Here is a 57671-nt window from a genome sequence, read left to right on the forward strand (position 1 = left end):
TCGCCGTCGAGGTAACCGTCCATCACCTGGTGGCCGTGCACGGCGATACGGCCCGGTCGGCCGGCGGGCAGCACGGTGCCTGTGTCGTCGAGCACCACGACGGTGGTGCCGAGCCCCGCCCGGCCGCTGCGCGCCCGGGTGACCTGCGACTCCTCCGGAGTGAGGATCGTGACGAGGCCGGACTCGGGTGTGCTGTGGACCAGGTGCAGCACCGGGCCGAGCCGCTCCCAGGCCGCGTCGAGCGTCCAGCGCCCCAGGTGGGTGCCGGGCGTCACCACGCAGCGCAGCCGCGGGGGGTGCGCCGGGGCGTCGGAGGCCGGGTGGGCGAGCAGCGCGAGGAGCACCCCGGGGTCCAGCACCGCGGTGGTGACGCCTTCGCAGGTGAGCTGCGCGGCCAGGGCCGCGGGATCCCGCATGGCCCCCAGCACCACGGTGGCGCCGACCGCGAGCAGCGTCCGCGTCAGCTGCAGGGCCAGCGGCTGCCACGGCGGCGCGGCCACGAGATGGATGTCGTGCGCGTCGAACCCGAACTCCTCGACCAGGTCGATCAGCGCGCGGGCCTCGGCCGCGGCGGCGCGCACCGCGACGCGCGGCCGGGGCCCGCCGGGCACGACGGTGAGCCACTCGCGGTGCAGGGGGGCGGGAAGCTGCTGCAGCGGTTCGCTTCCCAGCAGCACCGGGAAGGCGGACCGCGTTCGCGGCGCCTGGGCCGCATGGTCGGCCAGGAGGCCGCTCTCGCCGTCCAGGACGACCCGCAGCGCCCTGTCCGCGCCCGGCCACGCGCAGCGCTCCAGCTGCGGCTGGTACTCGGGGGCGACGAACACCGCGCAGGGGCCGAGCAGTTCGAGTTCTGCCAGGAGCCGGTCCGGCTCCTGCTGCGGGTCCAGCCCCGTGCAGGGGATGCCGAGCGTGGCGCAGGCCGCCATGGCGACCGTGAGCTCCCAGCGCGGGCCGGCGAGGAAGGCCGCGCGGACCGGGCGGACGTCGGGCAGTGCGGTCACCAGACCCGCGGCGAACCGGTCCACCGCGTCGGCGAACCGCGCCCAGGACAGGCGCGTCGCTCCGTCCACGACGGCGTCGGCGTCCGGGCGGACGGCCGCGTGCCGGCGGATGTCGTCAAGCTTGATCATGTGGCTTCTCCGTGGTGGGTGAGCCCCTGCTTCAACGCGGGCCCCCGCGGAGCCCGACCCCAGAAAAACAAACCCGCATGCGGGTTTTCAAGTGGCATCGGAAAGTGTGATGAGAGGCCACTGCTGTGTCAGGTGGCACTGCCGTCACGCACCCGCGGCCCCGCACAATCCCGGCGTCGGCACACCGCTCCCCTCCCGGAGGCCCCCCTTGTCGGACGACCGGCCCGCCCCCCACCCCCACGCCACCGCGCCCCGCCCGTCGGCGGGGCCCCACCCGCCGACGGGCGCCCGTCCGCCGCGCCCCCACGGCGAGGAGCGCGGCCCGCACGGTCCGCGCACGGCCCCCCGCGCCGACGTCGCCACCGCACCCGAGGCCGGCACCGCGCCCCTGCGCCGGGCGCCCGGACACGTCGGCGAACCGCCCGCCACGGCCCCGGACCGATCAGGGCCCGCAGCAGCCGACGGGCCCGGCTCCCGTCGCTCCCGGCGGGCACGGGGGCAGGCCGGCGTGAGGCCCGTCGCGGTACTGGTGGGGCTGCCCGGGGCGGGCAAGTCGACCGTCGGGCGCCTGATGGCCGACCGGCTCGGGGTCGCTTTCCGCGACACCGACGACGACATCGAGCACCGCACCGGACGGTCCGTCGCGGAGATCTTCGCCTCCGCCGGTGAACGGCGTTTCCGCGAACTGGAAAGGGCCGCGGTCCGCGCCGCACTCGCCGAGCACGACGGTGTCCTGGCACTGGGCGGGGGAGCCGTCATCGACCCGGCCACGCGCACGCTGCTCAGAAACGGCCCGGTGGTCCACGTCGACGCCGACGTCCAGGAGGTGCTGGACCGCGGGGGCGCCGTCGCGGGGCGCCCTCTGCTGAACGGCGACGCCGCCGCCCGGCTGCGGGAGCTGGCCGTGAGGCGTGCACCGCTCTACCGCGAGGTCGCCCGCGTGACGGTGGGCGTCCGGGGCAGGAGCGCCGCGCAGGTCACCCGGGCGGCACTCGCCGCGCTCGGGCTCCATCCGGCCGCCTGACACCCGGCCGGGCACGCCGGCCGCCCGGTCTCCGCGGTGAGTGCCGGGGCCGGACGTGGTCGCGGGCGCCCGCCGCCGGCCGGCGCATCCCGCGGCGAAACCCGTTCACCTGTTCCTTGCGAGGAGGCCCCGGCGTTCACGCCGGGGAGGGATCGCATCCGGGTGTCGCGACGCGGAGCGTCGCCGCGTCAGGTTCGGGGCGCGGAGCGCCCGTGCCGCTGTCGGCATCGTCGAGGTGGATGCGAACGTGTGTTCCTGCGGTCGCTGGTCGGGGTGGTGGCTGGGGGATCGGGGTGCGTTTGTGCGGCTGTCGTACGTATGGTCCTTCGCGGGGTTCGGGGCGGCACGGTGTCCCGGCCGGGGAGCGTGAGGGGGCGAGATGGCGCAGGTGGCGGCGGCTGCGGAGGCCGGGCAGGCCCGTTACACGTACCGGCTGCGCGTGTCGTGCGCCGCCCGTACCGCGCTGGTGGTGGAGTGGGGCCGATGCCGCTGGGTGTGGAACGAGTGCGTCGCCAAGTCCAGGGCCGTACACCTGCGCAACAAGGTCACCGGCGGGAAGGCCACGTGCGGTCCGGCTCAGCTCGACCGGATGCTGACCGAGGCCCGCGCCCGTACGCCGTGGCTGCGTGCGGGCTCCTCGGTTGTCCAGCAGCAGGTCGTCCGCGACTTCGGCCGCTCCCGCGCCAAGGCACACAAGGACATCGACAAGCGCCTGCCCATGACGCGCCGGGCCGGGATGCCCACGTACAAGAAAATGCGCGAGGCGCTGCCGACCCTCAACTACACGCGGCGCGGGTTCCGGCTGAAGGACGGCCGGCTGCATCTGGCGGGCGGCATCGTCCTGACGGTGGTGTGGTCGCGGGAACTGCCGGCGGAGCCGTCCTCGGTGCGCGTGTACCAGGACAGCCTCGGGCACTGGTACGGCTCGTTCGTCGTCCCCGCCCAGGTCCAGCCCCTGCCGGAGACCGGCCGCGCACTCGGCGTCGACTGGGGTGTGAGGGAGACCGCGACCACCACGTCCGACGCGCACGACCTGCCCCACGCCGGGCGCGGCAGGAAGGCGAAGGCGCAGCTGACCCGGTACGACCGGATGATGGCCCGCCGCAGGCCGGAGAAGGGCAAGCCCGGATCGAAGGGCTACCGCGAGGCGAAGAAACTGCGGGCGAAGGCGCACAAGAAGGTCGCCAGGCAGCGTGCGGACACCGGCCGTAAGTGGGCCAAGAAGGTGGTCCGCGACCACGACGCCATCGCGGTCGAGGACTTCCGCCCGAAGTTCCTGGCCAGGACCACCATGGCTCGCAAGGCCGCCGACGCCGCGATCGGCGCCACCAAGGCCGCCCTGATCGAGATGGGCCGCAAGCACGGGCGGGACATCCGCCTCGTCCACCCCGCGCACACCACGATGGACTGCGCGCACTGCGATGCGAGAGCCAAGCGTCGTCTGCCGCTGGGTGAGCGCACCTACACCTGCACCGCGTGCGGAAATGTGTCCCCACGGGACAAGAACTCCGCACGCGTCATGCTCGTCCGGGCTGGTCTCAACCCGGCTGGTGCCGATGGCGGAAGACCTCCTGGAGCGCTGCTCCAGGAGGCAGCCTGAGCCAGGAATCCCCTCCCCTGGAAGGGAGGGGAGGATTCAACCGGCGGCCTGCGCCTCCAGCTCCAGGACGCGTTCCATCAGCCGCTTGCCGCGGCCGCAGGAGGTGTCGAGCCGCGCCAGCGTCTCAGGCGTCGCGATCGAGCGGGCGACGGCGCTGTAGAGCACCGCGATCCGTTCCTCCAGATCACTGCGGTCGTTCATCACCTCCGACATCAGCTGGACCCCGCCGAACGCGCCGACGATCATCTGCGCGGCGTCGTTCACCTCGACGTCCGGCAGCAGTTCGCCCAGCCGCTCGGCCTCGGTGAGGATCCTCAGGTGCTCCTCGATCCACGCCTGGTATGGGACCCGGCGGTTGATCTCGTGCACCTGGTCCACCGCGAGCCGGATGCTGCCCTGCAGCATCCGGTCGAAGGTCAGCCGGTGAGCCACCAGCAGGCCGATGTCCATGGCCTCCTGCAGCTGCACCGTGCGCTCGCGGGGCGGTACGACCAGATACTGGATCTGGCCGCTCACCTGCTCGTCCAGCACGGCCTGGGCGAGTTCCACCTTGGACGTGAAGTGGAAGTAGAAGGCGCCCTTCGTCACCCCGCACCGGTTGTAGACATCCTGGATCGTGGCCCCTGCGTAGCCGTGTTCCGCGAAGACCTCCCCGGCCGCATCCAAGATTGCTCGTCGTGTCCTGAGCGCCCGCTCCTGCCGTGCCACGCGGCCTCCCCTCTGTGCTCGGCCGTCCGGGGCGGGACGGCCTTCCTGTGACGTACGGCGAGCCCGCTCCCACTACCACAAAAACAAACCCGCATGCCTGTACCTTATCCGCCGCAAGAGGGATCATCCAGAGCCTCCTTACGGCCATGCACTCCCCGCCCGCCCAGGAACAGGCCGGACACACTCCCGCCCCGCCACGCCGGACGGGCTGCGCCAGGACCTCGAGGACACCGGGACGGGAGCGGAAACCCGCCCCGCCGGCCGACTGCCCGCCGCGGCAGGACAGCACCAGCAGGGCGCTCACCCTTCGTGGTGGCGGCCGGTGCCCCCATGGACGACGCCCACGCTGTAGGCGTTGTGCGGGATGCCGCCCAGCAGCAGGGCACCGGCGGACTGCAGAACCTGCTCCTGGGCGATCACGTGCTGGCACATCGTGTTGAGGTCGCGCAGCCAGCGGTCCAGCACGGAGGGCCGGTAGACAGCGGCGGTGGCCGCCAGGTCGAACAGATCGGACACCACCGAACGGGCGGTACGGAAGGCGTTCAACCGGGCCAGCACCGTGGCGACCTGCTCGTCACGGGTCGGCACATCACCGGCCTCCAGGATCTCCCACTGCTCGCGCAGGCTGCCGTAGACGGCGTACCGCGCGGCCGACAGGTCCATCTCGGCCCGGGCGACGACCGTCTGGACACGGTAGGTGTCCGACCACGGCAGCCCGGTGGCACGGTCGATCCTGGTGGCGGCCATCTGCCGGATGTGGTCGATCGCCGCGCGAGCCACACCCAGCGGCACACCGGGCATGTTGCGCAGCACCGCGTCCGCGGTGGCCGCCGCACCGGTGATGCGGGGCTCCGCGAAACTGAAGGTGTACTCCTGCGGCACATACAGGCCGTCCGCGCGGTAGTCCCTGCTGCCGGAGGCTGCCAGACCCGTGCTGTACCAGGTGTCCTGGACCAGGAAGTCCTCCACGGGTGCCACGATGATCCGCCAGTTGCCCGGCGCGCCCGGCGGACCGGGCTCCAACTCGCCGTTCCGCGTGATGAGAACACCCCCGACGACCCAGGTGCTGTGGGTGATGCCGCTGCCGAAATGCCACTGCCCGGTGACCTGGTAGCCGCCCGGCACCCGCTCGGCACGGCCCATCGGCATGATCGCACCGGCGGTGGCGGCATCGGGATCGGCCAGCAGCCGGCGCGCGACGTCCTCGCCGAGGAAGCCCGCGTAGATCGGGGTGTCCATACCGATCATCGCGCACCACGCGGCGGAGGCGTCACCCGTGGCGAGGGCCTCGATGACCTCCGTCTGCTCGACGGCATCAAGTCCGGGACCGCCCCACGCCCTGGGCACGGCCATACGGAAGACCCCGGTCCCGCGCAGCAGTTCGACGACATCGGACGGCAACCGCCGGATGTTCTCCATCTCCTCGGAGCGCTCCCGCAGCCTCGGCGCGAGGGCCCGCGCCCGGGCCAGGACGTCCTCCGCGGTGACAGGAGTTTCCTGCGGCGCTGCGCAGCCGGAGTCCAGCAGGTCCATCAGGCTCATGCGCTGCTCTCCCAGCGTCCGTCGGGTCTCATGCGGTTCGGGTGTCTCCCCTGTGGTCCGGCCCGGCCCGTACGACGGGCCGCCCGGGCGGTGCGCGGTGTTCATCACGCGTAGCGCCCGGCGGCGATGACGCGGTGGGGGTCGACGGCGTCCTTCAGCCGCCGGGCGAACGCCCGCGCCCCCACGCCCGGGGTCAGCCGGCCGGCCCAGTCGCTGTGCTCGATGTCGAGGCGGTAGGGGAGGAACCCTTCGGCCGTGAAGAGCTCATAGAGCCGGTCCAGGGCCCGGTGGGCGCGTGCGGCCTGCTCGGTGTCACGGGCGAACCTCATCGTCACGACACAGTCGACGACGTCCGCGTTGAGGGCGTTGAGCGTGACGCCGCAGCGGATCCCGCTCTCCCTGCCCACGCACTCGACCAGCTCGTGCGCCCGTTCAAGTGCCGGGCCGGTGAAGGGAACCAGTGGCAGGAAGAGCAGGAAGCCGCCCTCCTCGTCGAGCCGGCCGGCGGGCCGGCCCGTCTTGGCCTCGAACAGGGTGTCCGTCGGATCGGGGTCACCGGCGTAGGCCCGCTCCACCCGTACGGCGCCGTCATGGCCCGCGGCGGCCGGGTCGGTGGCGTCGGTGTCCGACACCGCGCTGAACAGAGCGGACCGGACGGCCTCGGTGACGATGATTTCGGTGAGCGCGTCCACCGCCTCCGGGGTCCCGTCGACGCACACATGCACCAGGTACTGTCCGGCCGGGCCGGCGTAGGCCCTGGCCGCGGTCTCGTTGTACATCTTCACCACGCCACGGGTCAGGCCCTGGCTCACCCAGCGGCGCACCTCGGCGGTCGCGGAGCGCACCTTGTCGGGGCTGAAGTTGAGCCGGACCACCCGCAGCGCCTCGGGCCTCGCCAGCAGCCGCACCGTGGCCGCGGTGACCACCCCGAGACCGGACTGGACGAACAGCTGCACCAGCGAGGGACCGAGGCCGTGGGCGTGGACCGGGGTCGCGCGGCCGGGTTCGGGCCACCAGCCGACCCGGATCAGTTCACCGCTCGGCAGAACGACCTCGACGCCCGTCAGATCCTCCGTGCGCTGGTGGCGCAGGCCCACACCACGGTCCAGGGCATTGCCGACGACACTGGTGTGCGCGGAGGAGGCGGTCACGTTCACCATGCGCTCGGTGCCCTGCAGGAGTTCGGCGAGCCGGGCCTGGCTCACCCCGGGCTCCACAACGGCCCAGCCCCCGGCCACGTCGATGTCACGGATCCGGTCGAGGCCGGACAGGTCGAGCACGACCGCACCGTCCCCGGCGGGCTCACGCGAGCCCAGGCCCCAGTTGCCTCCGGTGCTGAAAGCGTGCAGAGGGGCGCGGGCCCTGCCGTCCGCGAACAGCTCGACGACCCGCCGCACCTCCTCGGCCGTACGCGGACGCACCACACCGCAGACGTCCCGCGCCCGGTACAACCCGGCGTTCGGCCCCAGCACGGAGTCCGGTTCCGCGCCGCTGACGCCCCGGGGACGCGTGACCCGGTCGGCGCCCACGACTCGTACGGCCCTGTCCAGCACAGCCTCGACGCCCACACCGGCGGACACCTCGTGCTGAAGGTCGGTCACGGAACGAACGGTCATGGACACACCTCGGTTCCTTCGCGGATGAAGCGGTGAGGTCTACGGCGGCTCCGCAAACACGACAGGCACCCACCGCCACGCTAGAAACCGCCCCACCACGGCTTCCCCCCGATCGCGCACGGGCTCTGACGATTTCGCGCACGCGTTCGGGACCGCGCCGTCCGGGTGGGCGGTCATGCCGGCGGCGGTTGAATCCCGGTTCTGGTTCACCCTCCGTGCCGGAGCCATGGAGGGGCACCACGCCGGAGGTCGCGCAGGGAACCGGCCTCCCGGGCCCGGGCCACGTACAGGATGCGTGTCGCCACCCGGGGTCGAGTACACCGGGGACCAGCTCGCCCAGGACCGTTCAGGGCACGCGGCCGAACTGACTCACCCCCCCGCTCAGTCCACAGGAACGGGACCAGGGCACCACGTCGACCACGCTGTAGCCGGGATCGGCCGAGGACTGACCACCGTACCCGCCGTAGGAGGACTGACCGATGTACCCGCCTTGGCCGCCCGAGGGGCCGTAGTACCCACCCGTGGGCGGCGGGGCGTCGTATGTCTCCGCAGGCGCGGCGACTTCCCTGTAGTAGGGGAGGCTGGTCCGTTGCGGTCCGTTGCGGTCCGTTGCGGTCCATGTGGCGGCTGCAGGGTGCTGGCGGGGTGAGCCATGCGCGGGCCGAACGTCATGCCCTGGGCCGGCAAGGCAGTTTGGGGTGGGTGGGTTCGGCTGGTTGCCCTCTCTGGCCCCTTGGGCAGGGGTCCTTCGTCAGCCCTCCTCCTCCGCCCCGGTCTCCTCGGCCGTCCGGGCCGGTGTGTCCAGTAGCAGGAGCGCCGTGCGCACCTCGTCGACGCGGGGCGAGTCGAGCGCCGTGTACAGCGCCAGCGCCGCCCGGAGGTGGTGCGCGGCCCGCTCCGGGTCCCGCAGCGCCTGCCGGACCAGGGCCGTGCCGAGGTGGGCGCGTGCCTGTTCCTCCCGCTCCTCGATCCCCGACGCCGCCTCCAGCGCCGAGGCGTGCGCGTCGAGGGCCTCGGTGTGCTGTCCGGTTCCGTGCAGCGCCTCGCCCAGGCCGTTGAGGGCGCCGGCCTCGCCGTAGCGCTCCCCGGTCCGGCGGAAGAGGTCCAGGGCCCGGCGCTGGTGCGCGGCCGCCTCGTCGTACCGGCCGAGACCGTGCAGCGCGTTGCCCAGGTTGGACAGCGCGTGCCCTTCCCCGCCGGTGTTGCCGAGCCGTCGGAACAGGGTCAGCGCGCGCTCGAAGTACCCGGCCGCGGCCGCGTGGTCGCCCAGCCGGGCCACGACGATGCCCAGGTTGCCGAGCGCGCTGGCCTCGCCCAGCGGGTGGCCCGTCGAGCGGTAGAGCTCCAGTGCCCGGCGGTACTTCTCGATCGACGCCTGGTAGTCCTCCAGCAACTCGTGCACGATGCCCAGGTTGTTCAGCACGTCCGCCTCGCCGTGCGCGTCGCCCTCCGCGCGGAACAGCCCGACCGCCCGCTCGTGGTGCTCGGCGGCCTCCCGGTACTGCCCGCGCAGTTCGTGCAGCACGCCGACGTTGGTCAGATGCCGGGCCTCGCCGGTCCGGTACCCGACGCGCCGGCACAGCGCGAGCGCGGTGTCGTGGTGCCGGTGCGCGCTGTCGTAGTCGCCGAGCCGCCGGTGTACCGCCCCCAGACAGACCAGCACGTCGGCCTCGCCGCGGGCGTCACCGGCCGAGCGGGCCGCCCGCAGCGCGTGGGTGTGGACGGCCAGGGCGTCGGCGTAGTGCCCGGACCGCTCGTAGTGCCGGTGGAGGGTGGTGGCAAGGCGCACGGTGTGCCCGGACGGGCCGGGCTCCTCGGTCCGCGAGCACAGCGCCACCAGGGCCGGCTGGGCGGCGGCCAGCCAGGCGCGGCACTCCTCGGCCGTCCGCAGCGGCGGCAGTCCGGCGGCCGGCAGCTCGACGGCGGGGCGCAGATGCCGTTCGGCCGGGTAGAGCAGGTCCATGGCCGTCGCGGACGCCGCCAGGCAATGGTCCAGCAGCCGGGCCACGGCGGCGTCCCGGTCCCGCGCCGGGTCGTGCCGGGCGGCCAGCTCCCCGGCGTAGGCCCGCAGCAGGTCGTGCATGCCGTGCCGGCCGGGACCGGTCCGCTGCACCAGGTGCGCGCCGGCCAGCACGTCGAGCGCACGCCGGGCGCGGTCTGCGGACTCGCCGACCAGGGCGGCGGCGGAGTGGACGTCGACCTCGGCACCGGGATGCAGGCCCAGCAACCGGAACAGTCTGGCGGGCAGCTCGGGGAGACGGTCGTAGGACCAGGAGAACACGGTGCGCACCGCGGCCCGCGGATCTCCGTCGCCGTCCAGCAGGTCGAGCCGTCGTCGGCGGTCCCGCAGTTCGGCGACCAGGCCGGCCAGGGGCTCGGCGGGACGCGACAGCACCAGCTCGGCCGCCACCCGCAGGGCCAGCGGCAGCCGCCCGCACTGCTCTGCCATGGCCTCGGCCTCGGCCGGCTCGGCGTCCACGCGCGGTCCGATCAGCGCGCGCAGCAGCGCCGTCGCGTCGTCGGGGGACAGCGCGTCGAGGGCCACCCGGTGCGCTCCGTGCAACGACACCAGCGACGCCAGCGCATCCCGGCTCGTGATCAGCACCCGGCAGTCCGGGCCGCCCGGCAGCAGCGGTCTGACCTGGGCGGCGGAGGCCGCGTTGTCGAGGAGGACGAGCAGCCGCCGTCCGTCGACGGCCGTCCGGTAGCGCGCCGCCCGGTCGTCGAGCCGCAGCGGGATCTCCGGCCCGGAAACCCCGAGCGCGGTGAGGAACCCGGCGAGCGCCTGGGCCGCGGACACCGGCTCCTCCGGGTCGTAGCCCCGCAGATCGACGTAGAGCTGCCCGTCGGGAAAGGCGTCCCGCATCCGGTGCGCCCAGTGGACGGCCAGCGCGGTCTTGCCGACGCCCGCGGTGCCGGAGACGGCGGAGACGGCCACCGCCGCCGTTCGGCGGACGTCCTCCCCGGCGAGCAGATGCTCTGTCAGTTCGGCGAGTTGCTCGTCACGGCCGGTGAAGGGACGCACGTCCATGGGGAGTTGGGTCGGGATCGGCGCGGGGGCGGCGACGGCCGGGGCGGGCGCGGGGCGCGGTTCGGCGGACGGCTGCCCGGTGTCGCTCTCGCTCAGCAACTCCGCGTACATGGCCCGCAGTTCACGTCCCGGAGGTACACCGAGTTCGTCGGCCAGCTGCCGCCGGATCCCGGTGTAGGCGTGCACCGCCTCCGCCGTCCGCCCGGCCTCGCCCAGGGCGCGGACGAGCATGACGGCCAAGGGTTCCGACAGGGGGTGCTCGGCCGCCAGGGGGCGGAGCAGGGCGGGCACCTCCTGCGGCCTCCCCTCGCGCAGGAGGGCCCCGGCCCAGGCGAGCGCCGCCTCGATCCGCTCGCCGGTCCACACGGTCCGCATGCGCTCGATCCAGGCCCCGGCCTGCTCCGGCAGCGGCGCACCCCGCCACAGCCGCAGCGCCTCCTCCAGCACACGCACCCGCTCGGCCTCGGTGGGGCACACCCGGCCCCGGGCGACGAGCGCACGGAAAAGCAGCAGGTCGACGGCGTTCTCGTCCGCTTCCAGGACGTAGCCACCGGAGGCCCTGACGATACGGAGCGCTCCGCCCTCCCCGTCCCGCGGGGCACCCTCCGACTCGGCCGCCGCGGCGTCCTCCAGGAGCCGTCGCAGTCGGCTGATGTGCGCGTACAGGACCGACCTGGCCCCGTCCGGCGGATCGGCGTCCCACACGCGGTCGATCAGGGTGTCCACGGGGACGGGACGCCCGGCGTCGGTCGCCAGCGCCGCGAGGACAGCCCGCCGGCGCGGCTGCCCCACCTCGCGCACCCGCCCCCCGACCCGCAGCTCCAGGGGGCCGAGCAAGTGCAGTCTCACCGTTGACGCCGCGCTTCCACTGGTCCTCCGATCGATCCGCCACCTCCGTGACCGGTCGGCACAGCGCCGGACGTCACAAGGTTTTCGCAAGGTCCACCGTAGATCCTCACGGCGCAGGTCGTCGGGCGTTCCACCGCACGAACCAGCCCCACAGGAAAGCATCCTGACGGGGCGTCGCATCACCGCCGCCGGGTCCCCTGTCGTGCGGGGTTCGGCAGGGGCCCGGGTCGGCCTGGACCCAGAAACACCCCAAGAGGAGACAGAACATGAACCTTCGGCGCTGGGCCGCGGCCGCGTCCGTCCTGATGATGGCCGGGGCGGGCACCGCCGTCGCCGCCCCCGCTCATGCGGCCCCGGCCGCGGGCTGCTACGGCGCGTCCTGCGAGGGCAAGGACCCCGACGTCTACTGCGCGGACGACGCGAGGTCCCCCGTGGGCGGGGTGCGGATAGGCCAGGCGTACGTGGAGCTGCGCTACAGCCCGAGCTGCCGGGCGGCGTGGGCGCGCATCTCTGACGCGAGCTACGGGAACGGCCAGTTCACCCCGTTCGTGACCGTCCACCGCAACTCCGACGGGCGCGAGTACACCTGCGCCGTGCAGCGCGGCGCCACGGGCTGCTACACCCGGATGGTCAACGACGTCAACGTGACCTCGTACGCCAAGGGCGAGTGGGACAGCGGCGCGCGGACCTACACGGGGCGCACGTCGAGCTACTGACACGCACCGACCCCGGTACCGGGCAGGGCCCGCCGCGACGCACGCGGCGGGCCCTGCCCCGTCGTACTGACTGACCGTCACGAGCCGAGGGTGAACAAGTCCCGCTGGCATTGCGGCAGTTCCACAGTGTCGGCGTGGAGCAGCGCGTCGGCGGGCTCGAAGAAGCGGCTTGCAAGGTCGTCGATGTCGCAGCGGCTGCCACCCATATGTCCGGACTGCCGGAGCGCCATCGTCGCCGCACGGTGCGGCTTGCCCGGCAGACATCCCAGGTGGCGCGGAGGTGAGCGGCCAAGGGCCGCACGTCTCGTCCGCCGTCGGCCGCACCCGTTCCCCGCAGCACCGCGCTGCACCGTCGTAACGTCGCGGCACGGAAAGGTACTTCCGTACAGGAGGACCCGTCTGACATCTTGCATCCACCACTCGTTTCGTACGGCCCGGCCGGTGCCCTCAGCACGGCCGGGCCGTCTCCGGAGGACGCCTTGATACCCCACATATCCAGCCGATCCAGACGCACGCTGGTGCTGGCGGCCACGCTCGGCACCGCCCTCGCGTTCGGCGCCCCGGGCGCCCTCGCGGGCACGCTCCCCGTCGCCCCCTCCACCGCGCCGGCCGCCAAGGCCCACGCTCCGGCCGCCGTGCCGGCTTCCCAGAGCGCGACCTGGGTGGCCGGCACGCGTGCCTACCTCGTGATCACCGCCCCCGGTGACAGTTCGGCGGTCCGCTCCGCGATCGCGGCAGGCGGCGGCACCGTCTTCTCGAACTTCGACGCCATCGGCGTGATCGTCGCCCACTCGGCGTCCAGCGGATTCGCCGCCACCATGCGCGCCGTCGCCGGCGTGCAGCAGGTCGGCGCCACGCGCACCTCGGACGTCCCGGCCGACGCCTACAACCCGGCGCTCCCGGCCAATCCGGCTCAGGCCTCGACCCCGGCCGGAGAACCGGTCCGGGCCGACATGAGCCAGATCAAGGCCGACCAGGCCTGGGCCGTGAACCCGGGCTCCGCCTCGGTCAAGGTCGGCATCCTGGACACCGGTGTGGACGACCGGCACCAGGACCTGGCGCCCAACTTCAACGCGGCCGACTCGGTCTCCTGCGCCTACGGCAAGCCCGACACCCGTGCCGGCGCCTGGCGGGACGTCGACACGCACGGCACCCACGTGGCGGGCACCGTCGCCGCGGCCAAGAACGGCAAGGGCGTCGTCGGCGTGGCCCCCGGGGTGACGATCGCCGCGGTCCGGGTCGCCGAGCCGGGCAACGCCTTCTTCTTCGCCGAGAACACCATCTGCGGCTTCGTCTGGGCCGGTGACCACGGCTTCAAGGTCACCAACAACAGCTACTACACGGACCCGTGGCAGTTCAACTGCCCGGACAACATCGACCAGGCCGCCATCATCGAGGGCGTCAAGCGCGCCCAGGAGTACGCCGAAAGCAAGGGCTCCCTCCAGGTCGCCGCCGCGGGCAACGAGAACTACGACCTCGCCCACAAGACGACCGACTCCGCGAGCCCGAACGACTCGACGCCGGTCACCCGCACCATCACCAACGCCTGCCTCGACATCCCGACCGAGCTGCCGGGCGTGGTCACGGTCGCGGCCAACGGCACGGGCGTCACCAAGGCCTCGTTCTCCAACTACGGGCAGGGCGTCATCGACATCGCGGCGCCGGGCAGCAGCGTGTACTCCACCGTCCCCGGCGGCGGCTACGGCAGCAAGAGCGGCACCTCGATGGCCGCCCCGCACGTGGCCGGCGTGGCGGCACTCATCGCCAGCGCCGACCCGGGCATCACCCCGGCGCAGATCCGCGCCAAGCTGGCCGCCCAGGCCAACGACATCGCCTGCCCCTCGGACAGCCGCTGCACGGGCACGACGGCCGACAACGCGTTCTTCGGCGAGGGACAGACCGACGCCCTCAAGGCCGTCGGGGCCACCCCGCCGCCCGGCAAGTACTTCGAGAACCTCGCGGACTTCGCCGTCAACGACAACGCGACCGTCGAGAGCCCGATCGCCGTCACCGGCGTGACCGGCAACGCACCGGCCACCCTCAAGGTGGGTGTCGACATCAAGCACACCTACATCGGTGACCTGAAGGTCGACCTGGTGGCGCCGGACGGCACCGTCTACACGCTGCACAACCGCGCCGGCGCCGGCGCCGACAACATCGCCCAGACCTACACCGTGAACGCCTCCTCGGAGGTCGCGAACGGCACCTGGAAGCTGCGCGTCAACGACAACGCCGCCTCCGACACGGGCAAGATCGACGCCTGGAACCTGACCTTCTAGCGCGCAGGGCCCGGCAACGCCCGCGTACAGCACGCACTGCGCCGGCGACAGCTCCCCGCCCGCGGCCGCGGACAAGGCGGGCTGCGGTCTGTTCGGCCAGAGCTGCGAACTGCTGGGCGGCAGAGGGCATGGGGGCCTCGGCGGCGGTGCACGCCGCGGTCGGGGCCCCACCATGCCGGACACCGTTCCCGGGAAGGCCGCGGACGGCCTGGGGACGGTGTCCGGCTCACCGTGCGCGTCCCTGAGGAGCTGCAGGGCGGTGTCCGCGCTGACCGGCCGGGCCGACCCTGACCCGGGGCGCACGGGAGACCGCGTACGCCTGGCCGGAGATCGAGACGATCGCCGTGGTGGCCTGGCCCCGTGGCGTTGTGACCAGGCCCCGTGGCGTTCGCCACCTGGGGCTGCTTGCGATCCGGCCCATGGGGCGCATCGAGGAGAGGACCGACCGTACGAAAGCCTGCTGCCGAGACCGGTGCCGGGTGACCTGACTCTGTGTCTGCTGCCGGAGGCGACGCATGATCGGCGGCTCCTGGAGACCGCGCTCGCGAGGTTCGCCGACGAGGAGCAGCTCGCCCTGCCCGGCCAGGCATGGCTGCGGACGTCTGCCGGGGTCCCGGCGCCTCCCAGGACCGGCTCCGCGTTCGTCGGCCGTCAACCGATGAAGGTGTCCGCCCTCATGGGGCCGGTGCTCAGGGCCCCTCGGCCGGAACAACAGGAAGGCGCCGTGCTGCGAGCCACGATGGCAGTCTCCTCCGGCTCCGGTCGGCGGCAGGCCGTGCACCTCCCGGCCGGCGGCAACCGTCGTCGTCGGCCGTCGTCGTCGGCCGTCGTCGGCCGGGGTGGTTGCGCGAGCATGCCCATGCGGCCTTGCCGCGACGGTGGGGTGGTGTGCGAGGCATGCGCGCCCCGAGCCCGGGCTGGTCTGTGCGCCATCGCGGTCTGCGGGATCGGCGCGCTCACCCTCCTCGCCGTGTTCGGCACGCCCGGCATGCTGGTGGTCACGCTGGTCTTCATCGGGATGGCGGTGCCGACGGCCGGGGCCACCACCCCGATCGAGGCGCTGCCCGGCTTCTTCCGCTTCCTCGCGGAGTTCGAGCCACTGCGGCAGATCACCGGCGGCATCCGCTCGATCCTCTGCTTCGACGCGCAGGGCGACGCGGGCCCGACCCGGGGCTGGGTGATGATGGCCGCCGGCCTCCTGGCGGCCGTACTGTTCGGCTTCGGCGTGCTGGGCTGGTACGACCGCAAGGGACTGCACCGCATCCCGGTCGAGACGGAGCCCGGGAAGAGCGCCGCCCCGGTGTAGCGCATCCGCTCCCGCATCACTTGGGGCGGGGCTGTGGTGCGGAGTGGCCCCGTGTGCGTGGCCCGTGGGGACGGAGGGCGGGCGCACCGTCAGGGCTCGGCGAGGGTCTTTCTCCCGGGGCCGTCGCCGAGCCTCTGGGTGGACGCGAGGTGCCCGCACGGCGCGGGGCGGCTCCCGGCACCCATGGAAACTGATCGGTTTTTATTTCGTCCGATTCGAGTTACCCTCGCGATATGACCACCGAAGTGAAGCCAAGTTCCAGAGAGCGGCTGCTGGAGGCAGCGGCCACGCTCACCTACCGAGACGGTGTCAACGTCGGCGTCGAGGCCCTGTGCAAGGCGGCGGGAGTGTCGAAGCGCTCCATGTACCAGCTGTTCGAGAGCAAGGACGACCTGCTGGCGGCAAGTCTGAAGGAGCACACTGCCTCCTTCGTGGCCGCTCTCCTGCCCCCGGCGGACGACGGCCGCACCCCCCGCGAACGGATCCTGCACGTCTTCGAGCAACTGGAGTCGCAGTCGGGCGCGCCCGACTTCCAGGGCTGCCGGTACCTGGCTGTGCAGATCGAGCTCAAGGATCAGACCCACCCCGCGAGCCGGGTGGCACACCAGATCAAGGCGAAACTGACGGCCTTCTTCCGTGCCGAGGCAGAACAGGGCGGCGCGAGCGACCCCGACCTGCTGGCCCGGCAGCTCATCCTGGTCTTCGACGGCGCCAGCGCCCGCGCGGGGATCGGAGCCGACACCATCACGGGACTCATCGCCCCCACCGTGGTCACCCTGCTCGACACGGCAGGCGTGCGCTGACGCCTCGTCCTTCCCGCGTTTCCCGGATCCTCGTCGGGCCCGCCCGGACGACCTCGCCGATCAGGCCGCCGGCCTGTGTCCCGGCGGCCGCCACGGCGGCACATCCCTGCATCTGCATGTGCATCAGAAACGTTTCGGGGCGTGTCGAGACCACCCGCGTGTGAGCGTTCGCCATTGCCCGAAGGGCCGGCGCTCCCCTCTCCATCCCGTTGGCCGCCCTCTCGAAGCAGGCACGTGTCTTCCGCGCTCCGTGCTCCGCGCCAGTGCGGCGGCGAAGATCGCCCCTTCGAGTGATCCTGTTGTGCGCCGTCCGGTGAGGTGGCGGTCATGGCGGCGTCGGCCGCGTGGGCCCCTGCCGAACCCACGAGGCCCAGCCGAGGCGGCCCCCCCCCACCGATACCGCCGCCGTCCTGAGGATTCCACGCCGGGGATCAGTACAGCCCTCCCCGGAGTGAGTCGCGTGCGAGGACTGGCGTGGGGGAGCAGGCGGAGAGCGTGGGCCCCCGACACGGACTCGGTCCGTGTTCAGCCGGGCACGCCCACACTCACCGGTTGGCCCTGGACGGCGGCACCTGCCGTCGGCGCAGTCGATCACTGCTCGGTCAGGGTGACCTCGTCGCAGTAGCCGTCGCCCGTTCCGGGGACGAGGTGGCAGTAGATGCGGGCGGCCGTCACACCTGCCCCCGTCGTGAAGGTCGTCGACTGCTTGGAGAAGGTGCTCGACGTGGTCGAGGCACTCGTGACGCGGAGCCGTTATAGCTATGGTGCTGTGAAGAGCAGCGGGAAGCGCAGGCCCAGCCACGGTTTGCGGCCCCAGACGACAACCTTGGCGCGGGCCATGACGGTGGGGACGGTCCAGCGGCCCAGGGCGAGGAGGAGGAAGGCCACGGGGTCGATGGCTATCGTGCAATCGGGGCGCCTGGGCGGGGTGTCGGTGACCGTGGGCACGCCGTCCGCGAAGGTGACGGCGAAGCGGTCGCGGCCGATCCGCAACAGATAGCACGCATGGTGGCCGGCCGCGCCGGGGTTCACTACACGCGGCATGGCCAGTCGTATGAAGGGCAGCGTGAACGCGACCACTTCTCGGTCGACCATGTGCGGCCCGCGCAGCGCGACCGCGATGTCGTATCCGTGCCCGAGCAGGTGCGTGAGCAGGTACGAGCCCAGGGTGGCCCTATCCATCGGCCCCATCGGCGTCAGCACCGCCTCCCGCGGACTGCAACCGGCCGCGGCCGCAACGAAGGCCCGGGCCCTGTCCGCGATCTCCGCGCCGAGGACCGCCGGATCCCGCTGCGGGAAGACGGCCAGAGCCGCACGGTTGGCCGCCGCGAGACCGCTCGGCGTCCCATCGCCGTAGGGACGGTCCTCGCCCGCCCCGATGTCCCCCATCAGCTTCCCTGCCAGCGCGAGGTGCGCCGCCGCCTCCCCCACCGTCCACTCCGCGCCGGGCAACGGCGTCCGCGGGTCGGCTCCCGCCTCGAGCAGCACCGCGATCCGGTCGGCAGTGGCGACAATGGCCCCCTCGAGTGTCATGGGCACGATCGTGTACGCAGTCGGACGTCCTGTCCAGTGCCCTGTCGGTCCCGCTCCCGCCTGTACCTGAAGAACCACTACTGACCTCCTTTCGGATTGTCCTCGGGCGCCGGGGGCAAGGGTCGGACCGGTTTCGGTGAGGCAGCCGTTGATGGGTTCGGGATGGCACTGGATGTGGGCGAGGCCTCGGCGGAGGGTGCGGGTGAGGTGCTCGGGATCGCTGAATGCGGTGCTGGCCGTCCACCCGCACCGTAACAGGGGCCGGACACCTTCCACCGGGTTCAAGTCCGCTCTGCAGAAAGGAAGTTGGGCGATGGTGGGTCAGTCGTGGCCGGCTGCGTACCTACACCCGCGGCAAGGACCGCATCCTGCGACGCATCACGTGAGCCGGATCGGCGAGGAGTGCCAGGGCGCCGAGGGTGCCGTTGCCTGGGCTGCATCCGCCGGCATCCCCGTCACGCCGAAGTCAGCCAGGATCGAAGAACTGCTGTGCTCACACGAGACCTTCGCAGAAGACCTCTTCAGCACACTGCTCGACCAGCCGGGCTTCCCGGCCTGCGACGCCGGGGCGAGGCACGCATAAAGTATCCGGATGATCATTGGAGGGGGCAGGTACGCCCGAAGTGCCGTCTGTACGGCACTGCTTGCCCTTGCCGCCGCAACAGCCGGATGCAGCAGGGCAACGGACGGTGGGACCGCGCAGCCCACCGACATCGTCACGTCCGCGCCTGATCCGAGCGAAACAGCCGGGCGCAAGGCATGCATTGACGCGTGGGCCAAGGCCGTCCTCGCCCACCCCAGGCACTGGAGTCCGGGTCTGGAGGAAACGCCCGAAGAGTGCCCAGGGCAGTTGGGAGACACCTGGGCGACCCTGTACGTGCTCGGCAAGGAGAAAGCCGAGAAGGAAAGGGTGAAACTTCCGCCGATCGATGACGGTGCTCCGACCGCGGCGCTGTACGAGGTGCCCGGGGAGATCGAGCAGTTGGTGCAGGAACACCAGGGGCCGGGCGACGAGGAGATCGAAGAGCCGACCGCTCCCCGAGGGACATGAGCACTAACCGCCTGGCCGCCGTGCTCTTCGACGGCGACTGGACGGCCGAGGACAGCGCGCTGTCAGTGCCCCGCCGTAAGGTGCCGGGCGTGGCACGTCATCGGCCTCGACCCGCAGTTGTCACCACCCCCGGCCCGCACCGCTGTCCGGAAAGCCCGACAGAGAGCAGATCCCGCCGTGTTCCAGGAGACCCCCATCTTCAGCCGCCTAGTCGACGAGCGCGGCGACGTCCCCGCCCAGGTACGGGGCGAGGCCGAACGCATACGACACGACTTGGCCCGCGTTCTGCGCCAGGCGCCCGCATCCTCCCTGAGCACACCGCGCAACGCCCCAAGCCCGACGGCTCCCTCCACCGTCTTGTAAAGGTGCGAGGGGCCGGCCGCTTGCCGTGATCTGGCGCAGCACGTCTCACCCCTTCGGTCCTGGCCGCACTGATGGCGTCCTGCGGCCCTGCGCCTGGAACGGCCCTCGTTGTCAGTGCCGCATGGCATGGTTCGGATCATGTTCGAGGGACTTGATGACATCGACTGGGCATCGATGGAGCACGCGTACGGCACCGCCGAGGAGGTACCGGCACTGCTGTGGGCGCTGCGTTCCCCGCACACCGAGGAACGCCGCACGGCCCTCGACCGCTTCTACGGCGCGGTCCATCATCAGGGCAGCGTGTACCCGTCGACGGCGGCCAGCCTGCCCTTCCTGTTCGAGCTGGCCGCCGACGGCACCACGTCTGAGCGGGCCGCCGTCGTCGCGCTGCTGGTCAGCATCGGCCGGGAGTCCCTCGACCTGGGCTTCGAGGACGACGGCACCGAGATCGAGTACTACCCACCGATGGGCTGCGGGCAGGCCGTCGCCTTCCTGCGCGAGCGGGGTGCGCAGTTCGCCGAACTCGCCCGCGACCCCGACCCGGACGTGCGCCTGGCCGCGATCGGCGGGCTCGGACTCTTCCTCGACGACACCGACCGGGCCGCCGCCGTGCTGCGCGAGCGGCTGGCCGCCGAGCAAGATATCGCGGCGCGGCTGTGGATCGTTCAGGCGGCGGCCACCCTGGCACTGCGCCTGCCGGCGGCCACGCAACAGGTGACGGGCTGGCTCTCCGGGCTCGCCGCCGACCCGGCCCATGGCCCGGTGACCCGGCTCGCGGCCGTGGTCCAGCGAGCCCGCTGCGCCCCGGATGAGATCGGTGAGGATGCCGTGCCGGTCGCCGTCGGCCTGCTGCGCGAGACCGCCCACGCCCTACCCGTGCAGCCGATCGCACCGGCCCCGAGCCGCCCGGCGGCACCCACGGACACAGTCGCGCCCCAGATCATCGCCGCCTTCGAAGATCTCGACCGGCACACGCGCGTGTACGCACCGACCACAGCCCTGCTGCGTACGTTTCACGAAGCCCTGGGAGCCCGGGTCCCCGAGCGCACCGCAGTGCTGGCCGAGCAACTGAGCAGCCCCGACCCCGGCTCACGCCTGGACGCAGTCCGGATGAGCGGCGAGCTGATGCGCACCTGGCGCGGGGGTCACACCAGGCTCCTCCTGCTGGTCGCCGGCCAGCTCACCACGGCTGACCACGAGGTCGCCGCCGAGGCTACGGCCGTCCTGGAGGCATGCCACGCGATCGCAGCCCCGGCCCGGGAGGCACTCGCCGCGCACATCGACGCCCAACGCGCCGCGTACGGACCCCACGTATGGGCGACCCCCGACGTACTGCTGCGCAGAAGCCACCAGGAGGCCGTCCGGGCCCTGGCGCGACTCGGCGACGCACGCGCGCTTCCGAGTCTGCTGGCCGCACTGGACAGCGACGTCGACGCCTGGCGCGCGATCCAGTGCGCAGGGCATCTGCCGCAGGCGGCGAACCAGTTGGCGCCCCGGCTCCGCGACCACCTGCACCGGCTCGACCTCTCCCAGCAGCGGAACGAGATGAGCGCCGCCGCGATCCTGACCGCCCTGGCCGCCCTCGACGATCCGGCCTCGGTTCCTGTGCTGGTGGACACGCTCGGCGCTGCGGCGCGCCATGAGCAGCACGGCGTCACGCGATCAGCCCTGAAGGCACTGAGGGCGTTCGGCCCGGCGGCAACCGGAGCACGGGCCACGATCCGGTCGCTGACCACCGCCACCGACACACACGTACGGCCCGCCGCTGTCGCCGCGCTGTGGGCCACCGGCGGCGACCTGGCCGAGGTCATGCCGCTCCTGCTCGGCCTCCTCGACGACCCGATCACCTTCCGGATCAGCGACGCGGCTGATCTGCTCGGACAGATAGGCCCGCCCGCCTCCACCGCACTTCCGCGCCTGCGAGGCCTCCTGACACACGACAACGAATGGGTCAGGGTGCACTGCGCGGCCGCGCTCTGGGAGATCGCCGGCGAGGCCGAGGCACCGCCCGTCCTGGACACCCTGCTGCAGGCCATGGCCAAGAACCCCGCAACGGCCAACCACGTCGTGAACTGCCTGGACCGCATGGGCCCCCTCGCGGCACCGGCCCTGCCCCTGCTCCGCGAGCAACTGGCCCAGCCCCGGCGCGGCGGCAGGTTCCAGAGCATCGACCACGACGAGGAACTCCAGCAGGTCAGTCGTACCCTCATCGCCCGGCTCGATCCCCAAGCGCCGGCTGGTCCGCCCACCTCGCCCCCGACGACGCGCTCCGGCTGCCCCTGACCCGGCCGGCGCCGAGCACACCCCACCGCGCGCCCCGGGCACCACCGCCGAACGCGCGGCCGCGCACCTGGGCGACCGTAACGCGCCCGCACCGGCCGCCCTCACAGCTCGCGTCGGCACGGTCCGCCTGCGGCTACCAGCACATCGAGGCGATCACGGACGCCGCCTACACCGAGGACATCACCCGCTCCTTCCCGCTCAGCCCCCCGGGCGCGCCCCGCCTCGTCAAAGGGAGCGAGACGCCCCGATCCGAAACCGGAGCCTGGACGACAAACGGGCGGCCGCGGCCGCACATGCTGCTGCCCTCACATGGACCGGCGAAACGGGCGACATCAAGGCAGCCACGATCCTGCTCGTCGACGACATCTTCACCAGCGGGTCGCAGCTTCAGCAGGTCGCACTCCGGCTCCGGGCATCCGGCGCCGCCGACGTCCGCGGACTCGTCCTTGCGCGCGTCCCCTGAAGCGGATGACCGGCGGCTGGGCAACACCCCAGCCAGCAGGGGAGAGGGGGATCACTCCCATCCGGCGCTGAACAGCGCGCATTCGAGCAGGTCGGGGGCTGCACCAGGCGGCCAGGCGCCGGTGGAGGCCAGCTGACGGGCGGCTGCGTGCATGAAGGACCTCCGCCAGGAGTACGATACCCACGTCCGCCGCTACCTATGGGGCGGACACTTCTGGTCCGGCTCCTACTTCGCAGGCTCCTGCGGCGGCGCACCCCTGACCGTCGTCCGCCAGTACATCGAGAACCAGCAGCGGCCCGTGTGAGCCGGTGACCCAAGGCGCAGTGAACTCCGGCGCTCCGGGCCTCCGGGCCTCCGGGCCTCCGGGCCAAGGATGCGCTACACCTCCGCCCTGAAGGACGGAGCACTGCGCAAGATCAGAGGTAGAAGCGGCGAACGAAGACGTCCGACTTGCCGTTGGTGTCGCCGGGCACGATGTCGTCGGCCGTGGACTGGAACACCACGTCGCGCCCACCAGCGCTGACCGCGTCGGTCCCGGCCGAGGCGGGCTGGTTCGAGACGATCTCGTCGGTGCCCGTCTCCAGGTCGCGCAGCGTGAGCGACGGTCCGTTCGTGTCGTGAGGGGCGTACAGCAGATAGCGGCCGGTGGGATCAATGGCCACGCCCCGCACGTTCGGCACCAGTTGGTCGGTGCCCGAGCTCACGTCGTGGACGTAGGTGTCGGAGCCCGAGAGGTAGACGACCTTGCTGCCGTCCTCGCTGAGCTGGACGAGAGCCGCCGCCTTGGACGGGCCCTCGATCGGGTCGGATGTGGTGCCGTCGGTCCGGTCCCACACGAAGACGTCCTCCGCCTTGCCGTCCTGGTAGGCGAGATGGCGGCCGTCACCGCTGATGGACGGCCAGGACGGGAGAGTGTGGTCGAAGTTGGCGATGGACTTCTTGGTGTTGTAGTCGTCATAGTCCAGAATCTCGATGCTCTGACTGGACGACTGTGGCTTGTAGCGGCGTTCGACGAGGGCGATGTAGCGGCCGTCCGCGCTCAGCGACGGCTGGTTGCAGTTGTACCAGCAGTTGGCGGAGATCTCGGATGTCGTCCTCACCTGAACCTGGCGAATCCGATTGTTGTTGAACCACACGTGCGGATAGGCGAGATATTCCCCGTCCCCGCTGATCACCGGGGGCTGGAGTGGGCTCTGGGTCCCCATCCGATTGGTCTGCCTCGTCCGCTGGTCGCGGAGGAACACCCTGTCGCCTACCGTCGTGTCGCCGGGTATCAGGTTCTTTGCCGACGACGTGAAGACGATACGGCGGCCGTCGGTCGTGATCGAGGCGCCTACGGAGTTGTCGTCGGCCTGGGTGCCGTCGGCCGCGACACTGATCCTCTCGACACCGGCACCGCCGTCGCCCGCGATGCCCGTGGACTCGGCTGAGGCCGCTCCGTGCGGCACCGCCGTGACCGCGCAAACCGCGACCGCCGCGGTCAGGGCGGCCCGCACACGTCTGGTGGTGCTCCAGTTCGTGTTTCCCCTCATCTTCCCCCCATGCAGGACACGGCCTCTCCTCCAGTTCCCCACCGGAGGCCCACAAGCATGCAACCGTGATGGCGCTGTGGGGTCAAGGCGTCACATGACGTATTGAGAGGCGTGGTTTCGGCCATGTGAGGGGGAAACACCGCGGGCCACGCTGGAGGCGCTGGCCTGCGCGGCCCCGGACTGGCTGACCGGGGCGGTGCCCGTCCGGGAATGGGCCGAACGCTACGGCCCGCGGACCCACTCCCGGCATCCGCCGGCTTCTGCGAGCCAGCGCGAGGAGATGGCCCTGGTCTACGGCCGGGACGCATTCACGCTGCTGGAGGCGGTACATGCCCCTGATGCCCCGGCCTGGCTGCGCGAACTCCCGGCGGTGCAGGTCCTGCGCACGATGCGGGTGCAGAACTACCACCGCACCGCAACCGAGGCCGGAGCGGAGGTGAAGCGGCGGGAGAGCAAAGACCTCCCGCCCGGGCAGAATGAGGCTGGCCTCTCCGTACGACACCGACGCCCGCCACGGACTTCCTGCGACGATGCCGATGATCAGGACTCAGCTACCGGCCAGGCACCGGTCTCTGGACTCACTGATGTGGATCTTGTAGCCGGTCCACCAGGAGAGGTGCGCAGGCGGCGGTGCTCGTCGAAGTCGTAGTTCGGGGCATCGGCGGCACGGGTATGCCATGTTCTGCCGCGCGCATGCCACGAGCGCGGATCCAGCTTCGGCCGAGGGGCGTCAGTGCGAAACGGAACAGCTGGCCTGGGGCTCGGTGAAATCCGCGGCGATTACGCCATCATCAACCCGGCGACAGGCGCCATGGCGCAGGTGCTGCGGGGATTCTTACTGCTCCTTTGGATCGCCCTGCTCGTCGCCACTGTCGTCAACCCGTCCGCAGTCGACGACAATGCCGTTGTCACGACAGCGGTCGTGGCCGCGGTCTACGCCCTGAAGTTCGGATGGCGTCGGCTGACCGCCCGGCTTGGTGTGAACAGGTGTTACCTGTGCGCGGACGGCGTCGCCGTCACCAACCGGTTCGGCCGGCTACGCGACTCCGTGGCGTGGGACGAGGTGACCGGGGTGCAGCAGACGGCATTGGTGGGTCTCGTCCTGGGCTGCCACCGCATCGAAATCTTCAGAAGCCGTTCCGCCACGCCCCTCTGGTTCATGGCGCCGGGAGTGAAGTCCGCCCTGGTGCAGGCTCTGCTCGACGAGGGCAGGCGCAGCGGCGCCCTCCAGTAGCGCATGCAGGGCCATTGACGGCGACTCTGACGGCAACGACGTCACGCAGAGGCACATGATCGCCGGCTTGGGTGATCAGAGCAGGCACGGGCACTTCTCACAGAGGGTGCCCGATCCTACGGTCCAGCTGGTCCAACAGGTGCTGCCGTCGGCGCCGTGCACGTCGAGGTCATCACGTACTGCGGCGGAGGTGGTTCGAGCGGCTCCACATCCGCTACGAGCGACGCGCCGGTCTCCACCAGGGCCTGCTCGAAGAGGCGCGCAGTTTCATCTGCTCGAGTACTGGACGCAGTTGGGCGGTCCGACGTCGAAGCGAGCAGCGGTGCTGGGCCGCGCGGCCCAGCGGGACCTTGACGACAGAGACTCGCGGTCCCTGCTACCCGGGGAGGCGGAAGCCGTTGAAGAGGTCGTCCATGGCGTGCAGGGCCAGGCGGGCAGGGGTGGCACGGACAGCGAGGTCGCGGGCCGCCACTACGAGCGGGTTACGCAGGGCGCCCAGGCGGCCGACCCGGCGGGCGCGGACGCGCACGGCGTCGGTACGCCCGCGGCGGGCGGCGGTGTACGCGGCGAGGGCGGCCGGGACGGAGTCTGTGCTGTCTGTGCCGTCTGCGCTGTCTCCGGCGGGAAGCAGGTGCGCGAGGAGCACCGCGTCCTCGATGGCCTGGCAGCCGCCCTGGCCCAGGTTGGGGGCCATGGCGTGGGCGGCGTCGCCCAGCCAGGCGATCCGGCCGTGGTGCAGGGTGGGGAGCGGGGCGGCCAGGTCGTAGAGGTCGTTCTGGAGGACGTCGGCAGGGTCGAGGCGGCGGATGCGGTCCAGCAGGGCTGGAATCGGGTCGTGCCACGAGCCGAAGCGGCGCCGGAGTTCGGCGCGGGGGTCGGCCGACCGGGTGCCGGCCGGGAGGACCGCGGTGGCGTAGAGGTAGAACCGGCCGTCGGAGAGCGGGGTGACGCCGAACCGCTCGCCCCGCCCCCAGGTCTCGCTCATGGCCGGTATCCGGAGGTCCGGGGCGTCCACGATGGTCCGCCAGGCGGTCTCGCCGATGTAGTGCAGGCCGGGGTGGGCGGGGAAGTACGCGCGGCGCAGCGGGCTGTGGATGCCGTCGGCGGCGACGACCAGATCGGCGGGAAGGTCCGGGCCGACTGCCGTACGGATGGTCGGGCGGCCCGCGGCGTCGTCGACGGCGGTCACGGCGGTGCCGTAGCGCAGGGCCTCCGGCGGCAGGGAGGCGGCCAGGGCGGCGGTGAAGGCCGGGCGCGGGACGGCGATCGGGGGCATGCCGTAGCGGGCTGCCATGTCGGCGGTGTCGGTCCGGGTGAGCCACTGGCCGTCGGAGCGGCGTACGCCCATCGTCGTGGGTACGGCGCTGCCGGCGGCGCGGGCGGCGTCGACGCCGATGGTGTCGAGTGCGCGCAGGGCGTTGGGGGCGAGGCCGATGCCGGCGCCGGTGGCCGGGGGTTCGGGGGCGCGTTCGCAGACGGTGACGTGCCAGCCGCGGCGGTGCAGTGCTACGGCGGCGGTGAGGCCGCCGATTCCGGCCCCGGCCACCACCGCGTGACGTTTCGGCATGGAGCACCACTTCCGTTCGGTTCGAGCACCCTCTCCAGCCGCAGAGCCCTGCCTCTGCAATCGTAGAGTCAGGGCATGCCAGCACGGGCTGCGCGTTGCGCGCCGGGATCACGGTAGTCCCACCCGTAGGCGACCATGACGGAGCTGCACGGCTCGGCGCCAGGCCGAGCGCAGCGTGGACAAACCGCAGGTGTGACGGGAGCCGTCGCGCGATCCTTCTGGGCGAAGCGGACATGACGCAGACGCGCGCTCTCCTCGACGACGTCGCGCAGAGCAATGACCGCCGCTACCGTGTTGAACAGGCTTACGATCCGGGGGAAGTCATGAGCAGCGACAGCGACAGCGACAAGCGGGACGACCACGACCAACACTCCAGGCGTCGTGCGGAAACGCTCTGGCGCATCGGCTTCGCGGTCGCCCTCATAGCCTGGTTCTGCTTCCTCATCTACATCGCTGACGACCCCGGCCCGGTGTGCGGCACGGGCCAGGACAAAGGCCCCTGCTAGTGCCGCATCAAGCAACGTTGGCCCTGTTGTGATGTGACGCGCCGTCCCGCAGGGCGGCGCGTGTCCGACAGCCTGTCCGAGTGGCAGAGCGAGTACGAGTCCGAGAGATCGACGATGACGAGGGCCGGCGGCTTCTGCGGATCATCCGCAGGGGGACCGGGTCGGTGGTGACGTGGCGGCGGGCCCAGATGGTGCTGCTCTCCGCGCAGGGCATGCCGGTGGCGAGGATCGCCGAGGTGTCGTTCACCAGTGACGACCGGGTCCGCGATGTGATCCACAACTTCAACACCGACGGCTTCGACTCGCTGTATCCGAAGTACAAGGGCGGGCGGCCCAGGACGTTCACGCTGCCCGAGCGCCGTGAGATCAAGAAGATCGCCAAGTCCAGGCCGACGGAACACGACCTGCCCTTTTCCACCTGGAGCCTGGCCAAGCTGGCGGACTTCCTGGTCGCCGAGGGGGTGGTCGACGACATCAGCCACGAGGGCCTGCACATCCTACTCCGCGAGGAAGGCGTCTCCTTTCAACGCCTGAAGACGTGGAAGACCTCCCGCGATCCGGACTACGCGGCCAAGAAGGCCCGCGTCGAGCACCTCTACGCCATCGCCGACGGCGAGGTCATACCCGAGGACGGCGAACCCGAAGTCGTCTTCTGCATGGACGAGTTCGGACCCCTCAACGTGATGCCCGCGCCAGTGAGGTGAGGCGAACAGGCTGGACAGGGTAATGGTCTCGGGATAGGTGGCGAGCTCGATGATGAGGGCAGCCCGTTCTGTGAACCTCACACTCCACGCCGACGCTCGCCCACGAGCCCGGTCTCGTAGGCGACGATCACGAGCTGGGCACGGTCGCGCGCACGCAGCTTGCTGAGCAAGCGTCCGATGTGGGTCTTGACCGTGGCCAGGCTCAGATGGAGGTGCTCTGCCATCTCTGTGTTGGACAACCCTCGCGCGATCAGACCGAGCACCTCCAGCTCCCGGTCGGTGACCCCGTCCAGCGAGCGGCTGGGCGGGCGCGCAGGCTCCGGACGGCGGGCGAACTCCGCGATCAGGCGGCGGGTCACCGAGGGAGCGAGCAGTGCCTCGCCCGCGGCAACGACGCCGACGGCGGTGAGGACCTCGGACGGCGGGGTGTCCTTGAGCAGAAAGCCCGCGGCGCCGGCGCGCAGGGCGGCGTAGACGTACTCGTCCAGGTCGAAGGTGGTGAGGATGAGGACGCGGACGCCGGACAGGGCCGGGTCTGCGCAGATCTGCCGGGTCGCCTCAATGCCGTCAAGGTCCGGCATGCGTATGTCCATCAGCACGACGTCCGGCCGTTCGCGGCGGGCGAGTTCGACGGCCTCCGCTCCGTTCGCGGCCTCGCCTACGGCCGTCATGCCGGGCGTGTGGTCGACGAGGACCCGGAAACTGCCGCGCACCATCGCCTGGTCGTCGACGATCAGTACCCGGACCGGGGTCACGTCGGTCATGGTCATTGGTTCCCTTCGACGGGCAGGCGGACGGACACCGCGAAGCCGCCCTCCGGCCGGGGCCCCGCCTCGAAGCTGCCGCCGTACATCATCGCCCGCTCCCGCATCCCCAGGAGTCCATGCCCGCCCGGCAGTTCACCGCCGGACCGCCCGCGTGCGGACGGCGGTCCCTCGTCCGCGACATCGATGCGGACCTCTCGCGCATCGGCCTCGACCGTGACCTGACAGCGGGTCGGTGCTGCGTGGCGGACCGCGTTGGTGAGGGCCTCCTGGACGATCCGGTAGATGGTCAGCTGTGTGCCCTCGGCCAGACCTTCCGTGGCATGCACCGTCAGGTCGACGTCCACCCCTGCCCGGTGTGCCTCCGCGGCGAGCGAGTCGAGGCGGTCGAGATCCGGTACGGGTCCCAGAGGCGCGCCCTCGGTACGCAGCACGCCGAGCGTGCGCCTCATCTCGGTCAGTGCGGAACGGCTTGTCTCCTCGATGACCTTGAGGGCGGCCCGTGCCTCCCGCGGGTCGGCCTCCGCCACATGCCCGGCGACGCCCGCCTTGACGGCGATCAGGCTGAGGTTGTGCGAGACGATGTCATGCAGTTCACGGGCGATCCTCAGACGCTCCTCGTCCAGTGCGCGCTTCGACCGGCGCCGCAGTTCACGGGCCGCCTCGGCTCGGCGACCGCGCACAGTGAACCCCACGGCCCAGGCCCCACCGATGACCAGGAGCACAAGCCCGGCCATCCCGACGGCGCCTTGCTGGTCTTCGGCGGGAGTGACCACCGCCTCGCTCAGGTAGACGGCACCGCCCGCCACCGGCAGCGTCACCGCGAGTGCGAGCACGGACTGGCGGGCGGGCTCGGCCAGTCCGACGAGGTAGGCCGCGAGCCCGGCGGCCGCGTACGGCTCACGGGGGATGTCGAGGAGCGACGCCGTGGCCAGGGCGGCCAGCACGGCCATCAGAACCGGGAGCGGCCAACGGCGGCGTACGGCGATCGGCAGGCCGACCGCGGCGGCGATCAGACAGCCGAGCCAGGGCGGCCCTGTGAAGGCGGGTTGGCCGTCGTCGGCGGTCAGCCGGGCGAAGCCGACGTACACGGCGGTCAGAGCCAGGGCCGCGCTGAGGTCGAGGGCGTACAGATGGCGTTGCCCCTTGGACTTCATGGCCCGACCGTACCTGTAGGCGGGCACTCAACCGGCCTGTCCCAGCAGCACCATCAGCCCGAGCGTCACCAGTGTCAGCGGCACCCAGCGCAGCACCGCTGCCCGGCTGGGACGGGGCGCCTCACACAGCAGCGCCAGGCCCAGCGGCACCAGCGCGACGCACAGTCCGGCCAGGGCCACCAGCGACAGAGGAGTGGTCCCCTTGAGCACCCCGAGAGGCAGTGCCGCGGTGAGGCCGAGTGCGGCAGCGCGGACCGGGCCGAGCACCCGGGTACGCCAGGCACCGAGGGCAAGGACCAACCACCCGGCGAGGATGGCGACGTTCAGCGTGGCGAAGACGTGAAGGGCGCCGTAGCCGGCGGAGACCGCTTCGGTGGCGGGCCCGACCCCCTCGGAACGCACCAGCTGAAAAGCCAGATGGTCCACCCCCGCGTGGAAGGTGCGGGCGAACAGCCCGAACATGACCAGCACCCCGCCCCACAGTCCCCAGCCGGCGCTGCGTACCCCGATCCGTGCGGCCACCACGGCCACGGCGGGCCAGAGCAGCAGGCTACCCGCGCCAAAGAGGCCGTATGCGGTGGCCATCAGGGTGGGGTGCCGCTCGTACGCGGTGAGTTGATCGGGGTAGAAGAAGTGGAAGCGGGCCCGCAATAACGCGCCGGTCAGCATCAGGAGTGGGCCGAGCACCATGGCAGTGCCGCCCACCCAACGTCCGGGGAAGCCGGTGGCCTCCAACCGTTCCACAGGCAGCGCGCCCCGCAGTCGGGCGCCGATCGTTGTCACCGGGGTGGACATGGATGTCGTCGGGTTCGTCATACCGATGACGATGCCCGCGTCTTCCCTGCGGGGCGTCGGACCAGGAGCTGAACCCCAGGGTCAGACCTGGGTATGACCCATCGGGCTGCCTGAACAAGCACTGCCTCCAGCCCGCTGCAGGAGCAATCGACGTCTTGGCGAAAGGTCCTACAGCAAGTGTGGTTGCGTCCAGGGAAGTGGTGTACGGGTTCGACCTGATCCAGGAGTTTGCGCCGGCTTCTGGCTGATGCCCGCATAGATGAACGACCACCGGCTGCTTGGCCGGGTGTCAGGGCACAGAACGTGGCGGCCTGGTCCAAGTGGAGTCCGCCATCCTGGGCGTGCCCGAGGCGCCCGTCGGGGCGAGTGCGGGCGGCGGCGTACAGGGCCAGGAGGCGAGTGCCGCCGCGGTGGCCCTTTTTCTCGCGGATCTTCCGGTCACCCACAGCTTTCTGCGCCCAGCCGGAGATCCTCGCGCGGGTGGTCTTGCCGAAGGGGAAACGGGCGGGGCTGCTCGGGCAGCAGGGTGGGGACGGTGACCGCGACGGGGTCTTCGGAGCGGGAAGTCATCGCTTCGGCGACGGCGCCGGGGGGTGCCCCTATGTCTTTGGTCAAGCTGGTCGGGTGTGGGTTCGGGACGTCTGGAACGATGTGTCCGTGCATGCTGATGATCAGGTTGGCGAGGGTGTCCCCGCGGAGCTCGCGGCATTCCTGCGGGGTGCGGTCGACGGCCGCCCGGTGAAGATCGCTCCTTCCATCTGCGAGGGGTGCGGCGGTCGTGTGTTCTTCGTGCTGGTCAACACGTCCGGAGCGGAACGCGAGTGTTCCGGCTGCGGCAGCCGTGCGTTCATCGCGGACAGTGAGGAGTACTGGAACGAGGAGTCCTGGGAGGACGACGAGCCCGGTGCGGCCGGCTGCCCGTGCGGCAGCGAGGAGTTCGAGGCCGCGGTCGCGTTCTCACTCGCCGACGACGGATCCGTCCGTTGGGTGACCCTTGGCCTGCAGTGCATCAAGGACGGATTCTCCGGCGTCTATGCCGACTGGAAGATCGACTACGGACCCACGGATCACCTCCTGACCATGGTCTAGATCTGCTGAGCGGCGGCCCGGACAGGCTGGGGTTCGTAGAAGGTTCCGTCGCGGAGCATCGCGAACAGGACGTCGGCCCGACGCCTGGCGAGGCAGAGCAGGGCCTGGGTGTGATGCTTGCCCTGCGCGGTCTTCCTGTCGTAGTAGGCCCGGGAGGCCGGGTCGCCCAGGGCGGCGAACGCGGAGAGGAAGAAGGCCCGTTTGAGCTGCTTGTTTCCTCTCCTGGAGGGCTGTTCGCCGCGGATCGATGAGCCCGAGCTCCGGGTCGCCGGGGCAAGTCCTGCGTAGGCGGCGAGGTGGCCGGAGGTCGGGAAGGCGCTGCCGTCACCGGCCTCGATCAGGATCCGGGCTCCGGTCCTGACACCGACTCCCGGCATCGACGTCAGGACCTTCGAAAGAGTGTTGGGCAGGCGCTTGTCGAACGCCTTCTTCCCGGCCGGTGTGACGGCGGTGGCATGGTGTTCGCCCTTGCCGGCGTCCAGGCCGAGGAAGACGTCGATGTCGCCGGTGTCGATCACGTGCAGGCCCCTCCATCACGCTTTCGTCCGGCCTGCCACGGCACCGAGCTGCCACATCCACGTTACGGAGAGCTCTTCGGGCCCGGGTGAAGCCGGTGCTCAAGCCCCTCATCAGCGGTCCGTCGATGCCTCCGGGACCGACCCCCGGCGTCGTGGAGGGTCATGTCAACCGGATCAAAATGCTCAAGCGCCAGATGTTCGGCCGTGCGGGATTCGCCTTGCTTCGCAAACGAGTCCTCCTGGCCACGTGAGCGTTTGTCAGTGTCTGCTGGAATGCTGGCTTCGTCCGCGAGAGCGATACCAGGAGCCGTGCATGGGAACGTGGGGAACAGGCCCATTCGACAGCGATCTCGCTGCCGACTTCGTCGATGAACTCGAGGGACTGACTCCTCAGAAGGTCATCGAAGTGCTCGAGCGAGCATTCCAGCGAGTCACTCCCGGAGGACGCGTGGATGGCGGCGACGGCACCGATGCGGTGGCCGCCGCGGCTCTCGTTGCCAGCACAATCCCGGGCAGCGGGATTGTGATCGCCCCTGATGACGGACCCAGAGAACCTCTGCCGCAGCTCCCGTTGGCTCTCCGCACGTCAGCCGTGCTCGCTCTGCAGTGCGTACTCCAAGACGGATCGGAACTGCTGACCGGCTGGGTGGACAGTGCCGACGCCGCTCAGTGGCGCCACGAAGTCCAACGGATCGCGGAGGCCCTGGGACCGATCGGTCACGAGCAGTAACCGCGCCACACGAAGTGGACCAGAGCCCGTTCTCGCGGACAGAGCCACCGTGCCAAAGACGTACGGGCTGGGGCCGATGCCCTGGCGTGGGAGTACGGAGACCTACCGCCCGCACCGCGCCAGTTGCAATGATGCGGGTACCACAAGTGTGCTGGACAGTCCGTGATGCGGATCTACCCGAATCCGCGCCGACGCCTGGCCTGACGGTCAGACGGCGCGCAGTCGAGGGGGGTCAGGCTGCTCCGGCTCGGCCTCCGCAACAACCGTGAGGGGAACGGGGGCCTCGGTGTCGGTGGTCTCCTCCGCCCGGCGGCGCAGCTTCGACCTAAGGCTGATCAGCCCGCTCTTGACTTGCGGCGCGGCCTTCACCGCAACGGCCCCCAGCGCGACGCCCGTGCCGAGGATCACCAGAGCCGCCTTGGTTCCGTCGAACAGCACGGCGTGCGTGTTGAGCGTGTTGTCGTCATTCCGCGCCAGCGGGCTCTTTCCGCCCGGAGTGCTCGACTGCGAGAGGTGTGTGTCGGAAGGATGCTCTACCAGCATCAGTTCCCTGATCGAGTCACCCCAGTTGAACTCCATGACGCAACTGTAGAGGCGGCCTGGCGCGCCGCGGCCCGGAACGGCATGGTCTCCACTTTGGTCAACGGACGAGGCCCCGAAGACCCTTTGTCGGGGACTCCGGGGCGGGAGAGGATGCGTCCATGATCGACACGAATGAGAAACCCGAGAAACAGGCCGCGATCGCCGCGGCGAAGGACGGTGAACTCCGCCTGCATGACCCCGCCGTCCGGGCCTCCGCCGTCGGCGTCCGGCTGTTCGACCCCGAGTTCGTCGAGATCGGCGCCTCCGGGCGGCGCTGGACGTACGAGGAGATGGTCGCGGCCCTGCCCACCCTGCACGGCGGAGTGGACAGCCCGCACATCGAGGCCTCCGGGATGCGCGGGGTGCTCCTCACCGCGGACCTCGTGCACCTGACATACAAGAGCGTCATCGCCGGACGCCGGGCGCGCCGCAGCTCCCTGTGGCGCAAGGGCCAGGGCGACACCGGATGGCGGCTCTACTACCACCAGGGCACTCCCGTCCCCGAGGGCTGAACACACCTTCAGTCAGGGCCTTCGGGCCTCCCCAGGGGATGGCCTGCCGACCGCCATAGGCGGCGACACGCGCGTGTCATGTGTGTTTCGTTCTGCTGCGTCGATAGGAAGTCACGCAACCCGATTGGAGGGACCGCGTCAGCGGCAGAGCTTGTCCAGGTCCTCCGAGAAGGACGGGAACTCGGCCTGTGCCTCGGTGATGATGTCCCGGGCGGGTCGGCGCGCCGTGGTGGCGTGGCGCTCGGCGAGTTCGGTCAGTGCCGGGTTCGGTCGCGCTTCGCGCTGCTCGTACTCGACGACCTCCATCGGGCCGAGGCCGTCGGCCAGCAGCCACAGGAAGTCGGACAGGTTTCCGGCCACGACGCCGCGTCCGCCCTCCGAGCCCAGGAACACCACGGGCTGTTCGGCGAGGGGCCGGCCCGGGCGCACACGCCACAGGGCGACGAGGCCGCCGGTGCCGTCCTGTCCGAAGACCCGGTAGGCGTCGTTGTCCAGTTCGTGGTTGCCGGTCCAGTTGCGGATCCAGTCGGTGGTCTCCTCAGCGGAGTCGAAGGCGTCGTAGGGCTCGAAGTCCACGCCCTCGCCGTCGTCGTAGTCAAACTCCACCTGGGCGACGGCGGCCAGGGCGGGCGGGAAGCGGCGGTCGTCGCCGGTCGTCTCGATCATGCCCGCAGGCTAGCCGCCGCCACTGACAACGGCCCTGGCCGACGGAGATGTCCACTGATCCCCAAGGCCGAACGCGCTTGCTCCCGGACCGGCAGGCAGGCCGACCTGTCGTCCGCATCATGCGCCGCGTGAAGGCCATCTGGAACATGTGTGTCCGGGTTGTGACCCTGATCGTGTGATGGTCCGGCCGCTGGTCACCGCCGGGTACTCACCACACCAGTGAGGACCCTCTACTTGTCGAGCGGCTCGGCGAGGTGCGCCTGCGCGACCACGTCGATCCGTCGGGCGAGGTCGAAGTCCGCTTCCGTCAGCTTGTGGCCGACGTCGTGCGTGGTGATCCCGAACCGCAGCTTCCCCACCGCAGATCGATGTCCGCGTGATGGCCGATCAGCCGCTCGACGTCCGCGACGTGCACGATCATCGCCACGCCACCGTGATACCGGATCCCGTACGAGCGGGTGATCTCATCCCCCTCGCGCCGCCACCCCGGCACCGTCGCCAGGGCGGCCGTGATCTCGTCCTCGGTCAGCGGCACCGGTGCCTCTGCCACGTCAGCTCCCCTCGGTCACAGGCGCCAGAACCTCCGCCAGGTCCCGGCCGACCGGGGCATCCTGCCACGGCCGCATCGCCCGCTGAAGGGTGACCAACTCCCGCGCCATCCGGGCCGACCGGGTCTCGACGGCGATGTCCGCCACCGCACGGGCGATCTCCAACGCCCGGTCCGGCTCGCCCACGCCGGCCGCCGCGGTGGCGTGCCGGGCGAGGTACACGCCGCGGTCACGGCGCGCCGTCTCGGGGACGACGTCGAGGACTTGGCCCCACAGAGAGACGGCCTCTACGCCGAGGCCGAGACGCCCGTGGCAGGTGGCGCTGCGCCGGGCCGCTCGAGGTACGGCGTGAGGGCGCACCCGCGTGGGAGGTGCCGCTGGAGACGCTCACGTGCAGCTGCTCGTGCCACCGTAAGAGCCCCCGGGCCAGTCGCAGGCACCCCCGTTAGGGCGGCCGGTCCGGGCCCCGTCCGGGTCTTGCGGATCTCGAACATCGCACCCTTGCGCTGGGGTGTTGCGACGATCGCTAGAACTCAAGCGTTCCCCTGGGGCCAATGGACTCGTTCGAAGCCACGGGACCGGGAATCGGGCAAAGCACGAACCACGATTGGACCAAGAGCGCTGACGTCCCTTATCTGCCGGGAGCCCGCCTGCCCGGAACCGCGACACCGCCGGACGCCGCGGCGTCGAGGAGGCAGCGGAAGGTGGGGCACTCCATGTGGCTCGGCGCGGGGCACGCGGCGGCATGGCGCAGGGAGTCGCGCAGTACGCCCAGTTCACGGATCCTGTGGTCCAGTTCCTCCACCTTGGCCGCCAGCATCTGCCGGTCGATACGCGGCTGCCCGTCCGGCGCGAACATGAGCGCGATCTCGTCGAGCGAGAACCCGGCCGTCCGCCCCAGCGCGATCAGCGCCAGCCGCTCCAGTACGCCCGCGTCGTACTGGCGGCGCAGGCCCCGTCGGCCCGTCGAGGAGATCAGACCTTTCTCCTCGTAATAGCGCAGGGTCGATGCTGGGACCCCGGCGCGGTGCGACACATCGGCGATGTCCACTTCTGCCATTCTGCTTGACCTCAAGTCGACTTGAAGTAGAACGCTGTCATCCCGGCACGACGAAGGCAACCAGAAGGAGAGAAAGTCATGGACTCTGCGCGCAGTGCCGACGACGAGCAGACAGCCCGCTGGAAAGGGCCCGCCGGTCAGGCGTGGGGCGAGCTGAAGGGAGTACTGGACGAGATGTTCAGGCCCATCGAGGAGCTTCTCGTCGATGCCGTCGCCGCCGAACAGGCTCGGCATGTGCTCGATGTCGGCTGCGGTACGGGCGGCCTCACGCTGGCCGTGGCGCGACGGCTGGGTCCGGGGGGCCGCTGTGTCGGCGTCGACATCTCCGAACCGATGATCAGCACGGCCCGGGAGGACGCCGAACAGGAGGACGTACCGGCGTCGTTCGTCTGCGCCGACGCACAGGACCACGCCTTTGAACCCGGCGCCTTCGACGCCGTCATCTCGCGGTTCGGTGTCATGTTCTTCCTCGATCCCGTCCGGGCCTTCGCCAACCTCCGGCGCGCTGTCAGGGACGAGGGCGCGCTGCAGTGCGTCGTCTGGCGTGATCCGGCCGAGAACCCGTTCATGACGACGGCCCAGCGCGCCGCGTCACCGCTGCTCCCGGACCTGCCCGTCCGCCGGCCGGACGAGCCGGGACAGTTCGCCTTCGCGGACGCGGACAACGTCCGGCGCATCCTGGCGGAGAGCGGCTGGGCCGGGATCGACATCCGGCCGGTCGACGTGGTCTGCACCCTGCCCGAGCAGGAGCTGGTTCGTTACTTCACCCGGCTCGGTCCGGTGGGCATGTACCTGCCCGAGGTGGACGAGCAGACCTGCGGACGGGTCGTCGAGACGGTCCGTGCCGCCTTCGAGCCCTTCGTGCACGGCACGGAAGTCCGCTTCACCGCGGCCTGTTGGACGGTCGGCGCCCTAGCCTCGTCAGCGGAATTTTGCTGAGGCCCGGCCCTCTTGCGTGAGCGCGGGCGCCCGGCGCATGGTGAGATCACGATGACGCTGAAGAAAGCCCTGGTGGTCCGCGGCGGTTGGGAAGGGCACCAGCCGGTCGAGGCGACGGAACTGTTCCTGCCCTTCCTGCGGAGCAACGGATACGCCGTCCGGGTTGAGGATTCGACCGACGTCTACGCCGACACCGCCGAGATGGCCGGCACCGACCTGATCGTGCAGTGCGTCACGATGTCGGAGATCACGGGCGAGCAGCTCACGGGGCTGACCTCCGCGGTCGTGGCCGGCACCGGGTTCACCGGCTGGCACGGCGGCATCGCCGACTCGTTCCGCGCCTCCTCCGACTATCTCCACCTGGTGGGTGGGCAGTTCGCCACGCACCCGGGCAGGAAACCGTGCGAGCGCCGGGGCGGGCCGGAGGACAACTTCCTGCCGCATACCATCGCCGTCACCGAAGCCGGCCGCGAGCACCCCGTCACCGCGGGCATCGGGGACTTCGAGCTGCACACCGAGCAGTACTGGGTGCTCCACGACGACCTCATCGACGTCCTGGCCACCACCACGCATCCCACCCGGCCGTGGGAGCCCTGGCACCGGCCGGTCACCTCACCGGCGGTCTGGACCCGTCGGTGGGGGGCCGGGCGGATCGTGGTGACGACGCCGGGGCACAGCCTCGACGTGCTGGAGAACCCCAACGTCCGCACCATCATCGAGAGGGGCATGCTGTGGGCGACGCGCACCGCGTCGGCGTCGTAGGGCTCGGAGTCATCTCCCGCGCGTACCTGGACACGCTGGCCGGTCATCCCGCCGTGCGCGTGACCGCGGTCGCCGACCTTGACGCCTCCCGGTCGGCAGCGGTCGCCGCCGGACTGCCCGGCGTCCGGGCGCTGACCGTCGAGGAGCTGCTGAGCAGCCCGAACGTGGACACGGTACTGAACCTCACCACCCCCGGGGCGCACGCCGAAATCGCCCTCGGGGCCATCGGCCACGGCAAGAACGTCTACGGGGAGAAGCCGCTCGCCGCCACGCTCGCCGACGCCCACACCGTCATGGCGGCCGCCGCGCGGGCGGGAGTCGGAGTGGGGTGCGCGCCGGACACCGTGCTGGGCACCGGAGTGCAGACGGCGCGGGCGGCCCTGGCCGCCGGGAGCATCGGACGCCCGCTGTTCGCCTCGGCCGTGATGGTCACCCCGGGCCACGAACGCTGGCACCCGCACCCCGACTTCTACTACACCGAGGGCGGCGGCCCCCTGCTGGACATGGGGCCGTACTACCTCGCCTCCCTTGTCCATCTGCTGGGCCCGGTGCGGGCCGTGACGGGGGCGTCCAGCCGGCTGCGCGCCGAGCGGGTCATCGGTTCGGGCCCGCGCAGGGGAGAGCGGATACCGGTGGAGGTGGACAGTCATGTCTCCGGTGTGCTGGAGCACGTGGCCGGAACGCTGACGACGATCACGACGAGCTTCGACGGGGTGGCCACCACGGCGTCCCCGATCGAGGTCCACGGCGAGGTGGGAACCCTCGCCGTCCCGGATCCGAACCGCTTCGACGGCGACGTACGGCTCTTCGGACTCGGCGACACGCAGTGGCGCACGCTCCCTCCGTCCGCGGGCTACGTCGACGGCGCACGGGGAGTGGGGCTGCTCGACTTCATCGCCGCCGACGGGCAGCGGGCATCGCGCGCGAACGGCGAACTCGCCCTGCACGTAATGGAGACGATGACCGCGCTGCTGCGTTCGTCGGCCGAGGGACGGCGCATCGAGCTGACGACGTCGGCGCAGCCGCCCGCCCCCGTACCGCTGACGGCCGCCGAGGACTGGGGTGGCAGGTCAGAGGCCACTCGATGCGCATGATTCGGAAGACGCCGTTCCTGAGCAGAACGAGCACTTGCGGGAGCTGGTCGACCACCTCGACGGCTTGGCGGCCGCGGTCACCGATGCCCACGGATCGCAGCGGATGACGCAGTACCTCGACGGCATCCAGGGGGCCGTCAACGGCTGGGGCGGTGCGCTGCCGGTCGACCCCGGCCACCCGGAGCGCCGTCAGACGGCGGACACCCGGTCTCCGCACAGCCCGCGTTCGGTGATGGCCACGCTTGTCAGAGCCTCGCCGAGCATGGACTTCACCGGGTACCGGCGTAACGCCGTCACCATCGCCATGGATCCATCATGGGCGCTGTGGGCGTGGTGAGGCCCGCCGGAGTGCGGGCAGCCGCAGACCCTCGCGTGGAGAGCCGGGAGGCGCGGCGGGTTCTGCCGTCGGCGACGGCAGGACCCGGCAGAGGGGACACCTCACCCGGAGGTGGCTCGGTACCCGCCCTCACACCATGCACCCAAATCAGCCACAGCAACAGACCGTGGCTGGAAAACGCCAACATCCGTGTGCGGGAGGGCCGGAGCGGGCCCCGGCGGCCGGCTCCTGGCAGCGACAGCCCGCCGCGCGATGTGCCGTCGTGCCAGCCAGTCGCGTGCCCCGCGAGCCGGGCGAGCATGGCGGGCGACGATGTCTTTGCGCCGCCGCCCCTCGCCAGGAAGCACAGCAGCGGGTGGAACCCGAAGCCGCCCTTATAGGGTGGAGCGGCCTGCTCTTTCTCGGAATGGCAGGTGACCAGCGTGGCGTCGAGGTCCAGGACCAGACCGGGCAGCATGCGTCCCGCGGCCCGAACCGCGGGTATGCCCTCACCGTGCTCGGCGGCCTGCAGCCAGGCGACTTCCCGGGCCCGGGCACGGGCGGAAGCCAGCGAGGCGAGGGCACTGTCGTCAACATAGGCGAGCAGCCGCCAGGCCGTCGGTGTCGAGGCGGCAGGGCCCAAGACTGCTGGCTGGTCCCGCAGTACGGCCAGATCCGCGATGGCCTCACCACCGTCGGCGAGCATCACCGCAAGGTCGGTGGCGATCCGGCCCGGATCATGTCCGGTCCCGCGCGGCCGAAGCGGCCTGAGGACGGCGGAGTACGCGGCGCTCAGACCGGTGGCATCAGCGAGATCCGCCAGCAGCCGCGCCCCGGCATGCCCGATCACCCCCGAACCATCGGCACTGACATGGACCTTGGGACGCAACCCGATACCCTGCACGTAGAAAGTGCCCTCCGCCTGGACCGACAGAACCCCTCAGCAAGGTTCATCGTTCCCAGGTCAGGAAGGCACTTTCGTGTTTCTGCCTCAGCTGCCGCCGTACTCGGGCGAAACGGCGAGGCTAGCGGTGAGTACCCATCACTTCGGGGTCTGGCCGCAGCAGGCGACGGTCTCGGTCTGGTCGGCGCCGGCGAGCGGCACTACGGCGAGCACAGCCGCCAGTGCCACGAACAAACCGAGTACGGCTCTACGCATCACATCTCCTTGTCGAAGGGGAACGTGTCCAGTACTTCCGCTGGCGATGGCCGTGCCCGTCACATCGTCGGGCCGGTCGCGCCAGCGGTGAGTACCCATTACTTCGGGGCATGGCCGCAGCAGGCGACGGTCTCGCTCTGGTCGGCGCCGGCGAGCGGCACCACCGCAAGCACCGCCGCCAGTGCCACGAACAAACCGAGTACGGCTCTACGCACTCTCTCCTCCTGATCGCCGGAATCCGGTGCCGCTTCAAGCGGTCACTGATTCAGATGCACGAAACAGAGGCCTGGTTGTACGGGAGTTGTGACTCCTGCGGAAGCGCACCAACGTCCGGCAGGCCCCAAGCGGGAACTCCAGCGCCGCATCGGTCTTGCCGCCCCCACGGCCGGGCCGCAGATGTCCCAAGCGCAGGAAGAAAATCACCTACTGAGGCGTGCGGCATGTACTGGATCCAGCATCGTCGCCCGAACGCCTCCCGGATCTCCTCCACGGAGCCAGGGTCCCGGACGTCGCGCCAGGCCCGCGGATCCATCCGCGGGCCTCCACCAGCGCCATCACCTCCTTCCGGGCCCGGTCGTCCGGCAGCTGCGCCATGACCTCCACCGAGGGTTCCTCCACCACCACGCCCGTACCGCATTCCGCACACCCCCGTGTGATCGACTCGGGCAGCAGCGTACGAAGGAACCGCCGATCGCGTTCGGGCCTGTGGATAAAGGAGTTCCTCGCGGCTGCGGGCTGCACTCGCGAGGCCACCTTCGGTGTCATCGGTATCGGCACCCGATCGCCTGCGTTTGCCTTGCCCATGGTGAACCACCTCCCTGTCCATGGTCCTCACGGTGGAGGCCGGCCAGGCATCCGACGTGGTCATCACCATGGGGTGCGGCGGCACCTGCCCCGTCTTCCCCGGCAAGCGGTACCTCGACTGGCAGCCTGACGACCCGGCCGGTCACGGTGTCGATGCCGTACGCCCCATCCGTGACGCGATCGAGGCACGAGTGCGGAGCCTGCTCGATGAGATGGGTGCCCCCGGCCACAGCCTGACCGCTGCACGCGATCATGCGTCGGCACTGAAGGCGGTCTGGCCTTTTGCGCCATGCAGGAAATCGGCATACAACCCCCACTGCATTGAGGGGAGTTGGGTACCACGATTCTGCAACGGTCTGATCGAGTCCTGTACGTCTGGTGCGCCGCGACTCTGTAACGGGTGCCGTCCGGCGGGGATTCGCCCTGGGGGCGTCAGACAGGCGGTCATGCGCGCTGGGCCAAGGGACGTTTCCGCTGCCTGCGCAGCCGATATGACCAGCCGGCTGTGCCGGTATTCCGACTTTCAACTCCCCGTCTGTGTGCGGGGATACCTAGGCGCTGAGCATCCTGCTCGCTGAGATGCGGATTGCCGCGGTGGGGCGCATGCTGATGGTATAGCCGGTTATATCCGCGCTCTGGATTCGTCCACCAGATTGCTGCAGCGGTTGACCGCGCTGTTCATCTGTCCCGCCGCTCGTGCGGAGTGAACTGACAACTCGCCTGGTGCGTGCGGGAGTTCACGCGTCCATGGGCTCGGTCGGGGACTCGTACGATAACGCTCTCGCGGAGCATGTGTGGATGCTGATCAAGACGGAGTGCATCCGCGACCGCGCCTTCGCGACCAGGGCCGAGGCGAACCTCGCGCTCTTCGAGTACATCGACGGCTTCTATGACTCCCGGCGCATCCAGAAACGGCTCGGCTACCTCAGCCCGGTCGAGTTCGAGGAGAAGCACTACGCCGACCAGGCAACGACCGAACGAACGAACCTGAAACCCCGTCAACCCGCCCTGAACAGCTGATCAGCACCTCCCGCACACCGGGGGAAGCTCAGTCACGGCGCCGAGAACGGCAGTGGCCGCATAGCCACCCACGGCGACCTTGCGGCGCCGGGACGAATCATCCGCCAGGACGCCGCCACCGAACCTGGCCGCGCAGGCCAGGGCGTCGGAGACCCCTTCGATCACGCCCAAAGCCGCCGCCGGAGCGCCGAGGGATGTAAGCAAAGAGGGCAGCAGTGCGGGAGGACTTTCATGGCCGACATCAGCAAGGAAGCTGGCGGAGCCGATGCCCTTGACGCCCGGAGTGAGCCATCCATCCTGGTCGCGGGCGGCGTTGGGAGGCGGCACGTTCTCGCTGCCGATGTGGGGCCGTAGTAACGGGCGCCCATCCTGTACAGGCCCGTCGGGTCCGGGTGGGCGCCGCTGTAGCGGAACGGCTGAGGCACCGCCTCTGTCGGCGTCGCTCGCGGCAGGCCGGCCGGGCCGCAGGCCTAGCTGTGGGTGCGCTTGGTGACGCCTACCTACCGGCCCGGCGTGCCCGGCAGCCCCGGCGCGTCCTCCGGCACGGGATCGGCGTTGAAGGAGTGGTGGTAGCTCTCCGGCGGCGCGAGGTAGGTGACGGGCAGCCCGCCGGTGTCGATGACGATCTGGTCCACGGCGATCGCGGGATCGACCATGAAGAGCCGCAGGACGTGTTCGCCGGGTTCGGTGACTGTCACGGTGGTGGTCAGTTTCTCGATGCCGTCCTCGACGTTGCGGGCCCACGCGTCGCCGCGGTTGCCCGTGGCGACGGCCTGTCCCGCCAGGACGGCGACCGGCTGGTCGTCGAGGGCCAGGGCGACCCGGCGACGGCCGCGTTCGTCGAGGGAGGGGAGCCTGAAGACGGTGACCCGGAAGTCCCCGGTGCCGGCGAAACGGACTCGGTAGCTCAACTCCGGTGCCCGAGTGGTGAACTCCTCGGTGATCGGGGCTGCCGTCGAAGGCGCCGCCTCCATGGCGGCCGTACGGCGGCCGAGCCCGCGTACCGTCCGCCAACGGGCCCCGCCGCGCGCCACCCGGTGGTCGTGGTGCGCGGCGTCTATCGAGACATACCCGTGGGCCTCGACGAAGCCGCGCGCCCGCCGGCGCGCCCGCCTCCCGTCGTTGAGCACCCGTAGGGGTACGTCGAACCTGTTGCCTGCACCGGTGACGGTCACCGTGGCTTCGTGTGCGCCCTCGGGCACCCGCTCCCAGTCGATCTCCACCGACACCCGGGTCTGTTCGGTCATCGTGCCGCCGGAGGTGCTCAGCCGTACCCAGGGGTGGCTCGCCTCCGCGGCCCAGTCCAGGGGGAGGAAGCCGGTGTTGAACACGTCGACGAAGCGCCGGTCACGGGTGTAGGAGGAGAAGGACAGCGGCCGCCCGGTGCCGGTCTCGTTGCCCTCGGCCGCCACGCCCAGACCCGAGGTCTCCTTCCGGGCGACCCTGGTGACGCTCGGACGGCCCGGCGCCTTGGGGATCTGCGAGGGGTAGGGGTTGACGATCCCGTTCCACTTTCCGCCGGCCACCTCGGTGTTGTAGCGCCTGGTGATCGCCGCCTCCTCGGCGTGGGCGGCGTCGGACAGGTCCGCGAAACGGTTCGTGCCGGCCCCGCGCCCCTGACGGACCGCGAGTGCGTTGCGCTCCGCCCAGTAGAACTTCAGGTTCATCAAGTAGGCGCCGTGGACCGGGTATTCGACCAGTTCGTAGAAGGCGTCACGGTAGGCCTCCGGCAGCTTGGCGCCGAGCGCGCGGACCCGCTGCAGGAGGCGGTCGTACGCGGACATCCGGCGGCCCGCCTCGTCGCCGTGGTGGACCACGGAGAGCAGACCGCGGGCGACGAACTCCGGCCGCAGCTCCGCCGCGAGGCGGTAGTACTCGGTGCGGATCGCGGCGATCTCCGCGCCGTGGCGGTGCCCGAACTGCCGCCCGGCCCATTCGACGAGGAAGCCCTCCACCTCGTCGGCGTTCCACCGGTCCACGTCCCAGGCCATGTCCATGGAGAAGGACAGCCCGGTCTCGATCGACTTGATGTCTCCCACGTTGAAGATCCACATACGGTCGGCGCCGTGCTCGTGCACCCGACGCAACTCCTGCCAGATTTTGGCGAGTTGGGTGGTGTCCAGCCACAGATAGCTCTTGGGGCGGCCCCAGTAGGAGAGGTGGTAGTAGATGCCGTTGCCGCCCGGTCGCCGCCGCTCGGCCTCGTCGGGCAGTTGGCGCATGTTGCCGTGGTTGTCGTCCGGCCAGATCAGCGTGACGTCGTCGGGCACCTGGACACCCGCGTTGTACAGGTCCAGGACCTCCTTGTACGGGATGAAGATCTGCGGTTCGGCCGCGGTGCCCACCTCCTCGGCCAGAAGGCGGCGCTGGTCCGCGATGATGTCGTTCATCACCACGACCTTCTCCGCGAGGGTGGTGGCGTGCTTCGTCTCCAGCGCGCTGTCGTGCAGACCGCGCATCCCCAGGGTCCAGCTGCTCTCGTAGCCGGCGTTCTGCCGCGCCCTCGCCCGCCAGTAGTCCGAGATGACAGCGGGGTTCACCGTGTAGTCGTACACCGGCAGGCTGCCGTCGGCGGCCGGGTGATCCTTGGCCCAGGGGTCCCATTCGTGGACGCCGTTGCGCAGCATGGCCTCGGGGTGGCTGGATCCGACGACGATGCCGTAGTGGTCGGCCAGTTCGGGGTTCGCGCGGTGTTTGTTGAAGAAGTCGGAGTACGGATGCATGGCGGGCCACAGGTAGTTGGCCTTGAGGCGGAGCAGCAGCTCGAAGACGCGTCGGTAGGTTTCGGGGCCGATGTGCTTGTCCGGTTCCTGCATCCGGTGGGACCAGGTGGTGAGGTTCTGCTCGTCGTTGATGAAGATGCCCCGGTAGCGGACGGACGGCTCGTACCGCTTCTGCGTGCCCGACGGGACCGTCACCGTGTCGCGGCGTTCGACCGGAACGTCGGCCCACCAGTGCCACGGCGACACCCCGATGCGCTCCGAGGTGTCGTAGACGCCGTAGACGGTGCCGCGCCGGTCGCTGCCGGCGATCACCAGGGCGCGTTCCACGCCGGGCAGCGGGCGGTCCACGACCTGGGTCACGGACGCCTCCCAACGGCCCTTCACCCGGGAGACGTCCAGCCGCCGGTCCGCGATGAGCCGGTCGATGGCCGGGCTCGCGCCGATGGTGCCCACCAGGACAAGGAGTGAGGCCTCCTGGGGCAGGGCGCGCAGCAGCCGCGGACGCACCCCGCCGACCCGCTCCATGTCCGCCTGGAGATCCCCGGCCGCGCGGGACACGGCGGGATCGGCGGCCGGGTCGACGAACAGGTCGACGACCACGCCGTCCCGCAGCAGAGGGAAGCCGGCGGCATCGTCCGACGAGACGGCCCGGGCCGGCGAGGGCAGCACCCCGGGTAGCAGCGGGGCCACACCGACTGCCGTCATTCCCCGGAGGAACGACTTACGGGTCCACGCGGTCGACGGGCTCTGTGGTTCGTCGTGCGGCACGGGGCGCTGCCTTTCCGCGTCAGCCCTGCCCGACGCCACGTCCGGGCCGTCGCGCAGGGCTGACGCATGACTCGCTGGCGGGAGGCGGGGAGCGGTGCTGTCGGCGCGGGGAGTGGGGCACGGCCCGGGTCACAGGTTGGCATGACCAGGCCAGAAAGCGCTTGCTGCGTACCCTAGGTCAGGCAAGCGGACGCGTCCAGACGCGGGGGAGCCTTCTCGCACGGCCGCCGTGGTACGCCGTCACGGGAGACGAGCATGCGGACCCTCTGTTCGCCGATCTCGGGCTTGCCGCACGGCACTTGCCCGAACTCGCGTGGCCGGCACGCGGGCCGGCGAGGCGATGCGGCTGCAGCGCCGGCCACGGGAAACCGTGATCGTCGCGCGCGGCCTCGATCCCGCCCGGCGCACCACGGGGCGCCTCGACTGCGAACCCGGTGTCACCGATCGCGTGGGCGCGGGAAAGGGAGGAATGGAGTGAGGGCGGCTGAGCGCACCGCCGTCCGGTGGGCACACGGCTGATCATCACAGCTGGAGGCTTGTGGGGGTGACGCTCGCGCTTGCCCTCGGAGCGTTTGCGGTCGTAGAACCGGCGGGAGTCCTCGCAGTGTCGGATGCTGAACAACGCAGTGATGTAGAAGACTCGTTGGAGTCGGCGGTTGTAGCGTCGTGGGCGGCGGAGGTCGCCGCTGATCTTGCCGGAGTCGCGGGGAACGGGCCGGTTCGGGCGGCTGTGGGAGTTGGCCGAGAGCCTGGACGCGCTGCCGCGGCCAGGCGCTTCTTTCGTCGCCTTCTCAAGAAGACGGGTGCGGTGCCCCGCCACGACGTCTCCTTCAACGATCATCGGCGAACAGAAGGCGGACAGGAACCGCTGGGCTGCGGTGGGCGTGATCCTCGGTGCCGAGTTCCTTGCCGCTGGAGAATGCCGCGCCTGCCCCGCAGCAGGCTGCGAAGTCCGACAGTGCCGTTGTCACGTTGTTGGGTGTGGGGTTGTCTGACGGTGTGCCGGGGCGGTGGTGGAGTCGGGTTCCGGCTGTGTACTTACGGCGCGGTGGGCAGGCCGGCAACTCCGGTGATCTGCTCCCAGATCGCGAAGCGGATGGTCATCTCGGTGCGGTAGTCGGATGCGGGGATCAGATGACGTCGGGGTCGGAAGTGGGGTGAGATGCCGCTGAACGCGGACAAGAACCGCTGGGCTGCGCCGGTGCCGCGGAAGCCTTTCATCGCCCGTTCGCGCTGCCGTGTTGGCTGGTGGCTGTTCTCCGCCCGGTTGTTCAGGCCCTTGTGGGAGCGGTGCTCGACGGAGGGCATGACCTCGCGGTGGGCCGCGCCGTAGGAGCGGAGCCTGTCGGTGACGATCACCCGCGGCACCGTGCGGGTCTTCTTCATCAGCCTGCGCAAGAAGCGCCTGGCCGCAGCCTTGTCCCGGCGGCTCTGTACCACGATGTCCAGGACGTTGCCGTCCTGGTCGACCGCCCGACACAGATACTTCTGTTCCCCATTGATCTTGATGAAGACCTCGTCCAAGTGCCACTTGTCACCAGGCCGGGGCCGGCAGCGGCGCAGCGAATCGGCGTACCGCTGCCCGAACTTGGCGCACCAGCGGCGCACCGTTTCGTAGGAGAGGACGATCCCGCCCTCGAGCATCAGCTCCTCGACCTCTCGGAACGACAGCGGGAAGCGGTGATACAGCCACACGCAGTGGGAGATGACCGCGACCGGGTACCGGTACCCCTTGTACGACGGCGACACGGCCCCCACGGACAGCCCCCTCCAGCACGATCAACCAGAAGATCATCCCACCTGCTCAGCCAACGTGACAGCGCCCCAGAAGGCCTTGCTGGAGGAGCCGTACCTGGCTACGGCCGCGACGGCCTGCGTGATCACGCGGGTGGGCAGCACTCCCGATAATGCGTTTACGGACGCGGCGGCCATCCTGTGGCCGACCCGGTGCAAGAGGCGGCGCTCGGTGCAGAACCGAACCGGCAGAGGGCCGGCACCCGATACCAGGTCCCGGCCCTGCGGATGAGCGGCTCAGCTCTCGCAGTCGAACTCCTGGTCGCCCACGTCCCCCGGGCAGATGTCCGTGCCAGTGTCGCCGTTGGAGGAGTCGTTGCCTCCCACACCGTCGATGGCGCCCAGCCGGTCGTTTCCGGCGTTGCCGTCCATGATGTCCCGGCCAGCCCCACCGACGATCTCGTCGTCGCCCGCACCGCCGATCAGGATGTCGTTGCCGTCGCCCCCGACCAGGACAGCGCGTTGCGTGCTGTCGATCGTCTGGAGAGTGTCGCCGCCCGCGTCGCCGTTGAGCGTGGCCCGCAGGCTCGCCCGCAGGATGACCGTGTCATTGCGGTCGCCCGCGCTGAGGAGGATCGTCCGTGTGCCCGCCGGGCAGGACACCGAGTTGGCGCTGAGCTGGGTACAACCCGCCCCCGCGGTGACGGTGTCACCGTTGTCGATGACGGTGATGTTGCTGCCGGACGGGTTGATGATGATCTGGTTCGCCTTGTCGGCCGCGGCGTTGATATTGATGAAGGCCGAGTTCGCGGTCACACCGGTGGCGGCGTGGGCCTGCCCGGCCGACAAAGCCAGCGCCGCGCCCATCGCGCCTGCCATCACCACGGCCTGTAAACCCTTGCGCATCGAGGTTCCCACTGTTCCTCCAGTCAGTACGGTGCCTGCGATCAAGCATCGACGGGGAAGGAGGGCCGCACATGGGGAGAGAACCCCCAGATAGTGTTCGAGACGGATGGGACGAGCCCGTCGGGCCCGGCGCCCTGGGGTCCCGAGAAACGGGGCAACCGTATGCCATTCCCCACCTGCGCAGCACGGACAGTGAGCGGCACCGTACTACCCGGCACCGGCGTACGGGGGCGGGCTGTGAATTGCACCGCGGGCACCGACCCCCCTTGTGTTGTGATCATGCGAGGAAGAATGTGCAAGGCACGCCGATCGGGTCCACGCCTGCTCACCGGCCCGCACCCTTGCCGTCGGCGGCAGACGGAGCAAAGGATCAGGGCATGGAGGACCAGCTCGGCGCGCTCGGCCTGGCCCTGAACGCCGTAGTGCTCTTCAACAGCCTTTACATCGACGCCGCCGTCAAGCAGCTCGCGGCCGACGGCTTCCCCGTCACCGACGACCTCCTCGCCCGGCTCTCCCCACTCCAGTACGACCACATCGACTTCCTCGGCCGGTACGTCTTCACCCGCCCGCCGGCGCCGGGCCTGCGGCCACTGCGCGACCCGCACACGGATGACGGGACGGACGACGCCGAGGACGGATAGCCGCAGGCGTGTGCGATCAAAAGCGGTCCGGTCCCGCAGTCACCACCTACGTCTCCGGGCTGGAACGCTTAATGACGGGTGCTCAGGGGTCAGGAGCCGACCGGGCCGAGCTCTGCGGGTGTGGATTCACTCCTGCTCAGGGGCCGAAAGCTCTGAGGGTCGCGTCGACAAGTGAGTCGGCGTATGCGGCGTTCAGCGGACCGCTGCGGTGCAGCCACCGCTGGAAGAGAGGGGCGTAGAGCACTTCGAGGACCAGGTCGAGGTCGGCGTCGGCGTCGAGCTGGCCGACTTCCTGGGCGCTGCGCAACCGTGCTTTCTTCGCTTCTTCCAGCGGTTGGGCCAGCTTCTCGCGGTACTCGGCCGCCAGCGCGGCATCGCTGGCGATCTCGGTGTTGAGGGCCCGGATCAGCCTGTCGAAGGACGGATCGGCGAACTCCTCCGCCGTGGCACGCATAACGAACTTGAGGTCTGCCTCAAGGTCGCCTGTGTTCGGCAGCGCGACCGACTGCCCGTCCGTATCCTCACTCAAAGCCAGAATGGCGGCAAAGACGACCGCGCTCTTCGACGGCCACCGCCGATAGATTGTCTGCTTGCCGACGCCGGCACGGGCAGCGATGGCTTCGACAGTGACCTTCTCGTACGACTCCTCTGCGACCAGCGCGCGGGCCGCCGCGAGGATCGCCTGCCGGGACCGTTCCTTGCGCCGGGAGTGGTCCGGCCCCTTCTTGTTGGACATGCGTCCAGCCTACCTCCGCAATAAAACGAGACGATCCGTATTGTGGTGACTCATGTGATGCCCTAGACTCAAAACGAATCGAGACGAACCGTTTTCTTTACTGATAGTGAGGCGCCGTGACGAATCCAAGAGTCTGGCTCATCACCGGTGCATCCCGCGGCCTGGGCAGGGCTTTCGCCGCGGCCGCCTTGGCGTGCGGCGACCGGGTAGTGGCTGCCGCCCGCAACGTCGGGCCCCTGGAGGAACTGACCGAGAGGTATCCCGGCCACCTGGTCCCGCTTTCGTTGGACGTCGCCGACCGTCAGAGCGTGTTCGACGGGGTGGAGCGGGCGGCAGCTGCGTTCGGCAGACTGGACGTGGTCGTCAACAACGCAGGCGGAATGCTCTACGGCATGGTGGAGGAAGCCACGGAGGAACAGATCCGGGCGCATATGGATGTGAACTTCTTCGGCGCCGTGTGGGTGGCTCAGGCGGTCCTTCCTCACTTGCGCGCCCAAGGCGGGGGACGGCTCCTCCAGGTCACCTCGATGGGTAGCGGCGGCGGCATGGCCACCGTCGGCTTCTACGGCGCAGGCAAGGCCGCGCTGGACTCGGTCAGCGAGGCACTGGCGATGGAGGTCGAAGGGTTCGGCGTCAAGGTCACCATCGTGCAGATGGGCGGCTACAACACCGGCCTGTTCACCGCTGGCACCACGACCACCGAACCCCTGGCGCAGTATCAGTCCCTGCGCACCGAGATGGAGGCGATGTGGGGCGACTCCGTCGCCCCGGAGCCGGACACCGCTGCCCCGGTCATCATGAAGCTGGCCGCACTGCCGGACCCGCCCCGACGGCTGATAGTCGGCAGCCAGTCCTTTGATCACGTCTTGGAGATGGACCAGGCTCAAGCGGATCTGTACCGGTCCTGGGAGCACCTCAGCCGTATCGCCCCTGGCTGAACGGGTCCCGCACCACGACGTGTCCGTCCCCGTCCCGCTGCGCAGTCGCCGGGACGGGCGTGTTCCGAGAAGCACGCCGTACCGGCAGGAACCGCTGGAGTCGACCGCAGGGCAGGCTGCCCCGTCGGTCTGGGAGGTGCGTTCGGCCGCGGAGGATTCGAACGCCCACGTAAAACGCGTCTTGCTGGCCTGACCGGGCGTCACCAAGGCCTCGGCGCTCGGTCCACGCCGACCGACGGGACGTCGCCGAGTTCAACGACAGCCCGGCCCGGCGCCGGGGCGGTCAACGCCCCCTGCCCGCACCCGCCTGAGAGGCTTCCTCAACTGGGCCATGCAGGGCCGCCACTGCCCACGTTCCCTGGACGTCCCCGCGATGAAGATCTCCCGCCGGCCCGCGCTGAGCGAGGACGAACGTCTCGCCGCCCTTGGGTGCCTGCTGACTGATACGGAGATACCGATGCGGCTCCGCGCCGTCGGCGTCATCGTTCTTCTCTACGCGCAACCTCTGAGCCGCGTCGTCCGGCTAACCGCGGACGACGTCGTCCACGACGGCGACGCCGTGCTGCTACGACTCGGCGAGCCGGCGTCGCCCGTTCCCGCGCCGGTCACCGCCCTGCTGCTGGAGCACCTTGCTACCCGCTCAGCCAACGTGACAGCGCTCTTCCGCGGACTCCAACGTCAGGGCGTACAGACAGTCAACGATCACCGCATGCGTCACTCCTTGGCCAAATTCTCCCGGTGCCCGCTCTCCTCACCGACCGTTCGGCCAAAGCTGCGACTGATGTCCGTGCCCCATGTCAGGCTGTCGGCGTGATCATGCAGCCCCCTCACGACGCGGCCGACTTCGCCTTCAGCCCGACCGACGCCCTGGACATACCCGTCGTCGTACGCGACTTCAGCTCGCTGCGGCGGCCCTCCGAACCTCTGTGGAGGGGTGCCACACAGCCGTGGCCGGGGGTGGCCGACATGCCTTCGTACGGGACCTACCTGGCGACCACGACCTGGCGGCAGGTCCTCCTCGCGGCCAAGGGCGTCGGGCGCGACCTGACCCCGTGGCTGCGCCGCACCCCCTGGCTCGCCGTCAACGAGCTCATCTCCCGTATCGCCCCCCTCCAGGCCTACCTCCAGCTCAAGGACGTGCCCGCACCCGCGCCCGCGGCCGGCCGCAGGCTCTTCGTGAACGCCCTCTACCAGTACGGCAGTGAGCGCAGCGCCCACTCGGCCTTCGGCTACCACTTGGGCATGACGATGGCGCACTGGCTCTGCGCCGGGATGGCCGGCCTGGGAAGCACCTGGCATCTCGAAGCCCGAGGTCCGGGCGGCCTGCCCGGCTTCACCGACCCGGCTGCCAAGCTGCCCGACCTGTGGGGCAACCACCACGCCGCCGGCCTGCCCTGGCTGATCGAGGCGAAGGCAGCCCGTGCACTCGGCGCAGGCGTGCTGAAGAACGGGAGAATCCAGCTGGACGGTGGTAGCGCCCTCATGCCCGGCATGGCACACCGGCAGGTCCTCTGCGGCACGTCGCTGCCCGGCAATAAGCCCGGCCAGTGGGAGCAGGACCACCTGTTCCTGGCCCTGCATACGGCCCACCCCCACGGCGGGCCGCAGACCGGCGCCTCCCCGGCCGGCAGTCCGCAAGGCGACGCGGAGGATTACGTCGCCGATGACTCCGAGGCCCTGATGGCCGTCACCCGGCAGCAGCTCCTGACGTACCAGGCCTTGGCCTTCGGGGCCGTGGAGCAGTTGCGCGTCGTCCCGATGCGCCGCGACCGTACGGAGCGCGGGCGTCACCGCACCGGTTCCCTGACACTGCTGGAACACGACGAATCCACCACCGGCCTGCGCCGTCGGCTGCGCGCACAGCAGGTGGACACCAAGGGGAGCCTGGCGTCACACACGGACGCCACCGCGTTCATCGCCGCCCGCATCCCCGGCACCGGCATCCACCTTGGTCTCTCCCGCCGCCTCTACGCGGCGTGTGAGGCCCTGTACCTCCAGCAGACCGACATGCCCGACACCGTGGCCTTCGCCGACGGCCCCCGTCTGAACGACCCCGGCTTCGGTCAGGACCAGGACGACGACGAGGCCCGTGAGCAGTACGCGCGTCGGGCTCGCCAAGCCCACCACGAGCAGGAGCAGCGGTATCGGACGCGCGTTCGTGAGGCGGTGAGCACGGCCTTCCGGCTGGCTGAGGAACACCCGGAGGACAGCTGGCTCACGGGCCCACTTCTTCCCGTACGCGTGGACGACCCCGACAAGCCCCTGCTCCTCGAAGCCGCCACGGCAGAGAGTTACCTGGCCCTCGAGCCGACCGACCCCGTCCTCTCCACGGCGGGCCGCACCGCCTGAGCTTGTTCATCGTCGACCATGATCTGTCAGGCCTGCCGATGGCCTCTGGGGGCTTGGGGCGTTTGCCGGTCTGGCCGACGTCGTAGCGGGTGGCGGCCGTTGGCTTTCCCTCGCGCGCTTCCCGACGACCACAGCACTTGCTGATGCCTGGTCCGGCCGATGACCGCGTCGTAGGTCACCCGGGGTCATCCCCGCGTACGCGAGGGCGCGAAATGTCCACGAGTGGTCTTTCTATGGCCATGACGTGGAAGACATCCGCCTGCTTGAGTTCGAACCGCCAGCCTTTGCCGCCAACTGAACTGCGAGCGTGCCGAGCTCGTACCGGTCCTCCAGGAGGAACTGCACCGTGCGCCCGTTTCGGGAGGGCGAGGCCGTGCGGCGGACCTGGGTGTAGCTGCGATCTCTCGGGTTGGTGTCGGTGGTGGTGAGAGTCGGTCGTGCTGGTCCAGGGGTGGGTGTTACGGGGCTGGTCAGCGGCTGTTTACGGGTGGGCAGGCCGCTGTCATGAGGTGAGAGATTAATGGGTGGGATCGCTGTCGTGGGGCTTTATCGCATGGCAGCTGATGTTGTCTCAGATTCGAGAGTTCTTATGCGCTGAGGTTGGCCCGGTCGGTGTGATCGTGGGGTGGACCAAGAGGTAAGGGCCGGTCGTGGGCCCGTGCTGCCCCGGGGGTTGGTGGTGCGTCGTCTGCTGGAGCGGCAGCAGGCGGGGGAACTGGCCACGCGGCATGTGCGTGCGGTCGCGGAGACGGTGGGTGTCTCGGAGCGTACGGTGTGGCGCTGGCTGGAGCAGGCCAAGACGACCGGGCAGGTGGAGGCGCCGGTCCGGCAGGGGTATGCGGTGTCGGACGAGGTGTGGGCGCTGCTGGGCGAGGTGGGAGGGAATGTCGCTGAGCTGAGACGCCGGCTGGCCGCGGCTGGCGGGGCGTCGGTTCCGTCGGCGTCGACACTGCACCGGGTGATCCGCAGGGACCGCCGGGCGGGCCGGGCGTTGATGGTCGAGCGGGAGCCCGTGGTGGCCGGGCCACGCAGGCCTGATCCGCTCAGCGAGCTCGGCCTGAACGTCGTGGCAGGCCAAGGCACAGGCGGGCAGGTGATCCTGCGGGAGCAGAAGCATCTGGCGCAGGTTCCGGTCCTGGTGCCGGGCGCGCAGGTGGTGCACACGTCTGCTGTGCGGTCGGTGCTGCGGACGGTCGCGCACGCGGCCGCGGTGGGGGCGGTGGTGTGTTTGTACGGCGACGCCGGCCAGGGCAAGACCGTCGCGCTGCAGTACGCCCTGTCCCAGTTGCCGCACCCGGCCAGGGTCCGTCGGGTCCATGTCGGTGTGCATCCGACGGTGCCGGAACTGCGCCGGGTGCTCGCGGATGCCCTTGAGCTGGGCAGGCGTCTGCCGCGCGGGGCGGGGGAGGCCGACCTGATGCTGGTGAACGCGCTACGGCAGCCGCGCGTGCTGGTGCTGGACGAGGCACAGCGTCTTCCGGGGCCGGCGCTGGAGTTTCTGCGCGGGCTGTGGGACCACCCGGACACGGACACGGCACTCGTGCTGGCGGGCGCGGGCAGCGAACGGGCGCTGCGCCGGGTGCCCGCGCTGGCCTCTCGGGTGCTGACCTGGGAGTTGGTGCCTCGTCTTCGCCCGGACGAGGTGGCCACCGTGATGGCGGCCTTCCACCCGCTGTGGGAGGACGTGAGCGAGGACGATGTCGCGTGGGTGGACGAGCATGTGGGCCACGGCAATTTCCGGACCTGGGCGAAGCTCACCTCGCACCTGACCGCCGAGGTCTACGGCAAGAGCCGTGCGGTAGTGGACCGCCGGATGCTGGAGCGGGCCTGCGCACGGCTCATGGGGCCGCTGTGACCGGCGCCTCCGGGACGGGAGAGGCTGGCAGCCACGAGGACGGGCACGCGCGGGGAGGTCTGCCTTCTTCCTCCCTGTCGGCGCTGCGCGGCCCTGCTGTGCGCCGGCTGCTCGCCCTGCGACAGGACCAGAAACTGACGTCCCGCCATGTACGGCTGATGGCGGAGTCGTTGGAGGTGACCGAGCGCACGGTGTGGCGGTGGCTTGCCGCTGCCGAGCGTGACGAGTCCGCGGCTGCGGAGCCCGGGGCGCGGGCCCAGAGCAAAGACCGCTTCTCCGTCACTCCGGAGGTGCGCCGCCTGTTGGCTTTGTGGAAGGGCAACGTCGCGGCGGTCCATCGTGAGCTGATCGCTCGCGCGGCCAAGGGCGAGGGGGAGCCTCCTCCGTCGATCCCGACGCTGCACCGGGCGATCCAGCGGGATCTGACGCCGGGGGAGCGGGCGGGGCTTGCGGGAGGGGAACGTGCGGCACGCAAGCACGATGTGTTCCTGGCCCGGCCGCGCGGCTGGCGCAACCAGGTGTGGGAGACCGACCACGTCCAAGCGGCGGTGCTGGTCGACGTCGAGGGCAAGGCCCGCAGGCCGTGGATCACCTGGTTCACCGACTGCGCGACGAACGCGATCACCGGTGTCGCGGTCACGCCGGGGGATCCGTCGCGGGAGTCGGTACTGGCCGCGCTGCGCTCCGCGGTCTTGCGCGAGGACCCCTACGGCCCGATCGGCGGCCTGCCCGAGAAAGTACGGGTCGACCGCGGTAAGGACTTCCTGTCCCGGACGGTGACCGCAGCGTTTGATCTCCTGGACGTGACGGTGGAGGACCTGCCCGCCTACACCCCCCACCTCAAGGGCACCGTGGAGGGCCTGAACCGTGCGGTGGAGAGTATGTTCCTGGCCGCGCTGCCCGGCTATGCCCGCCAGCCGCGCCCCGGCAAACGGGCTTCCCGCCCGAAGGACGAAGTACTGCTCGGCTTCGAGGACTTCACCGCCCGGCTGCTGGCCTGGACGCTCTGGTGGAACACCGAGCACCGCCCGGCGCCGTTGCGGGGCAAGACTCCGCTCGAGGCGTGGCAGGGGGATCCCACCCCGCTGCGGGACGTGCCCGCGACGGATCTGTGGACGTTCACCCTGGAGGACGCCGGCACCCGCACGCTGACCACCCGCGGCATCCGCTTCAGGAAACGCGACTACGTGGGGCCGTGGATGACCGGCCAGACCGGGATCCAGGTCCGCATCCGCTTCATGCCCCACCACGACCACCGCATCGAGGTGTACCACGCGGCCACTGGCCGCTATCTGGGTCCCGCGGACCTGGCCGACCATGCCACCGAGGAACAGGTCAGCGCCGTACGGCGAGCACGGGCCGCCCGTGCGCGCCGTCTGAAGAAGGACCTGGAGGCTTCCCAGCGCGAGCGCTACGCCGCCGCCATCCAGCCCGAGGCACCTCAGCGGCTCGGCGCGCTGACCACCGCGCAGGCCGAGGCCGAACTCGCCCAGACTGCCGACACCGACCTCGCGCAGCTCGCAATGCCGGACCTCATCCCGCCCGCCGCGCCCCCGGCCGACTGGCGCACCCCTGCTTCCCTGGCCGCGCTGACCACGCCGGGCCCGCGCGTCCCGCACCCGCCCGGCCGTGATGGCGCTTCCGCCCCGTACGGCCGCAACGGGCGGGCCGCACGTCCCACCACCGACGAAGACGGAGACGCCTCGTGACCGCGGCCACCTACCAGTACGTCGACCTGCCCGATGCGTCCGTGGTCACCACCCGCGCCCTGCTCACCGCCCGGGAGAACATCTCCGACACGGTCGCCGCCCGCGCCATGATGTGCATCCACGGCGGCGCCGGCTTCGGCAAGACCCTCGCTGTCAACACCTGCCTGCGCGCACTCGAGCCCGGTGAGGACGTCCGCAAGATCACCTTCCGGGCCCGGCCCACCGCTCGCGCGGTGCGCTACGAACTGTTCACCGCGCTCGACTTGGCCGGCGAACCGCCGCGCCACCCCAGCGAGTTCGACCGCCTGCTGAAAACCGCCCTGGCCGAACGCCCCCGCACCTTCCTGGTGGACGAGGCCCAGTGGCTCAACGGGGAGGCGTTCGAGTACTTCCGCTACCTGTGGGACGAACCCTCAACCCAGCTCGCGATCATCTTCGTCGGTGGGGAGGGCTGCCACACCGTGCTGCGCCGCGAACCGATGCTGTCCTCCCGCATCTTCATCTGGCAGCACTTCACCCGTCTCACCCCCGGCGAGGTCCTGGAGGCCATCCCCTTGTTCCATCCGGTGTGGGCCGACGCCGATCCCGACGACATCGCCTTCGCCGACCAGCACGCCGCACACGGCAATTTCCGCGCTTGGGCCCAGTTGACCGCCCACACCCGCACCGCCCTGACCCGCACCGGCCGCTCCCGTGTCGATCAGGAGCTGCTGCGCTGGGCCTTCAGCCGCCTCGCCTGACCACCACGCCGCCTGCCGTGTCGCCGACACCCGTTGCCGTGGTCATCGACCCGGGCGACGACGCGGTCCACACGCACACCGCCCTGGCCGCCCACCATCCGCCGTCCGGCCGGATCACCCTGCACCCCGGCCCGGGCACCACCAGCGAGACCGGCCTCGCCCACGACCTTCTCGCCGCCCTGGGCAAACCGCCCCTGCTCCCGGGGCGTTTCCCCGC

At 70.7% G+C, this 57671-nt stretch carries 46 protein-coding genes and 7 pseudogenes (2 of these 53 only partly in view); 28 read left to right on the top strand and 25 right to left on the bottom strand.

Going from position 1 to position 57671, the window contains the following annotated elements; all coding sequences use genetic code 11:
• Positions 1-1130, bottom strand: the 5' portion of a protein-coding gene (locus OG858_RS46480) for a class I adenylate-forming enzyme family protein (protein ID WP_327723087.1). Its footprint begins 484 nt before the window's first position; the window shows 1130 of its 1614 coding nt (coding positions 1-1130); the start codon lies at positions 1128-1130; the stop codon falls past the left edge of the window.
• Positions 1131-1338: 208 nt separating this feature from the next.
• Between OG858_RS46480 and OG858_RS46485 the strand changes: the two genes are divergently transcribed.
• Together OG858_RS46485 and OG858_RS46490 are read left to right on the top strand one after the other, a co-directional pair.
• Positions 1339-2154, top strand: a complete 816-nt coding sequence (locus OG858_RS46485; RefSeq protein ID WP_328543746.1) for a shikimate kinase — start codon at positions 1339-1341, stop codon at positions 2152-2154.
• A gap of 379 nt (positions 2155-2533) precedes the next feature.
• On the top strand, positions 2534-3754 hold the full coding sequence (locus OG858_RS46490) for an RNA-guided endonuclease InsQ/TnpB family protein (protein ID WP_328543745.1): 1221 nt from the start codon (positions 2534-2536) through the stop codon (positions 3752-3754).
• 36 nt (positions 3755-3790) lie between these two features.
• On the opposite strand, the gene OG858_RS46495 is transcribed toward OG858_RS46490, so the two are convergent.
• The 4 genes from OG858_RS46495 to OG858_RS46510 all read right to left on the bottom strand — a co-directional run bounded on the left by OG858_RS46495 (position 3791) and on the right by OG858_RS46510 (position 11500).
• Positions 3791-4462: a ScbR family autoregulator-binding transcription factor gene (locus tag OG858_RS46495; protein ID WP_086750762.1), complete on the bottom strand. Its 672-nt coding sequence runs from the start codon at positions 4460-4462 to the stop codon at positions 3791-3793.
• 300 nt (positions 4463-4762) lie between these two features.
• Complete coding sequence (locus OG858_RS46500) at positions 4763-6004, bottom strand: acyl-CoA dehydrogenase family protein (RefSeq protein ID WP_328543744.1); 1242 nt, start codon at positions 6002-6004, stop codon at positions 4763-4765.
• Between the two features lie 104 nt (positions 6005-6108).
• Entirely contained in the window at positions 6109-7620 is a 1512-nt protein-coding gene (locus OG858_RS46505; protein ID WP_086750765.1) for an FAD-binding oxidoreductase, read from the bottom strand.
• 751 nt (positions 7621-8371) lie between these two features.
• Positions 8372-11500, bottom strand: coding sequence for an AfsR/SARP family transcriptional regulator (locus tag OG858_RS46510; RefSeq protein WP_328543743.1), 3129 nt, complete (start codon positions 11498-11500; stop codon positions 8372-8374).
• A gap of 266 nt (positions 11501-11766) precedes the next feature.
• Between OG858_RS46510 and OG858_RS46515 the strand changes: the two genes are divergently transcribed.
• Positions 11767-12216 (top strand): DUF2690 domain-containing protein, encoded by a 450-nt coding sequence (locus OG858_RS46515; protein ID WP_086750760.1) that lies wholly within the window; start codon positions 11767-11769, stop codon positions 12214-12216.
• Between the two features lie 77 nt (positions 12217-12293).
• Here the strand turns inward: OG858_RS46515 and OG858_RS46520 are convergent, their stop codons facing one another.
• A complete protein-coding gene (locus tag OG858_RS46520) occupies positions 12294-12446 on the bottom strand; it encodes a hypothetical protein (protein ID WP_328543742.1) in 153 nt (50 codons plus the stop codon).
• A gap of 288 nt (positions 12447-12734) precedes the next feature.
• Here OG858_RS46520 and OG858_RS46525 point away from each other — a divergent pair, with 288 nt between their 5' ends.
• The 3 genes and pseudogenes from OG858_RS46525 (at position 12735) to OG858_RS46535 (ending at position 16604) form a co-directional block, all read left to right on the top strand.
• Positions 12735-14495 (top strand): S8 family peptidase, encoded by a 1761-nt coding sequence (locus OG858_RS46525; protein WP_319067597.1) that lies wholly within the window; start codon positions 12735-12737, stop codon positions 14493-14495.
• A gap of 922 nt (positions 14496-15417) precedes the next feature.
• Positions 15418-15801: pseudogene (locus tag OG858_RS46530) on the top strand (DUF3533 domain-containing protein); the annotation flags it as partial.
• Between the two features lie 233 nt (positions 15802-16034).
• A complete protein-coding gene (locus OG858_RS46535; protein WP_327747628.1) occupies positions 16035-16604 on the top strand; it encodes a TetR/AcrR family transcriptional regulator in 570 nt (189 codons plus the stop codon).
• Positions 16605-17363: 759 nt separating this feature from the next.
• Here the strand turns inward: OG858_RS46535 and OG858_RS46540 are convergent.
• Positions 17364-18137, bottom strand: coding sequence for a maleylpyruvate isomerase family mycothiol-dependent enzyme (locus OG858_RS46540; RefSeq protein ID WP_319316858.1), 774 nt, complete (start codon positions 18135-18137; stop codon positions 17364-17366).
• An 850-nt stretch (positions 18138-18987) separates the two neighbouring features.
• Between OG858_RS46540 and OG858_RS46545 the strand changes: the two genes are divergently transcribed.
• From OG858_RS46545 to OG858_RS46560, 3 genes and pseudogenes are all read left to right on the top strand, one after another.
• Positions 18988-19188, top strand: a complete 201-nt coding sequence (locus OG858_RS46545; RefSeq protein WP_319316862.1) for a hypothetical protein — start codon at positions 18988-18990, stop codon at positions 19186-19188.
• 501 nt (positions 19189-19689) lie between these two features.
• Positions 19690-21834, top strand: coding sequence for a HEAT repeat domain-containing protein (locus OG858_RS46555; RefSeq protein WP_328543741.1), 2145 nt, complete (start codon positions 19690-19692; stop codon positions 21832-21834).
• Positions 21835-22457: 623 nt separating this feature from the next.
• Positions 22458-22601: pseudogene (locus tag OG858_RS46560) on the top strand (transposase); the annotation flags it as partial.
• Between the two features lie 112 nt (positions 22602-22713).
• On the opposite strand, the gene OG858_RS46565 reads toward OG858_RS46560, so the two are convergent.
• The gene (locus OG858_RS46565; RefSeq protein ID WP_327742869.1) at positions 22714-23829 is read right to left on the bottom strand and encodes a TolB-like translocation protein; all 1116 of its coding nucleotides are present in this window, start codon (positions 23827-23829) and stop codon (positions 22714-22716) included.
• Positions 23830-24562: 733 nt separating this feature from the next.
• On the opposite strand from OG858_RS46565, the gene OG858_RS46570 reads away from it, so the two are divergent.
• A complete protein-coding gene (locus tag OG858_RS46570) occupies positions 24563-25063 on the top strand; it encodes a hypothetical protein (protein ID WP_327742868.1) in 501 nt (166 codons plus the stop codon).
• 376 nt (positions 25064-25439) lie between these two features.
• Here OG858_RS46570 and OG858_RS46575 read toward each other — a convergent pair whose 3' ends face one another.
• Positions 25440-26630, bottom strand: coding sequence for an FAD-dependent monooxygenase (locus OG858_RS46575; RefSeq protein WP_319067600.1), 1191 nt, complete (start codon positions 26628-26630; stop codon positions 25440-25442).
• 233 nt (positions 26631-26863) lie between these two features.
• Here OG858_RS46575 and OG858_RS46580 point away from each other — a divergent pair, with 233 nt between their 5' ends.
• A complete protein-coding gene (locus OG858_RS46580; protein ID WP_086748139.1) occupies positions 26864-27136 on the top strand; it encodes a hypothetical protein in 273 nt (90 codons plus the stop codon).
• Between the two features lie 80 nt (positions 27137-27216).
• Positions 27217-27837 (top strand): annotated as a pseudogene (locus OG858_RS46585) (helix-turn-helix domain-containing protein); the annotation flags it as partial.
• A gap of 80 nt (positions 27838-27917) precedes the next feature.
• Here OG858_RS46585 and OG858_RS46590 read toward each other — a convergent pair.
• From OG858_RS46590 to OG858_RS46600, 3 genes are read right to left on the bottom strand one after another with little or no spacing between them, the layout of a single operon-like run.
• On the bottom strand, positions 27918-28610 hold the full coding sequence (locus tag OG858_RS46590; RefSeq protein ID WP_408059366.1) for a response regulator: 693 nt from the start codon (positions 28608-28610) through the stop codon (positions 27918-27920).
• Complete coding sequence (locus OG858_RS46595; RefSeq protein WP_327742866.1) at positions 28607-29761, bottom strand: sensor histidine kinase; 1155 nt, start codon at positions 29759-29761, stop codon at positions 28607-28609. Before OG858_RS46595 ends, OG858_RS46590 begins: the two co-directional genes overlap by 4 nt.
• A 27-nt stretch (positions 29762-29788) precedes the next feature.
• The gene (locus OG858_RS46600) at positions 29789-30577 is read right to left on the bottom strand and encodes a hypothetical protein (protein ID WP_327742865.1); all 789 of its coding nucleotides are present in this window, start codon (positions 30575-30577) and stop codon (positions 29789-29791) included.
• Between the two features lie 636 nt (positions 30578-31213).
• Here OG858_RS46600 and OG858_RS46605 point away from each other — a divergent pair.
• Positions 31214-31645, top strand: a complete 432-nt coding sequence (locus OG858_RS46605; protein WP_086748135.1) for a hypothetical protein — start codon at positions 31214-31216, stop codon at positions 31643-31645.
• On the opposite strand, the pseudogene OG858_RS46610 reads toward OG858_RS46605, so the two are convergent.
• Positions 31642-32043, bottom strand: a pseudogene (locus OG858_RS46610) (transposase); the annotation flags it as partial. The gene OG858_RS46605 and the pseudogene OG858_RS46610 sit on opposite strands and share 4 nt — an antisense overlap.
• Before the next feature lie 433 nt (positions 32044-32476).
• Here OG858_RS46610 and OG858_RS46615 point away from each other — a divergent pair.
• On the top strand, positions 32477-32893 hold the full coding sequence (locus OG858_RS46615; protein WP_086748134.1) for a DUF4259 domain-containing protein: 417 nt from the start codon (positions 32477-32479) through the stop codon (positions 32891-32893).
• Positions 32894-33100: 207 nt separating this feature from the next.
• Here OG858_RS46615 and OG858_RS46620 read toward each other — a convergent pair whose 3' ends face one another.
• A complete protein-coding gene (locus tag OG858_RS46620; protein WP_327723082.1) occupies positions 33101-33472 on the bottom strand; it encodes a hypothetical protein in 372 nt (123 codons plus the stop codon).
• 122 nt (positions 33473-33594) lie between these two features.
• On the opposite strand from OG858_RS46620, the gene OG858_RS46625 reads away from it, so the two are divergent.
• The gene (locus tag OG858_RS46625; protein WP_327723081.1) at positions 33595-33987 is read left to right on the top strand and encodes a nuclear transport factor 2 family protein; all 393 of its coding nucleotides are present in this window, start codon (positions 33595-33597) and stop codon (positions 33985-33987) included.
• A gap of 138 nt (positions 33988-34125) precedes the next feature.
• Here the strand turns inward: OG858_RS46625 and OG858_RS46630 are convergent, their stop codons facing one another.
• From OG858_RS46630 to OG858_RS46645, 4 genes and pseudogenes are all read right to left on the bottom strand, one after another.
• The gene (locus OG858_RS46630; RefSeq protein WP_086748131.1) at positions 34126-34653 is read right to left on the bottom strand and encodes an SMI1/KNR4 family protein; all 528 of its coding nucleotides are present in this window, start codon (positions 34651-34653) and stop codon (positions 34126-34128) included.
• A 230-nt stretch (positions 34654-34883) separates the two neighbouring features.
• A pseudogene (locus OG858_RS46635) lies at positions 34884-35188 on the bottom strand (4a-hydroxytetrahydrobiopterin dehydratase).
• A gap of 16 nt (positions 35189-35204) precedes the next feature.
• Positions 35205-35561, bottom strand: a complete 357-nt coding sequence (locus OG858_RS46640) for a hypothetical protein (RefSeq protein WP_328543740.1) — start codon at positions 35559-35561, stop codon at positions 35205-35207.
• A 271-nt stretch (positions 35562-35832) separates the two neighbouring features.
• Complete coding sequence (locus OG858_RS46645; protein ID WP_107482310.1) at positions 35833-36261, bottom strand: helix-turn-helix domain-containing protein; 429 nt, start codon at positions 36259-36261, stop codon at positions 35833-35835.
• Positions 36262-36339: 78 nt separating this feature from the next.
• Here OG858_RS46645 and OG858_RS46650 point away from each other — a divergent pair, with 78 nt between their 5' ends.
• From OG858_RS46650 to OG858_RS46660, 3 genes are read left to right on the top strand one after another with little or no spacing between them, the layout of a single operon-like run.
• A complete protein-coding gene (locus tag OG858_RS46650) occupies positions 36340-37200 on the top strand; it encodes a class I SAM-dependent methyltransferase (protein WP_328543739.1) in 861 nt (286 codons plus the stop codon).
• Between the two features lie 51 nt (positions 37201-37251).
• Positions 37252-37962, top strand: a complete 711-nt coding sequence (locus OG858_RS46655; RefSeq protein WP_319269109.1) for a ThuA domain-containing protein — start codon at positions 37252-37254, stop codon at positions 37960-37962.
• Positions 37932-39056: a Gfo/Idh/MocA family protein gene (locus OG858_RS46660; protein ID WP_328543738.1), complete on the top strand. Its 1125-nt coding sequence runs from the start codon at positions 37932-37934 to the stop codon at positions 39054-39056. The genes OG858_RS46655 and OG858_RS46660 overlap by 31 nt, the downstream gene beginning before the upstream one ends.
• Positions 39057-39245: 189 nt before the next feature.
• Here OG858_RS46660 and OG858_RS46665 read toward each other — a convergent pair whose 3' ends face one another.
• Positions 39246-39362, bottom strand: a complete 117-nt coding sequence (locus OG858_RS46665) for an MOSC N-terminal beta barrel domain-containing protein (protein WP_406201528.1) — start codon at positions 39360-39362, stop codon at positions 39246-39248.
• Positions 39350-40276 carry a transposase gene (locus OG858_RS48465; RefSeq protein WP_408059365.1) on the bottom strand — a complete coding sequence of 309 codons (927 nt, stop codon included), beginning with the start codon at positions 40274-40276 and terminating at the stop codon, positions 39350-39352. The genes OG858_RS46665 and OG858_RS48465 overlap by 13 nt, the downstream gene beginning before the upstream one ends.
• Positions 40277-41358: 1082 nt before the next feature.
• On the opposite strand from OG858_RS48465, the pseudogene OG858_RS46675 reads away from it, so the two are divergent.
• Both OG858_RS46675 and OG858_RS46680 read left to right on the top strand, forming a co-directional pair.
• Positions 41359-41550, top strand: a pseudogene (locus OG858_RS46675) (phosphotyrosine protein phosphatase); the annotation flags it as partial.
• 508 nt (positions 41551-42058) lie between these two features.
• Complete coding sequence (locus OG858_RS46680; protein WP_256960754.1) at positions 42059-42355, top strand: IS3 family transposase; 297 nt, start codon at positions 42059-42061, stop codon at positions 42353-42355.
• A 500-nt stretch (positions 42356-42855) separates the two neighbouring features.
• Here the strand turns inward: OG858_RS46680 and OG858_RS46685 are convergent, their stop codons facing one another.
• The 4 genes and pseudogenes from OG858_RS46685 to OG858_RS46700 all read right to left on the bottom strand — a co-directional run bounded on the left by OG858_RS46685 (position 42856) and on the right by OG858_RS46700 (position 48486).
• On the bottom strand, positions 42856-45783 hold the full coding sequence (locus OG858_RS46685; RefSeq protein ID WP_086750865.1) for a glycosyl hydrolase 115 family protein: 2928 nt from the start codon (positions 45781-45783) through the stop codon (positions 42856-42858).
• 616 nt (positions 45784-46399) lie between these two features.
• Positions 46400-46561: pseudogene (locus OG858_RS46690) on the bottom strand (transposase); the annotation flags it as partial.
• A 323-nt stretch (positions 46562-46884) separates the two neighbouring features.
• Entirely contained in the window at positions 46885-47604 is a 720-nt protein-coding gene (locus OG858_RS46695) for an IS6 family transposase (protein WP_328543737.1), read from the bottom strand.
• Between the two features lie 273 nt (positions 47605-47877).
• Positions 47878-48486, bottom strand: coding sequence for a calcium-binding protein (locus OG858_RS46700; RefSeq protein WP_086750858.1), 609 nt, complete (start codon positions 48484-48486; stop codon positions 47878-47880).
• Between the two features lie 71 nt (positions 48487-48557).
• Between OG858_RS46700 and OG858_RS48600 the strand changes: the two genes are divergently transcribed.
• On the top strand, positions 48558-49127 hold the full coding sequence (locus OG858_RS48600) for a Tn3 family transposase (protein ID WP_328543736.1): 570 nt from the start codon (positions 48558-48560) through the stop codon (positions 49125-49127).
• A gap of 136 nt (positions 49128-49263) precedes the next feature.
• Here OG858_RS48600 and OG858_RS46710 read toward each other — a convergent pair whose 3' ends face one another.
• Positions 49264-49863 (bottom strand): TetR/AcrR family transcriptional regulator, encoded by a 600-nt coding sequence (locus OG858_RS46710; protein WP_328543735.1) that lies wholly within the window; start codon positions 49861-49863, stop codon positions 49264-49266.
• A gap of 116 nt (positions 49864-49979) precedes the next feature.
• Between OG858_RS46710 and OG858_RS46715 the strand changes: the two genes are divergently transcribed.
• The 7 genes from OG858_RS46715 to OG858_RS46745 all read left to right on the top strand — a co-directional run.
• Positions 49980-50801: an SDR family NAD(P)-dependent oxidoreductase gene (locus OG858_RS46715; RefSeq protein WP_086750862.1), complete on the top strand. Its 822-nt coding sequence runs from the start codon at positions 49980-49982 to the stop codon at positions 50799-50801.
• Between the two features lie 373 nt (positions 50802-51174).
• The gene (locus tag OG858_RS46720; protein WP_328543734.1) at positions 51175-51615 is read left to right on the top strand and encodes a hypothetical protein; all 441 of its coding nucleotides are present in this window, start codon (positions 51175-51177) and stop codon (positions 51613-51615) included.
• On the top strand, positions 51612-53150 hold the full coding sequence (locus tag OG858_RS46725; protein WP_328543733.1) for a gamma-glutamyltransferase: 1539 nt from the start codon (positions 51612-51614) through the stop codon (positions 53148-53150). Before OG858_RS46720 ends, OG858_RS46725 begins: the two co-directional genes overlap by 4 nt.
• 625 nt (positions 53151-53775) lie before the next feature.
• A complete protein-coding gene (locus OG858_RS46730; protein ID WP_328543732.1) occupies positions 53776-55005 on the top strand; it encodes an ATP-binding protein in 1230 nt (409 codons plus the stop codon).
• Between the two features lie 98 nt (positions 55006-55103).
• Positions 55104-56714: a Mu transposase C-terminal domain-containing protein gene (locus OG858_RS46735; RefSeq protein WP_408059463.1), complete on the top strand. Its 1611-nt coding sequence runs from the start codon at positions 55104-55106 to the stop codon at positions 56712-56714.
• A complete protein-coding gene (locus tag OG858_RS46740) occupies positions 56711-57454 on the top strand; it encodes an ATP-binding protein (RefSeq protein ID WP_328543730.1) in 744 nt (247 codons plus the stop codon). Before OG858_RS46735 ends, OG858_RS46740 begins: the two co-directional genes overlap by 4 nt.
• 17 nt (positions 57455-57471) lie before the next feature.
• A protein-coding gene (locus OG858_RS46745) for a hypothetical protein (protein WP_328543729.1) crosses the window boundary here: on the top strand, positions 57472-57671 show its 5' portion. 901 nt of this gene lie beyond the right edge of the window; 200 of the gene's 1101 nt are visible here — the first part of the coding sequence; its start codon is at positions 57472-57474; its stop codon lies beyond the right edge, outside the window.

It is taken from the genome of Streptomyces europaeiscabiei, assembly GCF_036346855.1.
Taxonomy (GTDB): Bacteria; Actinomycetota; Actinomycetes; order Streptomycetales; family Streptomycetaceae; genus Streptomyces; species Streptomyces europaeiscabiei.

Coding starts and splice junctions, on each gene's coding strand:
- OG858_RS46490 (WP_328543745.1), top strand. CDS start 2,534: ATGGCGCAGGTGGCGGCGGCTGCGGAGGCCGGGCAGGCCCGTTACACG.
- OG858_RS46500 (WP_328543744.1), bottom strand. CDS start 6,004: ATGAGCCTGATGGACCTGCTGGACTCCGGCTGCGCAGCGCCGCAGGAA.
- OG858_RS46505 (WP_086750765.1), bottom strand. CDS start 7,620: ATGACCGTTCGTTCCGTGACCGACCTTCAGCACGAGGTGTCCGCCGGT.
- OG858_RS46515 (WP_086750760.1), top strand. CDS start 11,767: ATGAACCTTCGGCGCTGGGCCGCGGCCGCGTCCGTCCTGATGATGGCC.
- OG858_RS46520 (WP_328543742.1), bottom strand. CDS start 12,446: ATGGCGCTCCGGCAGTCCGGACATATGGGTGGCAGCCGCTGCGACATC.
- OG858_RS46535 (WP_327747628.1), top strand. CDS start 16,035: ATGACCACCGAAGTGAAGCCAAGTTCCAGAGAGCGGCTGCTGGAGGCA.
- OG858_RS46540 (WP_319316858.1), bottom strand. CDS start 18,137: ATGACACTCGAGGGGGCCATTGTCGCCACTGCCGACCGGATCGCGGTG.
- OG858_RS46555 (WP_328543741.1), top strand. CDS start 19,690: ATGTTCGAGGGACTTGATGACATCGACTGGGCATCGATGGAGCACGCG.
- OG858_RS46565 (WP_327742869.1), bottom strand. CDS start 23,829: ATGAGGGGAAACACGAACTGGAGCACCACCAGACGTGTGCGGGCCGCC.
- OG858_RS46575 (WP_319067600.1), bottom strand. CDS start 26,630: ATGCCGAAACGTCACGCGGTGGTGGCCGGGGCCGGAATCGGCGGCCTC.
- OG858_RS46580 (WP_086748139.1), top strand. CDS start 26,864: ATGACGCAGACGCGCGCTCTCCTCGACGACGTCGCGCAGAGCAATGAC.
- OG858_RS46590 (WP_408059366.1), bottom strand. CDS start 28,610: ATGACCATGACCGACGTGACCCCGGTCCGGGTACTGATCGTCGACGAC.
- OG858_RS46595 (WP_327742866.1), bottom strand. CDS start 29,761: ATGAAGTCCAAGGGGCAACGCCATCTGTACGCCCTCGACCTCAGCGCG.
- OG858_RS46600 (WP_327742865.1), bottom strand. CDS start 30,577: ATGACGAACCCGACGACATCCATGTCCACCCCGGTGACAACGATCGGC.
- OG858_RS46615 (WP_086748134.1), top strand. CDS start 32,477: ATGGGAACGTGGGGAACAGGCCCATTCGACAGCGATCTCGCTGCCGAC.
- OG858_RS46620 (WP_327723082.1), bottom strand. CDS start 33,472: ATGGAGTTCAACTGGGGTGACTCGATCAGGGAACTGATGCTGGTAGAG.
- OG858_RS46625 (WP_327723081.1), top strand. CDS start 33,595: ATGATCGACACGAATGAGAAACCCGAGAAACAGGCCGCGATCGCCGCG.
- OG858_RS46630 (WP_086748131.1), bottom strand. CDS start 34,653: ATGATCGAGACGACCGGCGACGACCGCCGCTTCCCGCCCGCCCTGGCC.
- OG858_RS46645 (WP_107482310.1), bottom strand. CDS start 36,261: ATGGCAGAAGTGGACATCGCCGATGTGTCGCACCGCGCCGGGGTCCCA.
- OG858_RS46650 (WP_328543739.1), top strand. CDS start 36,340: ATGGACTCTGCGCGCAGTGCCGACGACGAGCAGACAGCCCGCTGGAAA.
- OG858_RS46655 (WP_319269109.1), top strand. CDS start 37,252: ATGACGCTGAAGAAAGCCCTGGTGGTCCGCGGCGGTTGGGAAGGGCAC.
- OG858_RS46665 (WP_406201528.1), bottom strand. CDS start 39,362: ATGGCGATGGTGACGGCGTTACGCCGGTACCCGGTGAAGTCCATGCTC.
- OG858_RS46685 (WP_086750865.1), bottom strand. CDS start 45,783: ATGACGGCAGTCGGTGTGGCCCCGCTGCTACCCGGGGTGCTGCCCTCG.
- OG858_RS46700 (WP_086750858.1), bottom strand. CDS start 48,486: ATGCGCAAGGGTTTACAGGCCGTGGTGATGGCAGGCGCGATGGGCGCG.
- OG858_RS48600 (WP_328543736.1), top strand. CDS start 48,558: ATGGGGAGAGAACCCCCAGATAGTGTTCGAGACGGATGGGACGAGCCC.
- OG858_RS46710 (WP_328543735.1), bottom strand. CDS start 49,863: ATGTCCAACAAGAAGGGGCCGGACCACTCCCGGCGCAAGGAACGGTCC.
- OG858_RS46720 (WP_328543734.1), top strand. CDS start 51,175: ATGAAGATCTCCCGCCGGCCCGCGCTGAGCGAGGACGAACGTCTCGCC.